Source organism: Agrobacterium sp. LAD9 (assembly GCF_003031125.1).
GTDB lineage: Bacteria > Pseudomonadota > Alphaproteobacteria > Rhizobiales > Rhizobiaceae > Agrobacterium > Agrobacterium radiobacter.
The window spans coordinates 1-55,780 of sequence record NZ_PHGS01000010.1 but is presented as its reverse complement, the minus strand read 5'-3'; the positions used below and the strand labels follow the sequence as shown (position 1 = coordinate 55,780).

Annotated in this window: 54 protein-coding genes, 1 tRNA gene and 1 pseudogene (1 of these 56 cut by a window edge); 23 read left to right on the top strand and 33 right to left on the bottom strand. The window is 60.8% G+C overall.

Features of this window, described 5'->3' with window-relative positions; all coding sequences use genetic code 11:
• On the bottom strand, nt 1-104 hold the 5' end (the start) of the coding sequence (locus DA915_RS12500; RefSeq protein WP_162709086.1) for an MFS transporter. It extends 1,780 nt beyond the left edge of the window; the window shows 104 of its 1,884 coding nt (coding positions 1-104); the start codon lies at nt 102-104; the stop codon falls past the left edge of the window.
• A 167-nt stretch (nt 105-271) separates the two neighbouring features.
• Here DA915_RS12500 and DA915_RS28895 point away from each other — a divergent pair, with 167 nt between their 5' ends.
• From DA915_RS28895 to DA915_RS12485, 3 genes are all read left to right on the top strand, one after another.
• Complete coding sequence (locus DA915_RS28895) at nt 272-502, top strand: hypothetical protein (protein WP_003504036.1); 231 nt, start codon at nt 272-274, stop codon at nt 500-502.
• A gap of 110 nt (nt 503-612) precedes the next feature.
• On the top strand, nt 613-1,647 hold the full coding sequence (locus DA915_RS12490) for an aspartate-semialdehyde dehydrogenase (RefSeq protein WP_107675964.1): 1,035 nt from the start codon (nt 613-615) through the stop codon (nt 1,645-1,647).
• Between the two features lie 221 nt (nt 1,648-1,868).
• Nucleotides 1,869-2,684 (top strand): lytic transglycosylase domain-containing protein, encoded by an 816-nt coding sequence (locus DA915_RS12485; RefSeq protein WP_003504041.1) that lies wholly within the window; start codon nt 1,869-1,871, stop codon nt 2,682-2,684.
• Between the two features lie 197 nt (nt 2,685-2,881).
• On the opposite strand, the gene DA915_RS12480 is transcribed toward DA915_RS12485, so the two are convergent.
• Both DA915_RS12480 and pdxY read right to left on the bottom strand, forming a co-directional pair.
• On the bottom strand, nt 2,882-3,523 hold the full coding sequence (locus tag DA915_RS12480; RefSeq protein ID WP_003504043.1) for a carbonic anhydrase: 642 nt from the start codon (nt 3,521-3,523) through the stop codon (nt 2,882-2,884).
• Between the two features lie 174 nt (nt 3,524-3,697).
• Nucleotides 3,698-4,573, bottom strand: a complete 876-nt coding sequence (gene pdxY / locus DA915_RS12475) for a pyridoxal kinase PdxY (protein WP_003504045.1) — start codon at nt 4,571-4,573, stop codon at nt 3,698-3,700.
• Nucleotides 4,574-4,797: 224 nt separating this feature from the next.
• On the opposite strand from pdxY, the gene DA915_RS12470 reads away from it, so the two are divergent.
• Complete coding sequence (locus DA915_RS12470; RefSeq protein WP_107675963.1) at nt 4,798-6,258, top strand: phosphatidylserine/phosphatidylglycerophosphate/cardiolipin synthase family protein; 1,461 nt, start codon at nt 4,798-4,800, stop codon at nt 6,256-6,258.
• A 48-nt stretch (nt 6,259-6,306) separates the two neighbouring features.
• Nucleotides 6,307-7,152, top strand: coding sequence for an endonuclease/exonuclease/phosphatase family protein (locus tag DA915_RS12465; protein WP_020810175.1), 846 nt, complete (start codon nt 6,307-6,309; stop codon nt 7,150-7,152).
• Between the two features lie 25 nt (nt 7,153-7,177).
• Here DA915_RS12465 and DA915_RS12460 read toward each other — a convergent pair whose 3' ends face one another.
• From DA915_RS12460 to DA915_RS12445, 4 genes are all read right to left on the bottom strand, one after another.
• On the bottom strand, nt 7,178-7,381 hold the full coding sequence (locus DA915_RS12460) for a hypothetical protein (RefSeq protein WP_020810176.1): 204 nt from the start codon (nt 7,379-7,381) through the stop codon (nt 7,178-7,180).
• A 292-nt stretch (nt 7,382-7,673) separates the two neighbouring features.
• The gene (locus DA915_RS12455; protein ID WP_003504054.1) at nt 7,674-10,868 is read right to left on the bottom strand and encodes an efflux RND transporter permease subunit; all 3,195 of its coding nucleotides are present in this window, start codon (nt 10,866-10,868) and stop codon (nt 7,674-7,676) included.
• 136 nt (nt 10,869-11,004) lie between these two features.
• Nucleotides 11,005-12,195, bottom strand: coding sequence for an efflux RND transporter periplasmic adaptor subunit (locus tag DA915_RS12450; RefSeq protein WP_107675962.1), 1,191 nt, complete (start codon nt 12,193-12,195; stop codon nt 11,005-11,007).
• A gap of 55 nt (nt 12,196-12,250) precedes the next feature.
• Nucleotides 12,251-13,060 carry an alpha/beta hydrolase fold domain-containing protein gene (locus DA915_RS12445; RefSeq protein ID WP_107675961.1) on the bottom strand — a complete coding sequence of 270 codons (810 nt, stop codon included), beginning with the start codon at nt 13,058-13,060 and terminating at the stop codon, nt 12,251-12,253.
• A 147-nt stretch (nt 13,061-13,207) separates the two neighbouring features.
• On the opposite strand from DA915_RS12445, the gene DA915_RS12440 reads away from it, so the two are divergent.
• Nucleotides 13,208-14,107, top strand: coding sequence for a LysR family transcriptional regulator (locus DA915_RS12440; RefSeq protein ID WP_003504061.1), 900 nt, complete (start codon nt 13,208-13,210; stop codon nt 14,105-14,107).
• Nucleotides 14,108-14,132: 25 nt separating this feature from the next.
• Here the strand turns inward: DA915_RS12440 and DA915_RS12435 are convergent, their stop codons facing one another.
• On the bottom strand, nt 14,133-15,032 hold the full coding sequence (locus tag DA915_RS12435; RefSeq protein WP_107675960.1) for a LysR family transcriptional regulator: 900 nt from the start codon (nt 15,030-15,032) through the stop codon (nt 14,133-14,135).
• A 191-nt stretch (nt 15,033-15,223) separates the two neighbouring features.
• Between DA915_RS12435 and DA915_RS12430 the strand changes: the two genes are divergently transcribed.
• Nucleotides 15,224-16,405, top strand: coding sequence for an MFS transporter (locus DA915_RS12430; protein WP_080866418.1), 1,182 nt, complete (start codon nt 15,224-15,226; stop codon nt 16,403-16,405).
• A gap of 62 nt (nt 16,406-16,467) precedes the next feature.
• Entirely contained in the window at nt 16,468-17,301 is an 834-nt protein-coding gene (locus tag DA915_RS12425; RefSeq protein WP_107675959.1) for an aldo/keto reductase, read from the top strand.
• 208 nt (nt 17,302-17,509) lie between these two features.
• On the opposite strand, the gene DA915_RS12420 is transcribed toward DA915_RS12425, so the two are convergent.
• From DA915_RS12420 to DA915_RS12355, 13 genes are all read right to left on the bottom strand, one after another.
• A complete protein-coding gene (locus DA915_RS12420) occupies nt 17,510-19,471 on the bottom strand; it encodes a methyl-accepting chemotaxis protein (RefSeq protein WP_107675958.1) in 1,962 nt (653 codons plus the stop codon).
• Between the two features lie 313 nt (nt 19,472-19,784).
• Nucleotides 19,785-19,859 (bottom strand) — tRNA-Gly (locus tag DA915_RS12415).
• Nucleotides 19,860-20,212: 353 nt separating this feature from the next.
• The gene (locus DA915_RS28890; RefSeq protein WP_174067299.1) at nt 20,213-20,482 is read right to left on the bottom strand and encodes a hypothetical protein; all 270 of its coding nucleotides are present in this window, start codon (nt 20,480-20,482) and stop codon (nt 20,213-20,215) included.
• A 37-nt stretch (nt 20,483-20,519) separates the two neighbouring features.
• Nucleotides 20,520-21,008, bottom strand: coding sequence for a DNA starvation/stationary phase protection protein Dps (gene dps / locus DA915_RS12405; RefSeq protein WP_020011667.1), 489 nt, complete (start codon nt 21,006-21,008; stop codon nt 20,520-20,522).
• Between the two features lie 122 nt (nt 21,009-21,130).
• Entirely contained in the window at nt 21,131-21,889 is a 759-nt protein-coding gene (locus DA915_RS12400) for an ABC transporter ATP-binding protein (RefSeq protein WP_107675957.1), read from the bottom strand.
• A complete protein-coding gene (locus tag DA915_RS12395) occupies nt 21,886-22,854 on the bottom strand; it encodes an iron chelate uptake ABC transporter family permease subunit (RefSeq protein WP_107675956.1) in 969 nt (322 codons plus the stop codon). Before DA915_RS12395 ends, DA915_RS12400 begins: the two co-directional genes overlap by 4 nt.
• Nucleotides 22,847-23,812, bottom strand: coding sequence for an ABC transporter permease (locus DA915_RS12390; protein ID WP_107675955.1), 966 nt, complete (start codon nt 23,810-23,812; stop codon nt 22,847-22,849). Before DA915_RS12390 ends, DA915_RS12395 begins: the two co-directional genes overlap by 8 nt.
• Before the next feature lie 149 nt (nt 23,813-23,961).
• Nucleotides 23,962-24,900 carry a siderophore ABC transporter substrate-binding protein gene (locus DA915_RS12385; protein WP_099085886.1) on the bottom strand — a complete coding sequence of 313 codons (939 nt, stop codon included), beginning with the start codon at nt 24,898-24,900 and terminating at the stop codon, nt 23,962-23,964.
• 335 nt (nt 24,901-25,235) lie between these two features.
• Nucleotides 25,236-25,496, bottom strand: coding sequence for a hypothetical protein (locus DA915_RS12380; RefSeq protein WP_004429904.1), 261 nt, complete (start codon nt 25,494-25,496; stop codon nt 25,236-25,238).
• Between the two features lie 128 nt (nt 25,497-25,624).
• The gene (locus DA915_RS12375) at nt 25,625-27,142 is read right to left on the bottom strand and encodes a tripartite tricarboxylate transporter permease (protein WP_004429907.1); all 1,518 of its coding nucleotides are present in this window, start codon (nt 27,140-27,142) and stop codon (nt 25,625-25,627) included.
• A 94-nt stretch (nt 27,143-27,236) separates the two neighbouring features.
• Nucleotides 27,237-27,731, bottom strand: coding sequence for a tripartite tricarboxylate transporter TctB family protein (locus DA915_RS12370; protein WP_107675954.1), 495 nt, complete (start codon nt 27,729-27,731; stop codon nt 27,237-27,239).
• The gene (locus tag DA915_RS12365; protein WP_153315970.1) at nt 27,728-28,636 is read right to left on the bottom strand and encodes a tripartite tricarboxylate transporter substrate binding protein; all 909 of its coding nucleotides are present in this window, start codon (nt 28,634-28,636) and stop codon (nt 27,728-27,730) included. Before DA915_RS12365 ends, DA915_RS12370 begins: the two co-directional genes overlap by 4 nt.
• A gap of 492 nt (nt 28,637-29,128) precedes the next feature.
• On the bottom strand, nt 29,129-30,226 hold the full coding sequence (locus tag DA915_RS12355; protein ID WP_371412712.1) for an ABC transporter substrate-binding protein: 1,098 nt from the start codon (nt 30,224-30,226) through the stop codon (nt 29,129-29,131).
• A gap of 51 nt (nt 30,227-30,277) precedes the next feature.
• On the opposite strand from DA915_RS12355, the gene DA915_RS12350 reads away from it, so the two are divergent.
• Both DA915_RS12350 and DA915_RS12345 read left to right on the top strand, forming a co-directional pair.
• Entirely contained in the window at nt 30,278-30,958 is a 681-nt protein-coding gene (locus DA915_RS12350) for a response regulator transcription factor (RefSeq protein WP_003491888.1), read from the top strand.
• Entirely contained in the window at nt 30,955-32,331 is a 1,377-nt protein-coding gene (locus DA915_RS12345) for a sensor histidine kinase (RefSeq protein ID WP_107675952.1), read from the top strand. The genes DA915_RS12350 and DA915_RS12345 overlap by 4 nt, the downstream gene beginning before the upstream one ends.
• A gap of 42 nt (nt 32,332-32,373) precedes the next feature.
• On the opposite strand, the gene DA915_RS12340 is transcribed toward DA915_RS12345, so the two are convergent.
• The 5 genes from DA915_RS12340 to DA915_RS12315 form a co-directional block, all read right to left on the bottom strand.
• Nucleotides 32,374-32,703, bottom strand: a complete 330-nt coding sequence (locus tag DA915_RS12340; RefSeq protein WP_107675951.1) for a hypothetical protein — start codon at nt 32,701-32,703, stop codon at nt 32,374-32,376.
• A 108-nt stretch (nt 32,704-32,811) separates the two neighbouring features.
• Complete coding sequence (gene purU, locus DA915_RS12335) at nt 32,812-33,696, bottom strand: formyltetrahydrofolate deformylase (protein WP_087744912.1); 885 nt, start codon at nt 33,694-33,696, stop codon at nt 32,812-32,814.
• Between the two features lie 206 nt (nt 33,697-33,902).
• Nucleotides 33,903-34,679: a YbaY family lipoprotein gene (locus DA915_RS12325; RefSeq protein ID WP_107675950.1), complete on the bottom strand. Its 777-nt coding sequence runs from the start codon at nt 34,677-34,679 to the stop codon at nt 33,903-33,905.
• 250 nt (nt 34,680-34,929) lie between these two features.
• Entirely contained in the window at nt 34,930-35,454 is a 525-nt protein-coding gene (hutX, locus tag DA915_RS12320; protein ID WP_107675949.1) for a heme utilization cystosolic carrier protein HutX, read from the bottom strand.
• A 9-nt stretch (nt 35,455-35,463) separates the two neighbouring features.
• The gene (locus DA915_RS12315; RefSeq protein ID WP_020809369.1) at nt 35,464-35,811 is read right to left on the bottom strand and encodes an antibiotic biosynthesis monooxygenase; all 348 of its coding nucleotides are present in this window, start codon (nt 35,809-35,811) and stop codon (nt 35,464-35,466) included.
• Between the two features lie 186 nt (nt 35,812-35,997).
• Here DA915_RS12315 and DA915_RS12310 point away from each other — a divergent pair, with 186 nt between their 5' ends.
• From DA915_RS12310 to DA915_RS12300, 3 genes are read left to right on the top strand one after another with little or no spacing between them, the layout of a single operon-like run.
• Nucleotides 35,998-36,891, top strand: a complete 894-nt coding sequence (locus tag DA915_RS12310; protein ID WP_107675948.1) for a hemin ABC transporter substrate-binding protein — start codon at nt 35,998-36,000, stop codon at nt 36,889-36,891.
• A complete protein-coding gene (locus DA915_RS12305; RefSeq protein ID WP_060723669.1) occupies nt 36,888-37,976 on the top strand; it encodes an iron ABC transporter permease in 1,089 nt (362 codons plus the stop codon). Before DA915_RS12310 ends, DA915_RS12305 begins: the two co-directional genes overlap by 4 nt.
• On the top strand, nt 37,973-38,755 hold the full coding sequence (locus tag DA915_RS12300) for a heme ABC transporter ATP-binding protein (protein ID WP_080866409.1): 783 nt from the start codon (nt 37,973-37,975) through the stop codon (nt 38,753-38,755). The genes DA915_RS12305 and DA915_RS12300 overlap by 4 nt, the downstream gene beginning before the upstream one ends.
• An 8-nt stretch (nt 38,756-38,763) precedes the next feature.
• Here DA915_RS12300 and DA915_RS12295 read toward each other — a convergent pair whose 3' ends face one another.
• Nucleotides 38,764-39,120 (bottom strand): YbaN family protein, encoded by a 357-nt coding sequence (locus tag DA915_RS12295; RefSeq protein WP_020809365.1) that lies wholly within the window; start codon nt 39,118-39,120, stop codon nt 38,764-38,766.
• A 253-nt stretch (nt 39,121-39,373) separates the two neighbouring features.
• Between DA915_RS12295 and DA915_RS12290 the strand changes: the two genes are divergently transcribed.
• The 5 genes from DA915_RS12290 (at nt 39,374) to DA915_RS12270 (ending at nt 43,628) form a co-directional block, all read left to right on the top strand.
• Entirely contained in the window at nt 39,374-39,769 is a 396-nt protein-coding gene (locus tag DA915_RS12290; RefSeq protein WP_004429967.1) for a VOC family protein, read from the top strand.
• Nucleotides 39,770-39,787: 18 nt separating this feature from the next.
• Nucleotides 39,788-40,501: a uracil-DNA glycosylase gene (gene ung / locus DA915_RS12285; RefSeq protein ID WP_031233587.1), complete on the top strand. Its 714-nt coding sequence runs from the start codon at nt 39,788-39,790 to the stop codon at nt 40,499-40,501.
• 71 nt (nt 40,502-40,572) lie between these two features.
• A complete protein-coding gene (locus tag DA915_RS12280; protein WP_020809363.1) occupies nt 40,573-41,649 on the top strand; it encodes a siderophore-interacting protein in 1,077 nt (358 codons plus the stop codon).
• 163 nt (nt 41,650-41,812) lie between these two features.
• Nucleotides 41,813-42,757 carry a VOC family protein gene (locus DA915_RS12275; protein ID WP_004429973.1) on the top strand — a complete coding sequence of 315 codons (945 nt, stop codon included), beginning with the start codon at nt 41,813-41,815 and terminating at the stop codon, nt 42,755-42,757.
• 256 nt (nt 42,758-43,013) lie between these two features.
• Entirely contained in the window at nt 43,014-43,628 is a 615-nt protein-coding gene (locus tag DA915_RS12270; RefSeq protein ID WP_060723665.1) for an alpha/beta hydrolase, read from the top strand.
• 168 nt (nt 43,629-43,796) lie between these two features.
• On the opposite strand, the gene DA915_RS12265 is transcribed toward DA915_RS12270, so the two are convergent.
• The gene (locus DA915_RS12265) at nt 43,797-44,381 is read right to left on the bottom strand and encodes a transglycosylase SLT domain-containing protein (protein WP_004429977.1); all 585 of its coding nucleotides are present in this window, start codon (nt 44,379-44,381) and stop codon (nt 43,797-43,799) included.
• Nucleotides 44,382-45,047: 666 nt separating this feature from the next.
• Between DA915_RS12265 and DA915_RS12255 the strand changes: the two genes are divergently transcribed.
• On the top strand, nt 45,048-45,581 hold the full coding sequence (locus tag DA915_RS12255; RefSeq protein ID WP_060723664.1) for a transglutaminase-like cysteine peptidase: 534 nt from the start codon (nt 45,048-45,050) through the stop codon (nt 45,579-45,581).
• Between the two features lie 92 nt (nt 45,582-45,673).
• Here the strand turns inward: DA915_RS12255 and DA915_RS12250 are convergent, their stop codons facing one another.
• The gene (locus DA915_RS12250; protein WP_161974134.1) at nt 45,674-46,561 is read right to left on the bottom strand and encodes a DMT family transporter; all 888 of its coding nucleotides are present in this window, start codon (nt 46,559-46,561) and stop codon (nt 45,674-45,676) included.
• 241 nt (nt 46,562-46,802) lie between these two features.
• Here DA915_RS12250 and DA915_RS12245 point away from each other — a divergent pair, with 241 nt between their 5' ends.
• Both DA915_RS12245 and DA915_RS12240 read left to right on the top strand, forming a co-directional pair.
• Nucleotides 46,803-48,101 carry an adenylosuccinate synthase gene (locus DA915_RS12245; protein ID WP_004429984.1) on the top strand — a complete coding sequence of 433 codons (1,299 nt, stop codon included), beginning with the start codon at nt 46,803-46,805 and terminating at the stop codon, nt 48,099-48,101.
• Between the two features lie 70 nt (nt 48,102-48,171).
• Complete coding sequence (locus DA915_RS12240) at nt 48,172-50,469, top strand: hypothetical protein (RefSeq protein ID WP_192886478.1); 2,298 nt, start codon at nt 48,172-48,174, stop codon at nt 50,467-50,469.
• A gap of 348 nt (nt 50,470-50,817) precedes the next feature.
• Here the strand turns inward: DA915_RS12240 and rpoH are convergent, their stop codons facing one another.
• The 3 genes from rpoH to DA915_RS12225 form a co-directional block, all read right to left on the bottom strand.
• Nucleotides 50,818-51,720 (bottom strand): RNA polymerase sigma factor RpoH, encoded by a 903-nt coding sequence (gene rpoH, locus DA915_RS12235; RefSeq protein ID WP_003491840.1) that lies wholly within the window; start codon nt 51,718-51,720, stop codon nt 50,818-50,820.
• A 166-nt stretch (nt 51,721-51,886) separates the two neighbouring features.
• Nucleotides 51,887-52,711, bottom strand: coding sequence for a class I SAM-dependent methyltransferase (locus DA915_RS12230; RefSeq protein ID WP_107675945.1), 825 nt, complete (start codon nt 52,709-52,711; stop codon nt 51,887-51,889).
• 287 nt (nt 52,712-52,998) lie between these two features.
• A complete protein-coding gene (locus DA915_RS12225; RefSeq protein WP_080864156.1) occupies nt 52,999-54,021 on the bottom strand; it encodes an RluA family pseudouridine synthase in 1,023 nt (340 codons plus the stop codon).
• Nucleotides 54,022-54,059: 38 nt separating this feature from the next.
• Here DA915_RS12225 and DA915_RS12220 point away from each other — a divergent pair, with 38 nt between their 5' ends.
• Nucleotides 54,060-54,452, top strand: coding sequence for a hypothetical protein (locus DA915_RS12220; protein WP_107675944.1), 393 nt, complete (start codon nt 54,060-54,062; stop codon nt 54,450-54,452).
• On the top strand, nt 54,442-55,296 hold the full coding sequence (locus DA915_RS12215; protein ID WP_107675943.1) for an RNA methyltransferase: 855 nt from the start codon (nt 54,442-54,444) through the stop codon (nt 55,294-55,296). The genes DA915_RS12220 and DA915_RS12215 overlap by 11 nt, the downstream gene beginning before the upstream one ends.
• 191 nt (nt 55,297-55,487) lie before the next feature.
• Here DA915_RS12215 and DA915_RS12210 read toward each other — a convergent pair.
• Nucleotides 55,488-55,780, bottom strand: a pseudogene (locus DA915_RS12210) (hypothetical protein); the annotation flags it as partial.

Below are 55,780 nucleotides of genomic sequence, written 5' to 3'. Positions count from 1 at the left end.
TCATACCATTCGAAGACCGTTCCGAGAGAAGAGGCGAAAATCACCTTCTTCTCTTCACCCGTCATCGGACGGGCTGCGCCGCTTACGGCTGCAACATTTGCCATTGTCTGTCCTCCACAGATGTCCCAATCGGCGCATTGCGGAGCCCATCTCTCTCCTCCGGGCAAACCTTGCGGCTGCAATGCGCGTGATGTCAGAGTGACAGAAAATTAACCCCAATAAGAGCGATGCTTTCGGATTATGACTTTAGTCTAATGTATAATGTGCAAAAATGTCGCAGGGCGGTTTTGGCCTGCCCGCACCGGATGGCCTGAAACGCGCCTTTTTTCTTGACACAAACAAGAAACCTTCTAATAGCTTCTGGCGAAGAAGGAGCATCACCTTGCGCATGCATGTTGCAGACATGTTCGTCATGGAAGGACCGGCACAATCCGCCGGCGATGATCCGCGCCTTTCTTATTCTATCCGAATTACGGCCAAAACGACGATTAAAACCGTCTGACGTCTCTGGCCACCGCTCTCTCCCCGGTTTGGCCGGGGATCGTGGAAGCCGCGATCTAATGCGGGTTCCCACCTCACCAAAAAGAGGAGAGACAGAAAGAGAGCTTGATCATGGGTTTCAAAGTTGCAATTGCAGGCGCCACCGGCAACGTCGGTCGCGAAATGCTCAATATCCTGGCCGAACGCGGTTTTCCCGCCGATGAAGTCGTGCCGCTCGCTTCCGCCCGTTCGCAGGGCACGGAAGTCTCCTATGGCGATCGCACGCTGAAGGTCTCTAACCTCGAAAACTACGATTTTTCCGACACCGATATTTGCCTGATGTCTGCCGGCGGTGATGTGTCCAAGAAGTGGTCGCCGAAGATCGGCCAGCAGGGCTGCGTCGTCATCGATAACTCGTCCGCATGGCGCTACGATCAGGACGTTCCGCTGATCGTTCCCGAAGTCAACGCTGATGCGGTAGCGGGCTTCACCAAGAAGAACATCATTGCCAACCCGAATTGCTCCACGGCACAGCTCGTCGTCGCGCTGAAGCCGCTGCATGACTTCGCCAAGATCAAGCGCGTCGTTGTCTCCACCTACCAGTCCGTTTCCGGCGCCGGCAAGGAAGGCATGGACGAGCTTTTCCAGCAGACCCGCGCCGTCTTCGTGGCCGATCCGGTCGAAACCAAGAAGTTCACCAAGCGTATCGCCTTCAACGTCATTCCGCATATCGATGTCTTCATGGAAGACGGCTATACAAAGGAAGAGTGGAAGGTTCTGGCGGAAACCAAGAAGATGCTCGATCCGAAGATCAAGGTAACCTGCACGGCGGTGCGCGTTCCGGTCTTCATCGGTCATTCGGAATCTGTCAATATCGAGTTCGAAAACGAGATCACCGCCGATCAGGCGCGTGACATCCTGCGCGAAGCGCCGGGTTGCCTCGTCATCGACAAGCATGAAGATGGCGGCTACATCACCCCGGTCGAATCCGCCGGTGAGGACGCAACCTACATCTCGCGTATCCGCGAAGATGCGACGGTTGAAAACGGCCTCAACATCTGGGTTGTTTCGGACAATCTGCGCAAGGGCGCTGCCCTCAATGCCATCCAGATCGCCGAACTCCTGGTCAATCGTGGTTTCATCAAGCCCCGCAAGGCGGCTGCCTGATCTGTGATACGATTTTTTAAGGTTCGTTAAGTATAACCCGTCTGTTCTGTGTGGGGCAGGCGGGTTTTATAATTGGCGAGATCACGGCCAGTTTATTTGCAGGCCTTGCTGTCGAAAGGCAATTTAGGCCGCCAAAAGACAGTTTTGGCACCTGAATCATACAGTATTGACGGTTTGGTTCTCGGGAAAAATTCCCCAAAGGATATCGAAGGCAGATTTTGATGCGGGCAATGAAGGTAATTCTGGCTGGTGTGGCCATGGTTTCGGTTCTGGCAGCGACGCCGGTTATGGCTGCGCAATGCAGCAACACCTCGGCGGGCTTTGATGCCTGGGTCGGCGCCTTCAAGCAGGAAGCAGCGGGCCGCGGCGTCAGCGCCTCGGTGCTTGACCGTGCCTTCTCCGGCGTCTCCTACAACCAGGCGACGATCCGCGCCGATCGCGGTCAGCACAGCTTCAAGCTGTCCTTCGAACAGTTCATGCAGAAGCGCGGTGGTCAGACGATCATTTCACGCGGCAAGACCATGAAGAAGAACAATGCAGCTCTGTTTGCGTCCATCGAACGCGCTTACGGCGTGCCGGCTGGTCCGCTGCTCGCCATCTGGGGCATGGAAACCGGTTTTGGCGGCTTCATGGGCAACCAGCATACGCTTTCCGCCGTTGCGACGCTTTCCTTCGACTGCCGCCGTTCGGATTATTTCACCGAGCAGCTCTATGCGGCCCTTAAGCTCGTTGGCAGCGGTTCGCTGAACGTCAACGCCAAGGGCGCTGCCCATGGTGAAATCGGCCAGACGCAGTTCCTGCCGCTGAACGTCGTGCGCTATGGCGTAGATTTCGACCGCGACGGCCGTATCGATCTCGTCGGCTCGCGCGCCGATGCGCTGGCTTCCACCGCGAACTTCCTCGTCGGCCATGGCTGGCAGCGTGGTGCGGGCTATCAGCAGGGTCAGGCGAACTATGCCGCCATTCAGGGCTGGAACGCTGCAAGCGTCTACCAGCAGGCCATTGCGTTCATCGGCAAGGCGATCGACGGCCAATAAGGCTGTTTCTGCGGACTAAAATTTCGCTTTCGTCATGCCGGACTTGATCCGGCATCCGGCGACGTAGCGTCCGACAAGAGGCTTCCCGCATAACCGACGTGATCCTCGGGTCAAGCCCGAGGATGACGAAGGAGAGGTTTGATTGCCGGGCAGATTAATGGCCACCCAGGACGTCTCGCTCTCTCAATCCGCTTCAATCACAGGTCCGGGCGGCGAAAGTCGCCCGTTTTGCTGTCCATCACCCACAATTCTCCGGTCGAAATATCGAACCATGCGCCGTGCAGCTTCACCTTGCCGGCGGTTTCCTGCGCCTTGACGAAGGGGAAGCCGCGCAGATTGGCGATGGAGTTGCGGATGGAAACGCGCTCCAGCGCCGTCTGACGCTCGGAGGCGGTCATGATGTCGTTGCTCTGGATCTGTTCGGCCGCCGATTTGACCATGTTCATCCATTTACCGATGAAATCGCCGGGTGACAGCGGCTCGAGATTGGGATCGAGTGCTGCCTGAATGCCGCCGCAGCGGCCGTGGCCCATGACGACGATGTCCTTCACCTTCAGAACCTGCACGGCATATTCGATGGCGGCGGAGGTGGCGTGGTACTGTCCATCCGGCTCATAGGGCGGCACCATGTTGGCGACGTTCCGCATGACGAAAAGCTCTCCCGGTCCGCAGTCGAAAATGGTTTCCGGCGCCGAACGGGAGTCACAACAGGCGATGAACAGGGTCTGCGGTTTCTGTCCGGTCTCGGCCAGAACGCGATATCTTTCGCGTTCGTCGACATAACGACCGCTCATGAAGTTCTTGTAGCCGTTGAGAAGGTTTTCCGGAAAATCTTTCATCTATCGCAGTACCGTTGTGCTTGGACCAAGATCAAGAAAAGAACTCGGTGCGTTGAAGACCAATCCTTTGGAGCATTTTCGCTTTTCTTCGAACCGCGAAGCCGCTCCAACTCCTTGTTTCCGCATTTCCAGCCGGAAAACCGGGGGCCACTTTTCCTGGAAATGCTCTAGTCGCTATTTGCGCTTGCTGCGCGAAGGATGCAAGAGATGACGCATCTGCACCATGGCCATGGGTGTGGAGAGACTTGAAGAGTCGGTCTCCAGCGTCAGTTCGTTCATGTCGCGTTTTTTGGTGCGGGCCAGAATTTCGAAGACGCTGGCGGTTGCCAGCTGCAGCGCCTTTTCATCATCGAGACCTTCCAGCAGGCGGGCGAGGAACAGCGCGGACATCAGGTCGCCGAGACCGTTCGGCGCATTTTCGATGGCGCGATGTTCGGCAAGCAGTGCGTGGCGGCCGCTGAGGTAGAGGTTGCCGGTGCCGCCCGTCATCATCGGCACGGCTGAGGTGACCAGCATTTTCGGCGGGCCGAGGGAAAGTGCGGCATCCATGATGGCATTGTTGGTCTCAAGCTCGGCGCCGCTCATCCAGGCCAGTTCATATCGGTTTGGCGTGGCGACGGTGGCAAGCGGGATGAGGTGATCACGGATGGCTTCGGCAGTCTCAAGGGGAATGTAAAGCCCGCCCAGATCGCCCATGACCGGGTCACAGGCATAAATCAGCGACGGGTTCTTTTCCTTCAGATTGCGGATCAGCCTTGCGACGGAGCGCACCTGCGCCGCGCTGCCGAAATAACCGGTCAGGACAGCCTTGACCTCGCCGATCCATTTGGCGTTTTCGAGGTCGGTCATTGCCTTGTCGAAATCGTCGTCCTGAAAGCGCATGCGGGTGGACGGGCCGTGGCCGGGATGCCAGGGCATGACGATGGTGGGCACCGCCCAGACCGGATAACCCAGCGTCTCAAGCGCAAAGACCGCCGCGCGGTTGCCGACGGAGCCACGCATGACATGGCTGGAAATGACGATGACAGCGCCCTGTGTATTTTCCTGCATCACGGCCTTCTTGCTTTCAAACGAGGCAGAAAGCCCGCAAGTGCACCTCGCCCTGCCACTGCCAAAGATCAAGATGCGCTCTCATGACATATCGCAAGCCCGGTTTCCACCGTTAATCCCGCAAGGGTCTGTCCCGCAAAAGCATGGCGCGGTCAGGTTCTTTGTCTCTGCCAGCGTCACCTGCGTGTCATTGCGGGATTGCCGAAGTACTCTATAGTTGTACCATGCTTGATCTCGTCATTGCCTATTGGCCGCATATCCTTGCCGTTCTCTCGATTTTGATGGGAACCGTGGCGGCCGTGCATGCCACGATGACGAAGGAGGAGGTCCGCTCCGCGCTTGGCTGGGTCGGTGTTATCGTGCTGTCGCCCATCGTCGGTGCGGTCATCTATGCGATTGCCGGCATCAACCGCATCCGCCGGTCCAATATCACGCAGAAGCGGTCCTTCATGCTGGACGAGATCATGGATCGCGTGGCGCGTCTGGATGCGAGCGGGGACATGATCGCCGCGCGCTTCGGACGGCGTTTCGAGGCTATGAAGACGCTGGGCGACCGGGTGACGCGCCATGCGTTGACGACAGGCAATGGTATCGAGCCGCTTGTGACCGGAGACGCGGCCTATGCCGCCATGCTGGAGGCGATCGGGGAGGCGAAGCGGTCGATCATTCTCGAAACATATATTTTCGACAATGACCGGATCGGCGCCCGTTTTGTCGCGGCGCTCGAAAGGGCGAAGTTTCGCGGCGTGGAGGTGCGTGTGCTGGTGGATGCGGTGGGCGCGCGTTATTCCGTGCCGAGCATCCTGCCGACGCTCAGGGAAAAGGGCATCGTCTGCGATGTCTTCAACGGCAATGTCATCATGGGGCTGCGGCTGCCCTATGCCAATCTGCGCACCCACCGCAAGATCCTCGTGGTGGACGGGCGCATTGCATTTAGCGGCGGCATGAATATCCGCGAGGGGTTCACGCTGGAATTTGGCGGCGAAAGCCAGTCGCACGACACGCATTTCAAGATCACCGGACCGGTGGTATCGGATTTTTTCTCCATCGCGGCGGAGGACTGGCGCTTTACGACAAAGGAGCTTCTGGATGCGCCGGTCTGGGATATCGCCATTCCCGACGGCGTGCCGGGCTCGCAGATCGCCGCCCGCGTCTGCTCCTCGGGGCCGGACAGGAGCATCGAGACCAGTCACAAGATGCTGATGGGGGCATTTTCCGTCGCCCGTTCCTCCATTCTCATCATGTCGCCCTATTTTCTCCCCGATCGGGAGCTTATTTCGGCGCTCATTACCGCAGCAAGGCGGGGGGTCGTGGTGGATATCATCGTGCCGAAAAGCAACAATCTGGTGCTTGTGGACAGGGCGATGACGGCGCAATTCGACCAGATGCTGAAGAATTATTGCCGCATCTGGCGGGCGACGGGGGCTTTCAACCATTCCAAGCTTCTGGTGATCGACGGGCGCTGGAGCTACATCGGTTCTTCCAATCTCGATCCGCGTTCTTTGCGGTTGAACTTTGAGATCGATCTCGAAGTTATGGATGAGGAATTCGCAGCAACGATCGGGGAGCGCATCCGGGATGCACGTGCGACCGCCTTGCCCGTGCGGCTCAGCGAACTGAATGCGCGGCCATTCGTTGTCCGTTTTGTGGAGCGTGTCCTGTGGCTCGCTTCGCCTTATCTTTAGAGTGCGGTGTGTCCGACAGGCGCAGCGCGAGACCGGAGGCATAAACGCGTGAAAAAGAACGGTTTGCTGGAGGATGAAAAAACGGCTTTGACGAAAAACACCAGCCTGTCCGCCTTCGTCATGCAGTCGCTGCGCGACCGCCGTCAGCGGCAGAGTGCGGCGCCGGCGACGAAAGACCATTCCTTCCCGGTCATCGCCTCCTACAATGTGCATAAATGCGTTGGTCGTGACCGCAAGTTCGATCCCGATCGAACCAGCCGCGTCATTCAGGAAATCGGCGCTGACATCATCGCGCTTCAGGAGGCGGATAGCCGTTTCGGCGAACGCACCGGCCTGCTTGATCTCGCCCGGCTGGAGCGGGAAAGCGGCCTCATCCCAGTGCCGGTGCTGGCCGGTGTGAAGGCCCATGGCTGGCACGGCAATGTCGTCCTGTTCAAGGAAGGCGCCGTCAGGGATGTGCATACGCTGAAATTGCCGGGGCTGGAGCCGCGCGGCGCGCTCGTCGTGGAACTGGATCTGAAAAGCGGCGGCACGCTGCGGGTCATCGCCGCCCATTTCGGCCTTCTCAGGCATTCCCGCGCCCAGCAGGCGAAAGCGCTGATCGGCCTTCTGGAAGCGCGCAACGAATGCGCGACCATTCTCATGGGAGACCTGAATGAATGGCGTCTCGGCAACGGTTCGTCGCTCAATACGTTCCGGGATGCTTTCGGCGCCCTGCCGCCGGCGGTGCCGAGTTTTCCGTCCAACCTGCCGGTGTTGGCGCTCGACAGGATCATCGCCAATCGAAAAGGGCTGATCGAGCAGGTGGAGGCGCATGACAGCGCGCTGGCGCGTATCGCCTCGGACCATCTGCCGCTGAAGGCCGCGGTTCGGACCGACCTGCTTCCGGTCTAAGCCGCTGCGATATCAGGCGCAGCGTTCAGAGCCGGTGCGCTGCCGTCAGATGGCTGCGAAAACGCGCCTCAAGCAACGATGTTCGAATGGCCTCCATCAGCCGCTCGCGATTGTTCTTGGTCTTGCCCCTGTCCAGGTTCTGCGCGGAAAGCGCCAGATCCAGACCTTCATGCATCACTATCGAATAGGCAACGGTCGTTGCCCAGCTTTCGTAGTCCTGCTCCATCATGTAGCCCCTGAACTAAATCATTTAGTCCGAATCACCCTGTTCTTGGAAATTACCACAAAATACAAAGCATAAAATAGCACTGTTTCTTGCGGTTCTCTTCGTGTGATGGCTCTATATTGATTTTTGACAGTTTTAAAGCGGGACAATATAGGCGTATTTGCCACTTAAGCATTTGAATCTGATTCTATTTCAGGATGGTTGCATAGACGTTCCCGCCCATGAAAAACGCCGCGCATCCGGGGGGATGCGCGGCGGGCTTGCGTCGAAGGTGGCGGTGGATGGGAGTATGGTCTCAGCCGGCCTTTTCGAGCTTGTAGTCCGAATTGGCCGGTTCTTCCTGCTTGTGCTGGATGAGCGGGCGGTTGCCCGACAGCTTGCGCACCAGCACGTAGAAGACCGGTGTCATGAAGATGCCGAAGAACGTCACGCCGATCATGCCGGAGAAGACAGCGACACCCATGGCCGCGCGCATTTCGGCACCCGCACCTGTCGAGACGACCAGCGGTACCACGCCCATGATGAAGGCGAGCGAGGTCATCAGGATCGGGCGAAGACGAAGCCGGCTTGCCTCGACCGCCGCCTGAAGTGGCGTTCGTCCCTCGAATTCCAGCTCGCGGGCGAATTCCACGATCAGGATCGCGTTCTTCGCCGACAAGCCCACAAGGACGACAAGGCCGATCTGCGTAAAGATGTTGTTATCCCCTCCCGTCAGCCAGACGCCGGTCAGGGCCGCGAGCACACCGAGTGGCACGATCAGAATGATCGCGATCGGCAATGTGAGGCTTTCATATTGCGCAGCCAGGACGAGGTAAACCAAGAGCAGCGCCAGCGGGAAGACCACGATGCTGGAGTTGCCGGCCAGAATCTGCTGGTAGGTCAGGTCCGTCCATTCGTAGTCAATCCCGGCCGGCAGGTTCTCCGCGAGGATTTTTTCCATCGCCGCCTGCGCCTGTCCAGAGGAATAGCCCGGTGCCGGACCGCCGTTGATATCGGCTGCAAGGAAGCCGTTATAACGGTTGGTGCGTTCCGGTCCCGTCGTCGCATCCACCTTCAGCAGCGTCGAAAGCGGGATCATCTGACCCGTTGCGGAGCGAACCTTCAGGCGGCCGATATCTTCCGCATGGGCGCGGAACTGCGCATCCGCCTGCACACGCACGCTGTATGTCCGCCCGAAGGCGTTGAAGTCGTTGACATAGAGCGAACCCAGATAGATCTGCAGCGTCTGGAAGACGTCGCTGACCGAAACGCCCAGCTGCTCGGCCTTGGCGCGATCGAGATCGGCGAAGAGCTGCGGCACGTTGATCTGGAAGCTGGAGAAGATGCCTGCCAGCTCCGGCGTCTGGTATGCCTTGGCGATCACGGCTTTCGCCGCTTCGTCAAGCGTCTGGTAGCCGTAACCGGCGCGGTCCTCGATCTGCAGCTTGAAGCCGCCCGTCTGGCCGAGACCGTTGACCGGCGGCGGCGGGAACATGGCGATGAAGGCATCCTGAATGCCCGCATATTTCTGGTTCAGCTGCATGGCGATGGCGCCGCCGGACAGTTCCGGCGTCTTGCGCTTTTCGAAGTCATCGAGAATCGCGAAGACGATGCCGGAGTTGGAGCCGATGGTGAAGCCGTTGATCGACAGGCCCGGGAAGGCGATGGCGTGGCTGACGCCGGGCGTTTCCATGGCGATATCGCTCATCCGCTTGATGACGCTTTCCGTCCGGTCGAGTGTCGCGCCATCAGGAAGCTGGGCAAAGCCGATCAGGTACTGCTTGTCCTGCGCCGGCACGAAGCCGCTCGGAACGGTCGTGAACATGCCGTAGGTTGCAGCCACCAGCGCCATATAGACCAGCATCACCAGGCTCTTGCGCGTCACCAGCCCGCCCACGGTCTTGCCGTAGCCGTTCGAGGCGGCGCCGAAGGCGCGGTTGAAGCCGCGGAAGAACCAGCCGAAAATCCGGTCCATGAAGCGGGTCAGCCAGTCTTTCGGTGCACCGTGTTCCTTGAGCAGCAGGGCTGCAAGAGCGGGCGAAAGCGTCAGCGAGTTGATCGCCGAAATGACGGTGGAGATGGCGATGGTCAGTGCGAACTGCCGGTAGAACTGGCCTGAGAGGCCGGAGATAAAGGCAAGAGGCACGAAGACCGCAACCAGAACCAGCGCGATTGCGATGATTGGTCCGGACACTTCACGCATCGCCTTATAGGTGGCGTCACGCGGCGAGAGCCCGTTTTCGATGTTTCGTTCGACGTTTTCGACGACCACGATCGCGTCATCCACTACGATGCCGATGGCGAGCACCAGCCCGAACAGCGTTAGCGCGTTGATGGAAAACCCGAAAGCATACATGACGGCGAAGGTGCCGATGATCGAGACCGGAACGGCGATCAGCGGAATGATCGATGCGCGCCATGTCTGCAGGAAGAGGATGACGACAAGCACCACGAGGCCAACGGCCTCGAGGAGTGTATCAACGACCTTTTCGATGGACGAGCGCACGAATTTCGTCGTGTCGTAGACGATCTCGTATTTCACGCCGTCAGGCATTGCCAGCTGCAGATTGTCCATCGTCGCGCGGACATTGTCGGCGATTTCGATGGCGTTGGAGCCGGGGGCCTGGAGAACTGCCACAGCCACGGCGGGTTCACCGTCGAGCAGCGAACGCAGCGTGTAATCGGCAGCACCGAGTTCAATGCGGGCGACATCGCGCAGGCGGGTGATTTCGCCGTTGGCGCCGCTCTTGACGATGATGTTGCCGAATTCTTCCGGCGTCGTCAGACGGCCCTGTGCATTGACGTTGAGCTGCAGGTCGACGCCGTTCGGGCTCGGCGAAGCGCCGATGACACCGGCTGCCGCCTGTACGTTCTGCTGGCGGATGGCGTCGGAGACGTCGCTGGCAGCCAGATCGTGTTCGGCGACCTTCTGCGGATCGAGCCAGACGCGCATGGAATAGTCACCTGCGCCGAAGACCTGCACCTGGCCCACGCCTTCGATGCGGGCGAGGCGATCCTTGACGTTCAGCGTTGCGTAGTTACGCAGGTAGGTGATGTCATAGGCGTCGGTTTTCGACACCAGATTGACGACCATGATGAAGTCGGGTGAGCTCTTGACCGTCGTGATGCCGAGTGCGCGGACTTCCGCCGGCAGGCGCGGTTCGGCCTGCGAAACGCGGTTCTGCACCAGCTGCTGCGCCTTGTCGGGGTCGGTACCGAGCTTGAAGGTCACGGTCAACGTCAGCACGCCGTCGGATGTCGCCTGACTGCCCATATAGAGCATGCCTTCGACACCGTTGATCTGTTCTTCAAGCGGCGTGGCGACGGTTTCAGCGATAACGGCCGGGTTCGCACCCGGATAGGTGGCGCGGACGACGACGGATGGCGGAACGACTTCCGGATATTCGGAAATCGGCAGGGCGCGCATGCCAAGAAGGCCTGCCACCACAATCAGGATCGACAGAACGCCGGCGAATACCGGCCTGTCGACAAAAAATCTGGAAATATTCATATCCAGTCCCTCTCCGGGTATATTTTGGAATGCAAAGGCCGTTCCGGCGGCTTTTCTGCCGCCGGTGAAGGCCGGTTCTGTCTGAAGGGGCGTCTCGCGGGAGGGCGGGACGCTTATTGATCAAAAAGGCGGTTACTTACTGCGAGGCAGCAACCTTGTCCTCCGCCTGTGGTGCGATGGTTGCACCGGGGCGAATGCGCTGCAGGCCGTTGACGACGATCGTATCACCGGCGGCAAGGCCGCTGTCGATGATGCGCTGGCCATCAGCCGGTGCACCCGGCTTGATCTGGCGGTAGCTCACCTTGTTTTCGGCATCGACCACGAAGACGAAACGCTTGTCCTGATCCGTGCCGATGGCGCGGTCGCTGATGACGATGCGGTTTTCCGGCTTCGGCTCGCCCATGCGCACCCGCACGAACTGGCCCGGAATGAGCCTGCCGTCCGGATTGTCGAAGATGGCACGGACACCGATGGTGCCGCTTGCCGAATCCACCTGGTTGTCGATCAGGTGCAGCGTGCCCTTGATCGGCGTGCCCTCATCCGAAAGCGTGCCGATTTCGACAGGGATCTGTTCGAGAGCGGGCAGGGCGCTATCGGTTTTCGGCAGTTCGGCAAGCGCCTTCGCAACCGTACCTTCGCTGGCGTTGAAGCTGGCATAGATCGGGTTGACCGATACCAGCGTCGTCAGTGCAGGCGAGGTCGAGCCGGCGGCGACGAGGTTGCCGGCGGTGATTTCGATGCGGCCAACGCGGCCCGAAACCGGCGCGATGATTTCGGTGTAGCCGAGATCAAGTTGCGCGGTGGTTAGCGCGGCCCGGGCGGCGCGAAGCTGCGCTTCGGCATCCGCAAACGAGCTTTGACGCTGGTCGAGATCGCTCTGGGAGATGGTGCGGTTGTCGGAAAGCCTGCGGCCACGGTCGAGTTCCGTCTTCGCCAGGCTGACCTTGGCTTCGGCGGAAGCGACCTGTCCTTCAGCGCCTGCAACGGCAGCCTGATAGGGGGCCGGATCGATGGTGAAGAGGGGATCGCCTTCCTTCACCAGCGCGCCTTCGCGGAAATGCACGGCCTTGATCTGGCCGGCGACGCGGGAGCGGATCTGCACCCGGTCAACGGCTTCGAGACGGCCGGAAAATTCTTCCCAGCGCATCACGTCACGGCTTTCCACCTTGGCGACGGTAACCGGGATCGCCGGTGTTTCAGCCGGGGTGGAAGCGGCCGTTGCATCGCGGCTGGTGGGGAGGTCGAAAAACAATGCTGCGGCTGCAACGGACATAGCCAGCCCGATACCGGCACCCGTCAGGGCCCGGCGCTTGGTGTTCAGCGTCATGGGTTTCTCCTTGGCTCGGATCAGGAGCCGGTCAGTTTCTCAATAAATGCGGTATTCAGTGTTTCAACTGGTCAACGAAGGTCTTGAATTCCGAACAGACGGATGAGACCCATTCGCCGCCCTCTCCTTGATAGAGCCCCGTCCAGCCGACGCCGGCGGGGAAAACATGCTGCCGGACGCTGACGCCTGAGGCGATGAGGCGGCCTGCATAATTGACCGTTTCGTCGCGCAGAGGGTCGTCCTCGGCGGTAAAGATCAGCGCCGGCGCCACCCGGTTCAGCCGCGTGCACTGGCAGGGCGCGGCATAGGGGTGGAAGAACCCGCACGCCTTGGCAAGGTAATGGCTCCAGCCATCGGCCCAACGCTGGCGCATGCCGATCCTGTCCGCGTCGCGGAAGGATTCCGTCGTCATCATCGGGTCGATCATGGGCGACAGAAGAATCTGGCCTGCGAGCTTGCCCGGCATGCGGTCACGGGCCTTCAAGGCAAGCCCCGCCGCCACATTGCCGCCTGCCTCTTCACCGGCCACAAACAGCAGCGATTTCGCGCCGCCATAATGCTTGATGTCCCTACTCAGATGATCGAGCGCCTCATAGGCACAGTCGATCACCATCGGAAACTCGTTGCCGGACGGCTTGCTGTAATCGGCTTCCACGACCACTGCGCCGCTTTCCGCAAGCGCGCGGGCCACCGGAAGCTCGGGGCAATTGCCGCCCGGCTCGAGACCGGGTTCCAGAAAGGATCCGCCGCGCAGATAAAGCACGACAGGCGGATGGCTGCAGAGGCAGGAACCTTCATAACGGCGCACGGAGAGCTTCGGCGCGGACGCCTCGCTGCTGCCGATGTTTTCCCAATGCGCGTTCATGACTCCAGATCCTTTGCGCCGCCACCAATAGGCGGATCGTATTGCAAAATCTGAAATCTATATTATTGTTCGGATCGAAACGATCAAGCATGCAAATTTGAAAACACTATTCCGAAATCACGGATAATCATATCTCCGAGGCAGTGAATGGATCAGCTCTCCGCCATGCGGGTTTTTACGCGGGTTGTGGAAACCGGCAATTTCAGCCGCGCCGCCACCGCGCTGAACATGCCGAAAACCACGGTCACCAACATGGTGCAGGCGCTTGAGGCGCATTTGCACACCACACTTCTCAACCGCACCACGCGCCGGGTGATGCTGACAACGGACGGCGCTCTCTATTATGAGCGGGCCTCACAGATTTTATCGGAAATCGAAGAACTTGACGGCAGCATGTCCAGCGCACAGGTGCAGCCATCCGGCCGGTTGCGGGTGGAAATGGCCGGTGTCTTCGCGGACCTGGTGGTTATCCCACATCTTTGCGAATTTTACCAGCGTTATCCGCATATCCGTCTCGATCTCGGTGTCGGCGACCGTCTGGTCGATTACATCGCGGAGAATGTCGACTGCGCACTCCGGGTCGGCGTGCTGCGCGATCAGTCGCTGATTGCCCGAAAAGTGGGCGAACTCCGGTTCGAAACATTCGCCTCGCCATCCTACATCGAAAACTTCGGCATGCCGCGAGAACCGGAGGATCTGGAGAAGGATCATTATTCGGTGGGCTACCTCAATGCCACCACCGGCCAGATCATGCCGGCCTCCTTCGACAATGGTGTGCGCAGCGTTGAACTGACCCCGAACTATGTCGTCTCGGTCAATGACAGCCGTACCTATCTCAACGCGGCACTGGCCGGCATGGGCATCGTGCAGCTTCCCGTCTTCATGGTGAGGGATGCGCTTTCGCGGGGTGAACTGGTGCCGGTGCTTTCCGAATGGCGGCGCGAGGCCATGCCGATCTATGTGGTCTATCCACAAACCCGGCATGTGACCAACAAGGTCCGCGTTTTCGTCGACTGGCTGGCAAAGCTCGTTCACGGCCTGGTGTGAGACGGCCAATCACCTTCCGGCCCAATCAGCGCCCGACCCTTGTGGCGAGGAAATCGATGAAGGCGCGCACGCGGGCGGCGAGATGCTCGTGGCCGGCATAAACCGCGTGGATCACCTCCATGTCCTCGGCATTATAGTCCTCAAGGACAGGGATGAGCAGGCCGGCCTTGATATCGGGTTCGATATGAAATTCCCCGACCCTTCCTAGTCCGAGACCCGTGAGGCAGAGCCTGCGCATCGCCATGCCGCTATTGACCGATGCATTGCCGGTGATGGGGAAGCGATACACCTCCGTCGATCCGGGATCGCGGAAGGGCCATTCGTTGAGGCTGCGGCTGAAATTGAAGCTCAGGCAATTGTGCTGCGCCAGATCCTGCGGTTTTTCCGGCACGCCGTGTTTTTCGATATAGGCAGGGGAGGCGACGATGACGCGGCGGACTTCTTTCAGCTTTCTTGCCTTCAGGGATGAATCGCCCATGGCGCCGGAGCGGATCGCAATATCGGTGCGCTCCTCGATCAGGCTGATGACGCCATCGGTGAGTGAGATATCCAGTTCTATTTCCGGATAAAGAGACAGAAATTCCGGTGCAAGCGGCAGGAGATAACGTTCCCCGAAGCCCAGCGTCGCGTTGACGCGCAGCAGGCCGCGCGGCACCACCTTGCCGCCGCTCGCCACGATCTGCTCCGTTTCAGTGATGTCGGCGAGAATGCGCCTTGCCCTAGCCAGATAGACTTCGCCCTCCGGTGTGAGCGTGACAAGCCGGGTGGAGCGGGCCAGCAGTCGCGTGCCGAGGCGGTCTTCGATGCGTGTGACAAGCTTGCTCACCGCCGAGGGGGAAAGCTTCAGCCTGCGCCCGGCCGCGGAAAAGCTGCCGAGTTCCGCCGCTGCCACGAAGACTTCCATTTCTCCGGCCCTGTTGTCCATCGCCTCACCATCTGTGAAATCAATTCAAAGGCGTTTATCCAATCTTGCCGATTATCATGCAAGTCCCCTTCGCCCATATTGCCTCCATAGATTTGATCCAACCGGACAGCACCGCTGTCCAAATGATCCAAACCGACAGCCCTGCTGTCCAGAACGCCCGCGATACCGCTCCGGGCGGAGAGGTAGTCATCATGCCATTGGCCATATTTGCCCTGACGATCGCGGCCTATGCGATCGGAACAACGGAATTTGTCATCGTCGGCCTACTGCCGACGGTCGCCAACGATCTTCACATCACCCTGCCGCTGGCCGGTCTCATCGTCAGCGTCTACGCGCTTGGCGTCACCTTCGGCGCGCCGATCCTGACAGCGCTGACCGGCCGGATCGAAAGAAAGCCGCTGCTGCTCGGCCTCATGGCCCTGTTCATCGTCGGCAACAGCGCTGCGGCCCTGTCGCCGAGCTATGAGATGCTGCTCGTCGCCCGGGTCATTGCCGCCTTCGCCCATGGCGTCTTCTTCTCGGTCGGCTCCACCATCGCCGCCGATCTCGTGCCGGAAAACCGCCGCGCCTCGGCCATCGCAATGATGTTCATGGGGCTGACCGTCGCCATCGTCACCGGGGTTCCGCTCGGCACCTATATCGGGCAGGTCTTCGGCTGGCGCGCAACCTTCTGGGCTGTTGCCGCCCTTGGCGTGATTGCCTTCCTGGGCATCGCCACGCTTCTGCCGAACACGCTCAAGAAAGCGCCGCCGGCAAGCCTCTTCGATCAGGTCCGCGTTCTCGGTTCCGGCCGCCTTCTCATCGTTTTCGCCATGACCGCGCTCGGTTACGGCGGCACCTTCGTTGCCTTCACCTTCCTTGCGCCGATCCTGCAGGATGTGACCGGCTTTTCGGAAAAGAGCGTCAGCCTGATCCTCGTGCTCTATGGCATCGCCATTGCGGCCGGCAATATTGGCGGCGGCAGGATCGCCAACCATAACCCGGCCAAGGCGCTGATCGGTCTCTTCCTCGCGCAGGCCATCGTGCTGCTCGTCTTCTCCTTCACGGCCTTCTCGCCGGTGCTGACGCTTATCACGCTTGCCGCGCTCGGCTTCCTGTCCTTCGCCAATGTTCCCGGCCTGCAGCTTTACGTCGTGCAGCTTGCCAAGGAACACCGTCCCGGCGCGGTCGATGTCGCCTCGGCGCTCAATATCGCCGCCTTCAATCTCGGCATCGCGATTGGCGCATGGCTCGGCGGTCTGGTGGTGGAATCGCCGATGGGCCTTGCTGCAACGCCCTGGGTCGGCGCCATCCTCGTCGCCATCGCCCTGCTTTTGACCCTCTGGAGCAGCGCGCTCGACCGCCGTGCCGCGCTGACGCTGAAAACCGCCTGAGCTTTTCACAAAACTCCCGGCCATGTCCCAGGCTGGCCGGGCAACCTCAAAGGAGAAAATATATGTTTGATGTCACCGCAAATGGCGCTTCGATCCCGGCGCTCGGCTTCGGCACCTTCCGCATTCCCGGCCCCGATGTCCTGCGCATCGTTCCGCATGCGCTGAAGGCCGGTTTTCGCCATATCGATACCGCCCAGATCTACGGCAACGAAGCCGAGGTCGGCGAAGCCATTGCTGCTTCGGGCATTGCACGCGGCGAGGTGTTTCTCACCACCAAGGTCTGGGTCGAAAACTATAAGCACGAGTCCTTCCTCGCCTCCGTCGACGCGAGCCTGAAAAAGCTGAAGACCGATTATGTCGACCTGCTGCTGCTACATTGGCCGAACGACGCGGTCTCGCTTGCCGAACAGATCGGAGCGCTGAACGAGGTGAGGCAAGCCGGCAAGGTGCGCCATATCGGCGTCTCCAACTTCAATACGGCGCTGATGGCCGAGGCGGTGAAGCTTTCCAAGGCTCCGATCGTGACCAACCAGATCGAATACCACCCCTATATCGATCAGGATGTGGTTATCGCTGCCGCCAAGGCTGCCGGCATGTCGGTAACGGGCTATTACGGCATGGCCGATGGCAAGGTCTTTGCCGACCCGGTGCTGAACGAGATCGCCGCAGGCCGAGGCAAGTCGGTGGCGCAGGTGGTGCTGCGCTGGCTCGTGCAGCAGCAGGGTGTCGTCGCCCTGTCGAAAACGGTCAGCGAAGCCCGTGTCGATGAAAATCTCGCCATCTTCGATTTCGAGCTTTCGGCCGATGAAATGGCGGCGATCCATGCGCTCGCCAAGCAGGATGGCCGCATTGTCTCGCCGGATGGGCTCGCGCCTGAGTGGGACGAGGCTGCCTGATTATCAGGGCGGGCATGGGACGTCGCCCCGGACTTGATCCGGGGTCCAGTGCGATCAAGTCATTGATCGCGGAAGATTCCTTTCATGGTGCCGACGCGCCATGGCTGGATGTCGGGTCAAGCCCGGCATGACGGAGGAGGTTTTCAACCTTTGACATCAACTTCACGACACCCGGATAGTGATCCGGGTGTCTTTTGAGCGGGTGGGATCAGAATTCGGCCCAGCTCTGCTCTTTTGACGCGGTCGATACGCCGAGTGCCGCGGCCACCTGGCCCATCATGCGCCGTGCCGGCGATGGTCTCGGCTGGGCATTGTCCGCAACGCGCAGCTGAGTCGATGGCTGATGGGCGTTTCGGGTTTTGCGGGCGGTTGCGGCGGTGCCGTCGAGCCTGAACTGGCCGATGATTTCGCGGAGCGTCTCGGCATCGCCGGCAAGCGATGTGCTGGAGGCCTTGGCCCTTTCGACCATCGCGGCATTCTGCTGCGTCACCTGATCCATCTGGTTGACCGCGCTGTTGACCTCGGCCAGGCCGACCGACTGCTCCCTTGCGGAGGTTGCGATGGCGTCGAGCTGCGTATTGATGGCGATGACGTGGCCTTCAATGACCTTCAGGGCATCGCCCGTGGCGGTCACGAGTTTGACGCCGTTTTGAACCTCGTCGGCGGAGTTGCGGATAAGCTCCTTGATTTCCTTGGCCGCCTGCGCCGAACGCTGCGCCAGCTCACGCACTTCCTGCGCGACAACCGCAAAACCTTTGCCCGCCTCACCCGCACGGGCCGCCTCGACCCCTGCATTGAGCGCCAGAAGGTTGGTCTGGAAGGCAATCTCGTCGATGACGCCGATGATGTTGGAAATCTGGCTTGAGGAGCTCTCGATGCGCTTCATGGCGTCAACCGCATTTGCGACGACCTGACCGGAGGTTTGCGCCGATCGGTTCGCCTCCACCGCCACGCTTCGCGCCTCTTCCGTGCGCTTCGTCGAATTGCTGACGTTGCTGGTGATCTGGTCGAGCGCGGCGGCTGTTTCCTCCAGCGAAGCGGCCTGTGTTTCGGTGCGGTGCGACAGGTCTCCCGCACTCGAATTCAGTTCCTGCGAGCCGCCATCGATCGTCGCCGTGACCTCGGCAACCGAGAGCAATGTCTTGTTCAACTGACCGACGGCCATATTGAAGTCCGCCCGCAGGCTTTCGAAATCCGCCGCGAAAGGCGTCGTCAGCTGATAGGAGAGGTCGCCGTCGGCCATATGTTTCAGGCCGCCTGCCAGACCGCTTGTCGCCTCCGCCATTTCCGCCGCGCGCCTGCGGTCTATATCGGCGGCCCTTTGACGGTCCGCTTCGGACTGGTCGCGCACCTGGGCCGCATCCGCTTCCAGCCGGCGGGCCTTCAGCTCGTTGTCCTTGAAGATCTGCACGGCCTTGGCCATGGTGCCGACCTCATCGCGCCGGTCCGTTCCGTCGATGCCGGCGGAAAGGTCGCCATTGGCAAGCTTCTGCATGGTGCTGGCAAGCCCCTGCATCGGCGTGACAAGCCAGGTGCGGATCGCGAAATATCCGGCGACGACCACCGTAAGGAAACCGAGGATGACCGCTACGACGGTAATCAGCGCGGTCTGGTCGCTCGTCTCCGTCAGAGCGCCGCTCTCCGTGTCGTTGCGGGTTGTGATTTCCGTGGCGATCTGCGTCAGTTTCGCGCCGATCCTGGCGAAGACCGGCTGGCATTCCATGCCGAATGCCTTTTGCGATGCCAGTGCCTCCTCCACGTTCGATGCGGTGCGGCCCAGATTCCAGGCATTCTTGCACGTAATATTGTAGAGTCTCAGCGCTTCGTCCTTGAGTGCGGGCAGACGGCTGTCACCGGGGACCGAGGCGATGGCTTTATCCATCAACTGAGCAAATTCTCCACGCGTGGCCTTTGCCTCGACTTCGGCGGCGGCATTACCCTCTTCCGTAAAGGCAATCATCATATCGGCCAAAGCGGCGCGTCCGTTCAACAAGGCATGGTTTGCCAGTGCCAGGTTAAGGGCTGCCGCGCTGTCATGCTCGATAAGGTCGCTATAGCTCTTGTCGATTGTCTTGATCTGCACTGCGGAATAAGCCGCGATCAAGATTGCGCAAATGCCGAACAGCGCAAATACCGTCAGGAATTTTCCAACGACAGGAATATTTCTCATGGCAACAACTCCGATAGGAAATTGATCCCTTCATGGGTTCTGTGTCGGCATCATGCACTTTGATTGGGAATTATATACTTGGTAAATTAAGAAATAATTATGTATTATTAGCGGATATGCATTTAATATTCATTTTTACTTTGAATAAATTATGTAAAAGTAATGAATAATACTTTGATGGCGTGAGGTGATCGGTGACGTCTTCCGGCCTCTGTTCAACGCGCAATGCGGCTGAACGCCATGCCTGTGGCACAGCCAATCATGGTGCAGAGCTGAAATTCTTTTTTGATAGTTCTGTATCTGCTGGGAAAACTGGAGCGGGCGAAGGGATTTGAACCCTCGACCCCAACCTTGGCACGGTTGTGCTCTACCCCTGAGCTACACCCGCTCAAATCCACCGGTCCGGGGTAGTACGCTGAACCGTGGGCCACCGAAGCGGCGACGGGTGCTATATCGCTCAATCGTTTTTGGAATGCAACAGTTTCTTTTGCGGTTTCGGTGGAAATCCACGCGGCTGCGCGTTTTTCCGCAGTACAAGGGCGGCCGGGAACCGAAACAAGAGTGCGCCAGGGAGAAGATGTTGTTTCGATTGGGTTTTATCTCCTTCCCGCAGAATATGGCGGTGGAGGAGGCCAGAAAATAACCTATTTACATTTGGTTAAAATCTGATTCGACAAGTGATTCGTTCGGGTGTACAAATTTGATGTCCACGAAAAAAAAGAAACGATACTTGGCATATCATCAGGAGGATGAGCCTTGTCGTACGCAGCTTTTGAACGGGTTGGCGCACAATTGTCGCCGGAGCAGATTACCGATCTGCAGAATATTTTCGATGGCGTATGTTTCGAGTGTTTTCAAGATCGCAGTAGCCACGTTGCCAATGAGTGCGCAGCGGTTCTTATCCGTAGCGCCCAGCGGGGCATTCTCGATCACGAGATGCTGCGGGACATCGGGCTTGCCGTTCTGCGGCGCCACTGACGCTTGAATACGAGAAAAAAGCGCCCGGATCATCCGGGCGCTTTGTTGTTGGGGTGGCCGATTTTTCCGCTCAGCTCTTTTCCTGCACATGCGCTTCCAGGAACCAAAGCGACTTGTCGAGATCGCGCGAGGCGGCGGTGAAGATGTCGGCCGTCGTCGGATCACCGGCCTCGTCGGAATCGTCGATGGCCTTGCGGATCATGTTCGCCACGTCGCCATAACGCTCGATCAGCGCATCCAGATGGTCGTGGATCTTGTAGATATCGGTCGGATAGGCCTTGAGCTTGGTCGTCGAGGAGACGGATTGCAGGCTGCCAAGCGCCGTGCCGCCAAGCTGGACGACGCGCTCGGCAATCGTGTCGCCGTGATTGTCGAGTTGTGTGCGGAACGTATCGAGAAGTTCATGGACGGCGATGAATTGCGGGCCCTTGAGGTTCCAGTGCGCCTGCTTGGTGACGAGCGCAAGGTCGATGACGGAAGCGAGCGATTCATTCAGAATGCCGATTACGGTCGACTTGGCGTTGGAAGGCAGGTCGTTCTTCGTCTTGTGCGTCTTCATCGATGTCTCCTGAAGTTGCGGACGGAATGCCGCTTTGGAAAAGTCCGTCGTTTAACGTCCGGGCCTGTGGCCCTGTTCCATGCTAAGCACTGGGACAGTAAAAATCCTGCACAATCATCATGTCATTCGTAAAACAGGCAGATGCGCCGGCCCTCTATCTCATTGACGCGGATCGGCATGTCGTAGATTTCCTGGAGAATCTCGGGGCGGATGATCTCTTCTGCAGGTCCGTGATGGCAGATGCGGCCTTCGCGCATGGCGATGATGGTGTCGGAATACCAGGAGGCGAAGTTGATGTCGTGCAGCACCAGAACGACGGTCTTTTTTAGCTCGTCGGCGGCCTTGCGCATGATCTTCATCATGCTGGAGGCGTGTTTCATGTCGAGATTGTTGAGCGGTTCGTCGAGCAGCACATAATCCGTATCCTGACACAGCACCATGGCCACGAAGGCGCGCTGGCGCTGGCCGCCGGAAAGCTCATCCAGAAACCGCCCGGCCAAGGGTTGGAGATGCAGATATTCCAACGCCCGGTCGATATGGACCTTGTCCTCGATGGTGGGGCGGCCCTTTGAATAGGGGTAGCGGCCGAAACCGACGAGGTCGCGCACCGTCAGGCGCGAGGAGATGTGGTTGTCCTGCCGCAGGATAGAAAGCCGCTTCGCCAGCGTGTCGGAAGCGGTTTTCGTGACATCGAGCCCGTCGACCGTGACGGTCCCGGCATCCATCGACATCAGCCGCGCCACGATGGAAAGCAGCGTCGATTTTCCCGCCCCGTTCGGCCCGATGATGGAGGTGACGCCGCCTGCGGGAATGGAGACGGAGACGCCGTCTATCACAACCGTGTCGCCATAGGATTTGCTGATCTGATTGGCGATGATCATCGCGCACCTCGTTTCAGAATAAGACCGATAAAGACGATGCCGCCCAGAAATTCGATGATGATCGAGAGCGCCGTATCGAAGGCGAATATCCGCTCCAGCACCGCCTGACCGCCCACGAGGCAGATCACGGCGATGAGGATCGCGGCCGGCAGCACATATGCGTGCTTGCCATTGCCGGTGAGATAATGGGCAAGGGCCGCAACCAGCAGCCCGAAGAACATGACCGGGCCGACAAGCGCGGTGGAGACGGCAACGAGCACGGAGACCAGAACGAGGATGATGGTGACCGTGCGCTTGTATTCGACGCCGAGGCTGATGGCCGTCGCACGGCCGAGCGAGAGGACATCGAGCGTGTGCATGAGCCTCAGCCCGATGATGGTCACCACGCCGATGATGACGGCGGAGACCATGAGAAGCGTCGGATCGATGGAATTGAAGCTGGCGAACAGCACATCCTGCAACACCGTATATTCATTGGGGTCGAGCACGCGCTGCATGAAGCCCGAGAGGCTGCGGAAAAACACGCCGAAGACGATGCCGACCAGTACGAGAAGATGCAGGCTGCGTTCCGCGCCGACGAACAGCCAGCGATAGAGCAGGGCGGAAAAGGCGACGAGCAGCCCGGTTTCGACGAGAAACTTCAGTTGCGGATCGATCATCACGACGGTTGCCGAGCCGAAGACGAAAATCAGCCCCGTCTGCATCAGCACGTAAAGCGAATCGAAGCCCATGACCGAAGGGGTGAGGATACGATTGTTGGTGACCGTCTGGAACAGCACGGTGGAGACCGCGATGGCATAGGCCACCAGCAAAAGCGACAGAAGCTTGATGCCACGAAACGGCAGCACGAAGCTCCAGCTTCCCTTTGCGCCGAGCGTCATGAAGGCGGCCATGGAGATGAGCGCGAATGCCGCAAGCACGAGCAGAACGGTTTTTGCGCGCCTTTCGGGGTTTCTCTCACGCATGGTGGCGTTTCCGCAGCAGGAGATAAAGGAACAGCACGCTGCCGATGACGCCGACCACGGTTCCGATCGGTATTTCATAAGGCGCGCGCACGGTTCGGCCGATGATGTCGCAGGAGAGAACGAAGACTGCGCCAAGCGTCGCCACCCATGGAACCGAGCGGCGCATATTGTCGCCGATCATCAGGCTGACGACGTTCGGCACGATCAGCCCGAGAAAGGGGATCATGCCGACGGTGACGACGACAACGGCGCTGACCAGCGAGACGATGGTGAGGCCGAGCGCCATCACCCGGCGATAGTTGAGGCCGAGATTGGTGGTGAAGTCGCGCCCCATGCCAGCCACCGTAAACCGGTCCGCGGCGAGATAGGCGGCAATGGCGAAGAGGAAACCGACCCAGAGCAATTCATAGCGGCCGCGCAGCACGCCGGAAAAATCCCCCGTCATCCATGCGCCGAGCGATTGCAAGAGATCGAAACGATAAGCGAAGAAGGTGGTGACGGCGGAGATGACGCCGCCCAGCATGATGCCGATCAGCGGCACCAGCAGCACGTCCCGCAATGGCACTTGTCTCAGGATACGCAGGAACAGCGCGGTGCCGGCGAGCGCGAAAACGGCGGCCACCAGCATCTTGCCGAAGATCGGCGTGTCGGGTGCAATCAGGGTGATGGTGAGCAGGCCGAGACCGGCGGATTCGGTGGTGCCCGCCGTCGAAGGCTCCACGAAACGGTTGCGCACCAGCATCTGCATGATGAGACCGGCAATCGCCATCGAGCTTCCGGCCAGTATCAGCGCCAGCGTGCGCGGAATGCGGCTGACGAGCAGCACGCGCAGTGCATCCGTGCTTGTGTCAGGTGCAAAAAGCGTGGCCAGAGAAACGTTGCTCACACCGACGAACAGGCTGACGATTGCGAGTGTCAGCGCCAGAAGAAGGGCAAGGATGAGAGACAGGGATTTCACGTTGGTGGTATTTCGAAAATAGCGAAAGCTCCCGGTGGCTTGGCAGGTTGCCGAAACAGGCGTCCGACCTCTCCTTGGTCCTCCTCGGGTCAAGCCCGAGGATGACTGGGAGTGTGGAGCAGCCTTCAGGAGCGAGTGCCCAGCAGTTTTTACGACTTCTTATCGGAAACGGCCTTGTAGACCTGATCGAGCAGGGTGGTGAGCGCCGTATAACCGCTGCTGACGATATAGGCCGCCTGCGGGTCGAGATAGACGATCTGCTTTTTCTTCCAGGCATTGGTCTGGTGCACCAGCTCGTTATCCAGCACCTGCGCGGCTGCCTTGCCCGGATCGGTGGCGCGGCCGATGCCGGCATCGCGGTCGATCACGAACAGCCATTCGGGGTTGACCTCGGCCAGATATTCGAAGGACACGACGTCGCCGCGGTCGAAGCGGTCGTCAATATCGGCGGCGACCGGCTTGAAGCCGATTTCGGTGTGCAGCCAGCCGGTGCGCGAGCTTGGACCGTAAACGCCGACCTTGCCGGCATTGGTGACGAGGATCATCGCCGTGCCGGAGTTGGGAGCGATCTCCTTCAGCTTCGCGACCTTCTCATCGATGACGGCATCAAGTTTCTTTGCTTCTTCCTGCTTGCCGAAGATATCGCCGAGCTTGGTGATGTTGCCTTTGACGCTGTTGATGAATTCCTTGGAATCGATCGACATGTCGATAGCGGGCGTGATCTTCGCAACGTCAGGATATTTCGCCCGCGAACGGCCGCCGACGATGACGAGATCGGCCTCCGCCGCATTGATAGCCTCGTAGTCGGGTTCGAACAGCGTGCCGACCTTCAGATATTTGCCGTCGGCATATTTCTGCAGGTAGGTCGGCAGGTTGGAGCCGACAACACCTGTTGGCTCGACGCCTAGTGCATCGAGATTGTCGAGCGAGGGAATATCGAGAACCAGAACCTTCTTCGGCGCGGCTTTCAACACGGTCTCGCCCTGCGCGTGCTTGATCGTCATTTCCTCAGCGCCCGCAGTCATCGCGCCAAGACTGAAGGCCGCTGCCGCCAGCAGCCGAACGGGGAAGGTGAAGTTGATGGCCACTTATATGTCCCTTGCAATATGGTTCTGAACCGGCGGAAGTGCTCCCGCAGGGTTAACTTGATGTTCGCTATCAGCTTTATTGGCAAGGTATGCGGAAATCAAAAATATGTTTTAGAACGGTTCTGAATTGCGGTGAGCGGGAAATGTGGGGGCAGTGAAACATTTGCTCAAACCTCTTCCCGGTCATCCTCGGGCTTGACCCGAGGATCCACTGTGCTGGGGTGATGGATCCTCGGGTCAAGCCCGAGGATGACGTTGAGGGTGAGGAGAGGCCGGGGCCAATGTCGTGGGTGCCCTTTTATCCGTCTGTGTTTTACCCATCACGACAGCCGCGCTCACTCTGGCGGCCAGTCACCAACGATTTCGCGTCTCTCCAGCTTCAGGGAGCGGTCCGGCTGTATTCGGTAGGTCTCAATTGCCAGCCGTCCGTCGCCCATGACGAATTCATTACTGAGCGTGCTGCCGATGGGAGATTTGGTCAATTTGGTGCGGGGCTGTCCGCCATAGGTGATGCTGCCGGGAATGGGCTCCACGTCGGGTGCGGCGGTGGCGCAGCCGGCGAGGGCCAGAACCATCAAGATCGCGATCTTGCGCATGTTTTTCTCCTGCGTTTGGAGCGGAATCATATCATGGCCGCGTCTGCGCCACACATCCCGTTGGCGTGAATAAAAAAGCCCCGCATCCGAAGATACGGGGCCAGTTGCCCTGGGAGGTTCCCGGTTTATCAGTCCTCGTTGGCGGCAAGCTGCGTCAGCACCTCGCCGCGGCCGCGGATACGCATGATCAGCGGAATGATGAAGGCGGCTGCCGCGACAAGGAAAAGGCCAACGGCAATCGGTGAGGTGAACAGCACCGTTGGGTCGCCCTGGCCGATGGCAAGCGCACGGCGCAGCTGCTGTTCCGCAAGCGGTCCGAGGATGAGACCGACCACCGCAGGCGCAATCGGATAACCGAAGATGCGCATGATGTAACCGAGGATACCGAAGGCGAGCAGCATCCCGAGTTCGAACACGGACGGGTTGGCGCCGATGGTGCCGAGCGTCGCGAACAACAGAATACCCGCATAGAGCCATGGCTTCGGAATGGTCAGCAGCTTCACCCACAGGCCGACGAGCGGCAGGTTGAGCACCAGCAGCATCAGGTTGGCGATGAAGAGGCTGGCGATCAGGCCCCAGACCAGCTGCGGATTGGTGGCAAACAGCAGCGGGCCGGGCTGAAGGCCATATTGCTGGAAGCCGGCGAGCATGATGGCGGCCGTCGCCGTCGTCGGCAGGCCGAGCGTCAGCAGCGGCACCAGCGTACCGGCGGCAGACGCGTTGTTGGCGGCTTCCGGACCGGCCACGCCTTCAATGGCGCCATGGCCGAATTCTTCCGGATATTTGGTCAGCTTCTTTTCGGTGGCATAGGACAGGAAGGTGCCGATTTCAGCTCCGCCCGCCGGCATGGCGCCGATAGGAAAGCCGATCAGCGTGCCGCGCAGCCAGGCTTTCCAGGAACGCGCCCAGTCCTGCGCGCTCATCCAGACCGAACCCTTGACGGCCTCGACCTTGTCCGGGCCGGTGCTGCCCTGCGCGACGATGAACAGTGTTTCGCCGATGGCGAACATGGCAACCGCAAGCGTCGTCACTTCCACGCCGTCAAGCAGGTCGGGAATGCCGAAGCTCATGCGGGTCTGGCCGGTCAGCTGGTCAATGCCGACGATGGCAAGGGCAAAGCCGATGAACAGCGAGGTGAGGCCGCGCAACGCCGAATCCCCGAAGGCGGAGGAAACGGTGACGAAGGCGAGCACCATCAGCGCGAAATATTCACGCGGGCCGAAGACCAGCGCCAGCTTGACGATGTATGGTGCGATAAACGCGAGCGCGATGGTGGCGATGAGGCCGGCGACGAAGGAGCCGATGGCGGCGGTGGCCAAGGCCGGGCCGCCTCTGCCCTTGCGGGCCATCTTGTTGCCTTCGAGTGCGGTCACGATCGAGGCGCTTTCGCCCGGCGTGTTGAGCAGGATCGAAGTGGTCGATCCGCCATACATGCCGCCGTAATAGATGCCGGCGAACATGATGAGCGAGCCAGCGGGATCGAGCCTGTAGGTGACGGGCAGAAGTAGCGCCACGGTCAGCGCCGGCCCGATGCCGGGCAGAACGCCGACGGCGGTGCCGAGTGTGACGCCGATCAGCGCATAGAGCAGGTTCATGGGTTGGGCGGCAACCTCAAGACCGTGCAGCAGGAATTCAAAGGTACTCATGGACAGATGTCCCCCTGTCGGGCGGAACGGCTGGCGTATGCGTCATCGCGCGCCTGCGGTTTCCTGTGATCTCGAATTTTGGTCGGAATGGCCGTCAGAAGAACAGCCGTTCCAGAGGCCCGGCGGGCAGTGAAAGCTGCAGCAGCCGCGCGAAAATAAACCAGATGACGAAGCTGAGGGCGATGCCGATGGGGATCGAATACCAGAGCTTGCGTTTGCCGAAGGCGCGCGCCGTGAAGGCAAAAAGCAGGCCGGTGGCAATGGAGAAACCCGCCACCTTCAGCAGCAGCATCTGCGCGGCAAGACCGGCGACAACCCAGATAACAGGGGCGATTTCCTGTCTGTCGCGTTCGGGAAAATCGCCGCGCCATGCTTCGATGGCCGTCCAGAGCGCCAGGCCGATGAGACAGAAGCCGATGGCGTACGGCACGGTTGCCGGGCCGACCGGCGAATAACCGGTGACGCTGGCGAGACGGGCGCTGTCCCAGAAGATCACGCTTGCGATGAGGACGAGGAAGATGGCGATCGCCAGCGCCGCCCAGTCAGGGCGGCGCTTTTGATGCTCAGAAGGGTTGGAACCCTGGCTCATTTTACCAGTCCGATGTCTTTGAGGATGGCGGCGGTGGCGTCGGTATCCTTGGCGAGCTGTGCCTTGAATTCGTCACCGGCAAGATAGGTGTCCATCCAGCTCTTGGTCTTCAGGGTTTCCTGCCACTTGGCGGATTTCACCAGCTTCTCGATATCGGCATTAACGGCCTTTTCCTGTTCCGGCGTCAGGCCGGGAGGAGCGGCGACCATGCGCCAGTTCTGGACGACGACATCAAGGCCGCTTTCCTTCAGTGTCGGTGCGTCGACACCTTCCAGCTTCTCTTCGCTGGAAACCGCGAGCAGGCGCAGCGTGCCGGCCTTCACCTGGCTTTCGAATTCGCCGTAGCTCGAAATGCCGGCCGTTACCTGCGAACCGAGGATCGAGGCAAGCGCTTCGCCGCCGCCGGAGTAAGCGATGTAGTTGATCTTGGTCGGATCGACGCCGGCCGCCTTGGCGATCAGGCCAACGGCGATATGGTCGGTGCCGCCGGCGGAACCGCCGCCCCAGGAAACGCTGCCCGGGTCCTTCTTGAGCTGGTCGACGAGGTCGCCGATGGTCTTCAGCGGCGAGGATGCCGGAACGACGATGGCTTCATATTCACCGGTCAGGCGGGCGATCGGCGTCACTTCCTTGAGGGTGACGGGCGCATTGTTGGTGAGGATCGCGCCGACCATCACGTAACCGCCGACGATGAGGGCGTTCGGGTTGCCCTTCTGCTGGCTGGCGAACTGCGCAAGACCGATGGTGCCGCCGGCGCCCGGTACGTTCTGTACCTGAACACTCTTGGAAATGCCTTCTTCCTGCAGCACCGTCTGCAGCGAGCGCGCGGTCTGGTCCCAGCCGCCGCCGGGATTGGCCGGGGCAATGATGGTATAATCCGCTGCAGTGGCCGGAAGAGCGATCATGCCCGCCAGAAATGTGCCGATAAGAAAATGTTTCACGTAGAAAACCCTCCTCAGGATGCCCTTTTTGGGCGTCGTTTTTCGTTTATGCGGGGGGCTTTCAGGACGCGTCTGTGCCGGCGCTGAATAGTCAGCGTGTGCCTTGGCAATCGTCCTGGATTTCCTCCCGCATCTTCTTCCGCCTCCACGGAATGAAGAAGGATTGCAGAGCATCACAAAAAGCTGTCATCTAACTGACGCTACGCAAGTCCTTGCTCATTTACTCTCTATTAATTTCCGTCGGGCGTCTACTGTGGCGTGTGTGGGCGACTTTGTTTTGCGCTTTTGAAGCTTGCTCCACCCTCATTCCCGTGCCTGTCACGGGAATCCAGCCGATGCGCGTCGGCGCGGCGGAAGGACTCCTTTCAGCCCAAGTCCTTGGGCTGGCTGGATCCCTGTGACAAGCACAGGGATGAGGGAGCGTTACGGCACCCGGATTGGTTTGCGGGCGCAACCCTACTGCGACCGTAACGCCTCGTTCCAGCGCTCGATCAGGCGGCTGCGTTTCACCTGATCCAGATAGACCATCAGGCCGGGGCTGACGGGAACCGGGCGCAATTGTGCGCCGTGGATGGCCTGCATGGTGTTGGCGGTGTTTTCGCCCGCCACCTCAGGGCTGACGGCGGGAATCTGCAATTGCCGGGCCATGATCGTCTGGCCTTCCTTGGACATGAAGAACTCGAGATAACGACGCCCGAGCGCCGGGTTGGCGGCGGCTTCCGGCACCAGCCCGATACGCGACATGACCACGGTATAGTCTTTCGGCAGCACGATGCCGACATCGGGGTGGCGCGAGGCCCAGTCGGCCGCATAAGAGCCGAGAATGTTGTATCCCAGCACGAAGCGGCCGTCGGAGACCCGCTCCAGAATGGCGGAGGAGGTGGAGTAGACCTTCACGCCCGCCGCGCCCATGGCCTTGATGACGTTCCATATATCGCCGAACTGCTCCTGATCGCGTGACATGAACAGGAAGCCGACACCGGAGCGTTCGATGTCGTAAGTTGCGATGCGGCCATGCACTTGCCTGGCGTGGCGTTCGAGATAATCGACAAATTCGGCGCGGGTGGCGGGCGGCTTTTCCGTGGTGAAGCTCGGCTTGTGATAGACGAAAACAGCCGGCTCGAAGGTCAGCGCATAGGCGGTGTTGCGCCAGTTCGCCCAGGCGGGCCAGCGGGCGCTCATGGCAAGATCGGAGCGCTGCGCATAACCGTCATTGCTCAGCTTCACCTGCAGATCCATGGCGGAGGAAAAGGCGAAATCGGCGGTCTTCTTGCCCGCATCGGTTTCTTTTACGATGCGGTCGTAGATTTCGCCGGTCAGCATATCCTCATAATGGACGGCAATATCGGGATTGGCCTTCTGGAAACCCTCGATCATCGGCGTCGCCAGAGGCTCGTCCAGCGAGGAATAGACCACCAGCGTTTCCGCACCCGCCTTGCCTGATGGGGCGGGAAAAATGGCGACCTGCGCAAGCGCGGGCGAGGCCATGCAAAGACAGAGGCAGAGAAAAAGGCAGATACGCATGGAAAAGATCATGCCGCACGCGCTTGCCATTCACAAGCGGCAAGGGCTTGGTTAAATTCGGCGGATTGCGGGAGGGAAGATTTGCGTATTTTGCTGGTCGAGGACAATCAGGTGCTGTCGGAAGGGCTTTCCGCACTTCTGCGCGGCAGCGGTTATGCGGTGGACGTGGTTTCCGATGGCGCTTCCGCCGATGCGGCGATTGCAGCGGAAAGTTTCGACCTCGTCATTCTCGATCTCAACCTGCCGGAAATGGATGGCATCGAGGTGCTGCGCTCCATGCGTTCGCGCCAGGACAAGGCGGCGGTGCTGATCCTGACGGCGCGCGGTACGCCGGAAGAAAAGGTCAAGGGGCTCGATCTCGGCGCCGACGACTACATGATCAAGCCGTTCGATATCACGGAATTCGAGGCCCGTGTGCGGGTGCTGCTGCGCCGCAATGCCGGCTTGCGTTCCTCCGCCCTCAGTTTCGGCAAGGTGCTTTTCGATCTCAATTCCCGCACCTTTTCCGCCGATGGGCGTCCGCTCGATATTCCGGCGCGCGAGGTGGCGCTGCTTGAGGTGCTGTTCATGCGGGCCGGCAAGGTTGTCGCCAAGGAGGCGATCGTGCAGTCGCTGACCGGCTTCGACGACGATATTTCCGCCAATGCCATCGAGCAATATGTCAGCCGCCTGCGCAAGCGGCTCGCGCCCCACGGGCTGACGGTCAAGACGGCGCGCGGCATCGGTTATTATCTCGAAAAGCTGCCGGAGATGGCTGAATGATACAGGCCGCCTATTCGCTCAGGCGGCGACTTCTAGGCTGGCTTCTCATCTCCACCGCCATTATCGGCTGCGTTGCGCTCACCGATACCTGGCGGGAGGCGGTCAATACCGCCAATGTCGTCTCCGACCGGGTGCTCTCAGGTTCGGCGCTGGCCATTGCCGAACGCGTGGTGGTTGCCGAGGACGGGTCACTGGAAGTGGATATTCCCTATGTCGCGCTGGAAATGCTGACATCGGCGGCGCAGGACCGGGTATTTTACCGCGTCGATGGGCCGAACGGGCAATTCCTCACCGGTTACCAGAACCTGCCGACCGTTGCGAACCCGGCGGGTGATACGCCCGCCTATCGCGATGCCGTGTTCCGCGATGAACCGATCCGCATCGCCGCTATCAGGCGTTTCGCCTCCACCGGCATCAATTCCGTGCCTTTTTCCGTCACCGTTGCCGAAACCACGATTGCCCGCAGCCAGCTGGCGCAGGCGATCATCCTGCGGTCCGCGCTCCGCCTGCTCCTGATGATCGTGGGGGCGGCGATCATCGTCTGGATCGCGGTGACGATTTCGCTCCGGCCGCTTTACCGGCTCAGCGAAGCCATTGCCGAGCGCAGCCCGAACGACCTGCACCCCATCCGCCAATCCGTGCCGGTGGAGGTGGAAAATCTGGTTGAGACGGTCAATTCCTTCATGGTGCGGCTGCAATCGGCGCTCGATGCGCTCCGGCATTTCACCGGCAATGCCAGCCATCAGCTGCGCACGCCGCTCGCCATCATCAGCACCCAGCTGGCCCTTTCCGCCCGCGCCGCAAGCCTTGAAGAGGCGCAGGCGGCGGCGCTGAAGGGCGGCGCTTCGGTGGCCCATGCCGAACATATCCTCGCCCAGCTGCTGCGCATGGCCAATATCGATGCCGCCGGTTCGAGCGAAAAACATGATTTTTCCGCGATAGACCTGGTGGCCGTCGCGCAGAACGTAACCGCCGATTTCGTGCCGCGTGCGGCCGACGCCGGCATCGATCTCGGTTTCGAAGGCGAGGGCGAAGCGACAATTCTCGCCGAGCCGCTCCTAATCGGCGAACTGATCGGCAATCTCGTTTCCAATGCCATCAATTATGCCGGGCGCGGGGCGGAAGTCACCGTGCGCGTCGGCAGGCAAGCGGGCGCCGTCTGGCTGGAAGTGGAAGATAATGGCCCCGGCATACCCCCGGAAAAACGCGCCATGGTGCGCCAGCGCTTCGCCCGCGGCGAAGCCAACGCCGCCCCCGGCGCCGGCCTCGGCCTTGCGATCATCGAGGAGATCGCCGGGCTGTTCGGCGGGCGACTGACGCTGGAGGACGGCGCGGGCGGGCGCGGGTTGAGGGCGCGGGTGGAATTTTCCTGAGGCGGCACTGCTGCGCCGTCCCCTTGGATGAGACTTGCGGTCCTATTCGTTCATCTTGTCGATAATCTGCATCATGATGTCGGCGCAGGCCTTCATCGGCTCGTCAGCGGCACATTTGACGTCGATTTTGCGCTCGCCGTCTTCAATCCTGAAATGCGCTGCCTTGGAGGGCGGGGGTGGCATTCTCTTGCCATGCGGGCCGTCCCGCCAGCCTGCTTCCCTCGGACCACCAGGGCCGGGCGGAGGAGGTGGCGGCGGCGCATCCGCCCTTGAACCGGCATCCGCTGGTCCCGGCGGTGGTGGCGGCTGCTGGGCGAAGCTGGACCCTACCGCGATGAGAAACGCGGCGCCGGCAATGACGAGTTTTTTCATGTGAGGGACCTCGCTGTTAGGCTACGCGTAACAAACGGTCACATGAGATGCTCGGTTGCCGGTCGGCAAAAATAATTCCGCCTCGTTTTCCTTCGCCTTAGCCTTCCATCACCCCATCCGCTCTGAAGCGTAGCTGCCGGGGCTTGGCGGGAAGACCACGGTGCGGTTGCCGTTGATGAAGGTGCGGTGGTGGATATGGGCGTGGATGGCGCGAGCCAGCACCTGGCTTTCCACGTCGCGGCCAAGCGAGACATAGTCGTCGGCAGATTGTGCATGGGTGATGCGCACCGTGTCCTGTTCGATGATCGGGCCTTCGTCGAGATCGGCGGTGACGTAATGCGCCGTTGCGCCGATAAGCTTCACGCCGCGCTCATAGGCCTGCTTGTAGGGGTTTGCACCCTTGAAGCTCGGTAGGAAGGAGTGGTGGATGTTGATGATCTTGCCCGACATCTTGCGGCAGAGGTCATCGGACAGAACCTGCATGTAACGGGCCAGCACCACGAGTTCCGTGCCGCTCGTTTCGACCAGGTCCATCAGCTGCGCTTCGGCCTTCGGCTTGTTCTCCTTCGTCACCTTGATGTGGTGGAAGGGAATGTCGTGGTTGACCACCACTTTCTGGTAATCGAAATGGTTGGAGACGACGCCGACGATATCGATCGGCAGCGCGCCGATCTTCCAGCGATAGAGGAGGTCATTGAGGCAATGGCCGAAACGCGACACCATCAGCATTGCCTTCATGCGCTGGCCGTCCGGATAGATATCCGCTTCCATGCCGAATTTTTTCGCCACCGGCTGAAAGCCTTCGGTGATGGCTTCAAGGGAAGCGCCTTCTTCCGAAATGAAGGAGACGCGCATGAAGAACTTGCCGGTCTCGAGGTCGTCGAACTGCGAACTGTCGACGATGTTGCAGCCCTTTTCCGCCAGATAACCGGAAATCGCGGCGACGATGCCACGGGTCGATTTGCAGGCTACGGTCAGAACATAGGATGTCATTCGTTTTCCCTCAAAGACTTCGCGCCGGCATCAGCCGGCACAGTTCGGCGCGTTCCATAGCGCAGCTTGGCGGCGGAGCAAAGCGCGAAGGCGACGTAGCCAAAGTCATAGGGCGGGAAACGGGCGCGCGCCGTGCCGGAAGCGACATGGAATGTTCCATGGCCAGCACGGCGGCGTCGGCTGTTTCAGTGGTGCCGTTGCTGGCCTCAGGCGCGGCGCAGGCGCATGGCCGGGCGGCCGCGGCCGTCGATCAGTTCCAGCGTGCCGCGGCGCGGTTCCAGCCGGAAGGAGCGCGCGCCTTCCAGCGCGTCGATGAACTGCCGCTCCTGGCGCATGATGTCGGGTGCGCAGGCCATCTGGGTGGAGATCATCCGGCCGAAATCGATGCGGTTGCGGCTGATCTTCACCTCGCCGCCGATGCCGTTGCAGCCGGCATTGCCGGAAACGCGGCCCTCGCGGGTAATTTCCAGCGTCGCCTGGCGGCGGCCGCGAATCCGTTCGCCGCGGATTTCCTGCACCAACCAGCGTCCATCGATGCCGGCTTCCGGCTCCGGTCTGCCCGGACCCGCCCCCACGCGCTCCAGCACGAGATCGGTATCGTCACGTCCGCTGGCGAGCACGGAGTAACGGCGGGTGGTGGTGAAGAGCAGACGGTCGCGGTCGCGGATTTCGGCGCTCAGCGCATAGGAACGGCGGCCACGAATGTCGCGGTCATCATAACGCAGCACGAAGGGCACCGGCACCTGGCCACGCGGGCGGATGGTGGTTTCGGCAATCGTCTGCGACGGGGCATCCGCCAGCGAAACATCGATCAGGCGCACGGTGACGGTCGCGCCCGGCGGCAGGGCGATGCGCTCGCGATAGGAGACGCTGCCGCGCAGACTTGCCGGCGCGGCAGCCGCACCACTTGCCGCAAACAGCGGCGCAAGTGCGACAAGCCCGGCGAAACTGCGGCGCGAAAGAAGAGGTTGGCGGTCGGTCATGGTGCTTGCTCCGTGCTGGTTCCGTTCGAATTTCAACGGATGATAGAAAACGGCACTGAACGGGCGATGAACCGGATTTTCACACCCGGTCAGGTGGACATTTGGTGTGGATGGCAAGGGAGCGACGGGAGGATTCTATGCCATTTGCATGCCCACCGCCCTCATTCCTGTGACGAGCATAGGAATGAGGGTGGAGGGAGGCCGCATCGTCCAAGGGAGCAATTCCTTGCCAGCGGCATCCGCTCAGCTCTCAGCCGCGGAAACCGTCCCGCAGTGCTTCGAACTTCGCGAGTTGCCCGGCCAGCAGTTCCTTGTTCTCGTCGCGGCGGACGAAAATCTTGAACATGGCGCCGCCGGCGGCATTCATGAACCAGACGGAACAGGAGCGACGGCCGTGGAAGCCGCGATCGACGAAGGTAATGCCGGCGCAATTGTCCTTCTTGATGTGACCACCGATGGGGCTGTCGCCGTGGATGTTGAACCAGCCATGGCTTTCGCTGCCTTCCGGCAGGTGGCCAGGCACTTCCAGCACGATGTCGCCGGTCTGCACGATCATCAGGACTTCGCCCCAGCCGCGCATCTCGTTCCAGATGGCGTCGAACTGGTTGGCGGCGGCGGAAACGGCCGCACCTTCGGGCAGGATCGCCAGGATTTCGGCAGGCGTCACCTCGGCCTTGGCGGCAATGGCCTCCACGATGCCATCGGGCTTTTCGGCAAGGGCGGCTGCGGCGCGGACCTGCCTGTCATCGTCGGTCTTCTGGGCTGCAATGCTCATCGGACGACCTCAGGCGGCAATCGAACGGCGGTCGCCATTCTTGTCTTCATGGATGATGACGTCGAAGCCTTCGAAATGCGGGCCGGAGAGATATTCCACCTTGCCGCGGTTTTCGCCGGCCTTGGCGTGGGCGGCGCGGAACTGTTCGGATTTCGTCCAGGCAAGGAAGTCATCCTTGGTGGCCCAGACGGTGTGCGAGGCGTAAAGCGTATGGTCGTCCGCCTTCGGGCCTTTCAGCATGTGAAATTCGATATAGCCCGGCAGTTCGCTGAGGTGCGATTTGCGCTCGCGCCAGATGGATTCGAAGGTGTCTTCATAACCCGGCACGACACGAAAGCGGTTCATTGCGATAAACATGAAAGTCTCCCTTTAAGTCTCCTGTTTCAGTCAGGATATCCGGCCCGGATGGGGTTGGGAAGGGGTTCACGACAAAGCGAACAAATTTACTCCACTTATCGATTGCGCGGTGTATAAACATGTGTAAAGAACTCAAGATTAGTGGCGCGGGCAAACCGGCGCCGGGTCGTGTTTCAGGATAACGCCATGTTGAATTCCCGCCTTCGTTCCTTCGTTCTCGCCGCTCTCGTGCCCGCCGCAATCAGCTTTGCCGCGCCGGCTGCCATGGCTTCGGACAAGGGTAATCCGGAGGCGAAACGCATCGTCGCAGTGGGCGGCACGGTGACGGAAATCCTTTATGCGCTGGGTGCAGGAGATCGTATCGTGGCGCGCGATAGCACCAGCAGCTATCCGGCCGATGCGCTCGCCAAGCCTGACATAGGTTACATGCGGGCGCTGTCGTCGGAAGGCATCCTGTCGCAGAAGCCGGATCTCATTCTTTCGGAAGACGGCTCCGGCCCGGCCGATGTCATCGCCATCTTGAAGGCAAGTGCTGTGCCTTTCGTCACCGTCGATACGCCGCCGAGCGGCGACGCCATTCCCAAGAAGATCGAGGATGTCGGCGCGGCCGTGGGTCTCTCGGACAAGGCGAAGGCGCTGGCTGCCGAGACCAGGGCTGGGCTCGATGCACTCGCCAAGGATGTCTCCGCCATCTCGGAAAAGGGCAGGAAGCGTGTTCTCTTCGTGCTCTCCACCGCCGGCGGCCGCATCATGGCGGCGGGCAAGGATACCGAAGCGGCGGCGATCATCGAAATGGCGGGCGGCATCAATGCGGCTCAGGAGATCACGGGTTACAAGCCGCTGACGGATGAGGCGGTCATTGCTGCGGCACCCGACGTGGTGCTGACCATGGCGCGCGGCGACCACGCCGCCAAGGCGGATGAGACTTTCGCGCTTCCCGCTTTCCAGTCCACGCCTGCCGCCGCAAGCAAGGCTCTCATTAGCATGGATGGGCTTTATCTCATCGGTTTCGGCCCGCGCACGCCTGCCGCCGGTCGCGAGTTGGCAAACAAGCTCTACCCTGACGTGGTGAAGCCGTGAGCCTTGCGATCTTGAGTTCCACCGAGGGCGGCGTTGCCGGCGACAGATCCCGCCAGGGGGTTGTCGCCCTTGCCGTGCTCGTCGGCATCCTGCTGTTTGCCTGTGGCGTGTCGCTTGTCAGCGGACCCACGGGCGTCGGCATTTCAGAGCTCATTGCCTATCTTACCGGCGGCGCGGATCAGCTCGATGCGCGCGACAGGATCATTCTCGAGGCCGTGCGCCTGCCGCGCACCGCGCTCGGCATGTTGATCGGCGCCGGGCTTGCCGTTTCAGGGGCGATGATGCAGGGCCTGTTCCGCAATCCATTGGCCGATCCCGGCATTGTCGGCGTCACCTCGGGTGCGGCGCTGTTTGCGGTCGCGGCGATTTCCCTTGGGGAAGGCGCGCTTGCCACGGTGGCGGTGTTTTTCGGCCCGCATTTCCTGCCGATCATGGCCTTCTTCGGCGGGCTGCTGAACACCTGGGTGCTTTACCTGATCGCCACCAAGGACGGCGCGACCTCCACCACCACGCTCATTCTGGCCGGCATTGCGGTGGCGGCAATCAGCGGCGCGCTGACCGGGCTGATGATTTTCGTGGCGGATGACCGGGCGCTGCGCGACATCACCTTCTGGTCGCTCGGTTCGCTCGGCGGTGCAACGCCCGCCAAGGTGCTCGCGACCCTGCCTTTCATCATCGTCGTTCTCGCCATCATTCCCTTCGTTGCCCGCGGGCTCGATGCGCTGATCCTCGGGGATGCGGCCGCCTTTCACATGGGCATTCCGGTGCAGCGGCTAAAACGGATCGTCATTCTGGCCGTTGCTGCCGCCTGCGGGGCGAGTGTGGCGGCGGCCGGTTCCATCGGCTTCGTCGGCATCGTCGTGCCGCATCTGCTTCGCCTTGCCATTGGCCCGTCGCACCGCTTTTTGCTGCCGGCGTCGGCACTTGGCGGGGCGGCGCTTCTGCTGCTGGCCGACAGTTTCGCCCGCACGGTGGCCGCACCTGCGGAACTGCCGATCGGCGTCGTCACGGCGCTCATCGGCGCGCCGGTCTTCCTGTTCCTGCTCTTGGGACGCGGCGGCTTTTCCATGCGGAACATGTCATGATCCGGGCCGAAAACCTCACCCTCATCCGCTCCGGCCGTCGGCTGCTCGACACGGTCAGCGTCGATCTGAAGCCCGGCAAGGTCAATGTCATCATCGGCCCCAACGGTGCCGGCAAATCCACGCTGATGAAGGTTCTCTCGGGCGAGATGCGCGCCGAGAGCGGCTCGGTGGCCTATAATGACATCGACCTGCCGGCCTTCACGCCGGTCCAGCTTGCGCGTCTCAGAGCCGTGCTGCCGCAGAGCACCCAGCTTGCGTTTCCTTTCACGGCGCTCGAAATCGTGCGCATGGGGGCTGTCGCACAGGGGTCGCGCGCGCCGGAAGAGCAGGCCCGCCGGGCGCTTGCCAAGGCCGGGCTGCGCGGTTTCGAGCAGCGGTCCTACAACATGCTCTCAGGCGGCGAGCAGCAGCGGGTGCAGTTTGCCCGGGCGCTGGCGCAGGTGCCTTTTCCGGTGGAAAATGGTGAGGCGCGGGCGCTCTTCCTCGACGAGCCGACGGCCAGCCTCGATATCGGCCACCAGATCGCAGTGCTGGAAACGGCGCGCGACTTTGCAAGCGGCGGTGGGTTGGTGCTCGCCATCCTGCACGATCTCAATCTTGCGGCGGAATTTGCCGATCAACTTATCGTCATGCATGGCGGCCGGGTGACGGCGAGCGGTCCTTCGCTGGAAACGATCAGCGACGAGACCATCGCCAGGGTCTACGGCATTGGCGGCGTCGTCGGCCGGTTGCCCGCGCGGCATATTCCCTACGTGCTGCCGCAGTCGCGGCATCGTTAGGAGCGCTCTTAGCTTTCCGGGCGCGTGGCGATGAAGAGCGCAGAGCCGAGCATGACGGCGGCGACGATGGCTGCCCGTAGCGGCGGCGGCTCGCTCAGGAACCAGAAAGCGGCGTAGCTGACGGACATGGCCGAAAGCGCCGCGATCTTGGCGTTGCGGGCGATAGCGCCGCGTTCGCGCCATCGCTGCAGGGAAGGGCCGAATCTGGGGTGGGCCAGCAGCCACGCCTCGAGTTTTGGCGAAGAGCGCGAAAAACACCAGAGCGCCAGAAGCAGGAACGGCGTGGTGGGCAAAACGGGAAGAAACGCGCCGACAATGCCGGTCGCGACCATTAGCCAGCCAAGACAGAGGTATAAAAGGCGCATGCCTAGCCGGTATCATGAGTTCAGCACTCAGGATAGAGCGGCGGGCCCAAAACCATGCGGTCCCGTTGCCGCAGGTTCCGGCCGCACCTGAAAAACCAAGGGGTTTTTGCCATCACATTTGCCGTGATCGGGCCGCTACGTCCTGTCGCAGAGTGCCTTTAGGGTTGAAAGCGCGACGCTCAGTCTTTATCCCCTTGGGCCGCGATGCCCGGAGCATAACCGGGCCGTCAACAGGAAGAAGAAGGAAAACACCATGGCCAAGCTGATCCACTCGATGGTCCGGGTGCTGGACGAAAAGCGTTCGGTGGAATTTTACAAACAGGCTTTCGGCCTCGAAATTGCGGAACGCGCCGAGTTCGAGAATTTCACGCTGATCTATCTCAGCAATGCCGAGGGCGATTTCGAGCTGGAACTGACCGTCAACCGTGGCCGCGAGGTGCCCTATGCGCTGGGCGACGGCTACGGCCACCTTGCCGTCAGCGTTGCCGATGTGGACGCCGAACACCAGCGCTTCATCGAGGTCGGCCTTTCTCCCGGCAAGATCATCGAGGCCGATTATAAGGGCCAGCCTTTCGCAAAATACTTTTTCATCTGCGATCCCGATGGTTACAAGATCGAAGTGCTGCAGCGCGGCAACCGGTTCAAATAAGCTCTGATGGAGGCAGGCATGGCAGAGGCAGGCGTCAAACTCGAAGACAGCTGGAAGCGCGTTCTCTCCGGCGAATTCGCAAGCCCCTACATGCTCAAGCTGAAAGAGTTCCTGCTTGCCGAAAAAACCGCCGGCAAGCGCATCTTCCCGAAGGGCGCGGAATATTTCCGCGCTCTCGATCTCACGCCTCTCGATGAGGTCAAGGTCGTCATTTTAGGCCAGGATCCCTATCACGGGCTTGGCCAGGCGCATGGGCTGTGCTTTTCCGTCCAGCCCGGCGTGCGCATTCCGCCTTCGCTCGTCAATATCTACAAGGAATTGCAGGCCGATCTCGGCATTCGCCCGGTGGGTCACGGCTTTCTGGAAAGCTGGGCGAAACAGGGCGTGCTTCTGCTCAACAGCGTGCTGACGGTGGAAGAGTCCCGCGCCGCCTCGCATCAGGGGCAGGGCTGGGAAAAATTCACCGACGCCGTCATCCGCGCTGTCAACGACGAATGCGACCATGTCGTCTTCCTGCTCTGGGGCTCCTATGCCCAGAAGAAGGCGGCCTTCGTGGACCAGCGCAAGCACCTCGTGCTGCGCTCGCCGCATCCGTCCCCGCTTTCGGCCCATAACGGCTTTTTCGGCAATGGCCATTTTTCCAAGGCAAACGCCTTTCTCGTCTCCCATGGCCGCCAGCCGATCGACTGGCAATTGCCTGAAACGGCGGGCAGTGACAAAAACCTTCTCTAGACACTCATAAAATGTCTTTACGCTTTGCGGTTGTCGGGATTAAAGATAACCGGACTACAAAGTGAAGGATTATGCCCGTGTCTCTCCTGTCTGCCGAAACCTCCGTCTCGCTGTCCGATCCGCTGTCGATCGTCGATGCTTTTGAGGATCATTTTTCCGAGCATATGGAGATGGAACGCGACGGTGCGACAGTGCGGTTCAAGACCGAATATGGCCATGGCAGCTTCAGCGCCGAAGGCGGCCATTTCGCTGCAAGGGTCAGCTGCATTTCCGAACATATATTGATGTCGGTAAAGGCCATGGTGGCCGAGCATATCGTCGAATTCTCCGGCGAGACGGGGCTGGATTTCCGCTGGAGCGGCCATGGCGCGCAGCAGCGTGAACTGCCCAATCTTTTCGTCGGCAAGGTCGCCCGCGCGTATAATCTGACACCGCATATGCGCCGGCTGGTGGTATCGGTCGAAAGCGGCATCGAAAGGCTGCTGACCGGCGGCATGCATGTGCGCCTGCTTCTGGTGCCGGATCAGGCCCGCGCACCGGTCTGGCCTTATCTTGCGCCCACCGGGGCGATCGTCTGGCCGGCGGGCGATGATCTTCTCACACGGCGCGTCTACACCATCCGTTCCGGCGATATCGCGCGTGGTGAAGTCGATATCGACTTCGTCATGCATGAGGGCGACCACATGCCGGGCGCGACCTTCGGTGCGACGGCGAAGCCCGGCGATGTTCTCGGCATCATCGGCCCGAGCGGTGTTTGCCCGGAAGCCGAGCGTTATGTCTTCGCCGGTGACGAGACGGCGCTGCCGGTGATGCTGCGCATGGCAGCCGAAATGCCGGCTGGGAAAAAGCTCAACGTCTATGCTGAAGTCGATGACGAAGCCGAGCGGCAGGAGATCGTCTGCGCGGCGAATGTCGAGTGGACATGGCTTTATCGCCGCGGCAAGCCCGCCGGCACCGCCGGCCTCATTGAAAAGGCGTTGCGCGACCATGCCTGGAGCGCGGATCATGAAGGCCTGCACGTCTTTGTCGCCTGCGAAAAATCCGAGGCGAGGGCGGCAAAATCCTTCCTCACCGACGAGATTTCTTTCCCGAAAGCGTCGCTGCGCGCCGTCGGCTACTGGACCCTGGGCGTTGCCGACGATCATTGAACTGCCCCATCGGGCTCGTTGAACAGTCGGTTTTATCGTTCACCATTCGGGAACAATCCGTTCCCGTTGTCCACTCTATGCCTGAGAGCGCTGTTACCCCATCTTGACGCCATGAACAGGGCAGGCCCAACCATGAGGCTCGCCAGGCAAAAAGGGGTTTATCATGCTCAACCAGATCAAGGGCCTGCACCACGTCACGTCGATGGCGGCGAGCGCGCGTCAGAACAACAGTTTTTTCACCGATACGCTCGGCCTGCGCCGGGTGAAGAAGACGGTCAATTTCGACGCGCCTGACGTCTATCACCTGTATTATGGTGATGAAGTCGGCACGCCCGGCTCCGTCATGACCTATTTCCCGTTCCCGCATATCGCTCGTGGCCGTCCCGGCACCGGCGAAGTGGGCACGACGCTGTTTTCCGTTCCCGAGGGATCGCTCGGCTACTGGCAGGACCGTCTTTCCAAGGCCGGCGTGGATGGCCTGAAGGCCGATGAAGCCTTTGGCAACAAGCGCCTGCATTTCGCAGGTCCCGATGGAGACGGTTTTGCGCTGGTTGAAGTCAGGGACGACAATCGTGCGCAGTGGATCGGCAACGGCGTCGGCGCGGATCAGGCGATCCACGGCTTTCAGGGTGCCTCGTTGCGACTTCGCGATGAAGGTGCGACCGCCGAGCTCTTGAAATTCATGGGCTATCAGGAAGTGGATCGCCAGGACGGCGTTCTGCGCCTCGGTATGCCCGGCGGTAACGGTGCTGACTTTATCGACATCGAAACCATGCCGAATATCTCTGGCGCGCGGCTAGGTGCAGGGTCCGTCCACCACATCGCTTTCGCAGTCGAAAACCGCGAAAAGCAGCTGGAGGTGCGCAAGGCGCTGATGGATACCGGCTATCAGGTGACGCCTGTCATCGACCGCGATTATTTCTGGGCGATCTATTTCCGCACCCCGGGCGGCGTGCTGTTCGAAGTGGCCACCAACGAGCCCGGTTTCGACCGCGACGAGGACACCGCCCATCTCGGCGAGGCGCTGAAGCTGCCGACCCAGCATGCGCATCTGCGCTCCGTGCTGGAAGAGCATCTGGAGCCGCTGGGCGACGAGAAGGCGGTTTAACCGCTCGATAGCGTTTGGCAGGACATTGCCACGTATTTCTTCTCCCCGTTTGGGGAGAAGGTGGCCCGAAGGGTCGGATGAGGGGGCAACGTCAGCTATAGATCGCACCCTTGCCCCCTTCATCCCGCTGCCGCGACCTTCTCCCCGGCGGGGAGAAGAAACAAGCCGCATCCGTTTGCTCCATCTGATCGCTCTGCCTGGCCGAAGAGGCCGCGCGGAAGCCGTTGAACCTCCTCCTTTCAGAAAGGATTCTCCCATGACCAAGGACAGCTATTTCCACAAATCCCGCGCCGGCGTTGCGGGTGCTCCGCTTTTCGTCTTGCTGCACGGCACCGGCGGTGATGAAAACCAGTTCTTTGATTTCGGCTCGCGTCTGTTGCCTGAGGCCACCATTCTCTCACCGGTCGGCGATGTTTCCGAACACGGCGCGGCGCGGTTTTTCCGGCGTACGGGCGAGGGCGTCTACGACATGGCCGACCTTCAGCGCGCAACCGAAAAGCTCGCCGATTTCGTCAAGGCGAACCGGGAGCATTATCAGGCCGGTCCGGTCATCGGCCTCGGTTTTTCCAATGGCGCGAATATTCTTGCTAATGTGCTGATCGAACAGCCCGAGCTTTTCGACGCTGCGGTGCTGATGCATCCGCTCATCCCGTTCGAGCCGAAGATCTCCCCCGCCAAAGCCACGCGCCGGGTGTTGATCACGGCCGGTGAACGCGATCCGATTTGCCCGGTGCCGCTGACCAAGGCGCTGGAACAGAGCCTCAAGGCGCAGGGCGGCACGGTGGAAACCGTGTGGCACCCGGGCGGGCATGAAATCCGCTCCGTCGAGATCGATGCGGTCAGGGGTTTTCTGGCGGCTTATGGGGCGTAAAGTGCGCCGCTACTATCGGCTTTCTCCCTCAGGTGGGGAACTCAGGCGCATGTCAGTTCCTGAAAAAGCGTCGCACAAACTCGACTTCATCCTCGGGCTTGACCCGAGGATGACGGAGGAGAGGTTTGGGCACTAGCAACCGCAGACTAGGCTATTCCCGCCCCAGCCTCAGCGATATCCGCATTGCTGCAGCTGTGCTTCGTAACGCATCGCCATGTTGGCGGAGCGGCGGGCGGCCTTCTGGACCGCGGAATTGTTGCGCCAGCTGCCCTTCGCATAACCGCCATGGCCGGAATAATAAGCGAGGTAGAGATTGTAGGGGTCGTTCAGCGAAATGCCGTTTTCGCGCCGGCTCTTGGCGTGATACCAGCCGACGAAGTGGATGGCATCGGTGAAATCGGTGCGGCTTGCCGACCAGCGGCCGGTTTCACGCTGGTAAACACTCCATGTGCCATCAAGCGCCTGTGCATAACCATAGGCCGTAGACTGGCGTTTCCACGGAATAAAACCGAGAAGCTTGGTGCGGGGCGGCCGCGCATAGGGGCGGAAGGCGGATTCGGTGTAGATCGTCGCCATCATGACAGGCACCGGCACGCCGAACTCCCGCTCGGCCGCCTTTGCGTCGCGCCGCCAATTGTTGAAGATGCCGTTCCGCTGCTCGAAAATCGCACAGGCATTGGTCACCTGCGACGGTGCGGTGGCGCAGCCGGCGAGAACGAGCATCAGGAAAACAACGGCAGATACGCCACGCATAACGGAACCCTTTCGTTCCGCTATTCTTAAATTGCTAACCATTAACGTCGGGTTTTAAGACAAGGTTAATTCAAATGCCGCCGATCAGGGGCCTGTTAACCCGCTGAAAATTCCTGTGTCCGGGATGGGGCGAAACCGCCCCCCGAGCGCCTTTTTCAAGATGCGTTTATCCCCGCGCGTCCCCGGTCCCGCCGGCCCGGCTATACTCGGCCCATCCCGGTCATCAGGCGTGCGCGCGGCGCAGGATGGGCGGGGCAGGCGGCCGAAACCGGGGAGTTTCCCGATGTCACGGTTGAGGCGGCCGGCATATGCCCATCCTCCAAACAGGAACCGGTTTGGTGGGCGGGTCATATGTTTGAAGCCGGGGCCGCATCGTCTGCAAAAACCCTGCACTACCCTTTGATACCCCCGCAGCGATGCGGCCCCTTTATCGCTTCCCGACGTTGCCCCGGAATTCGCGGCGACGATACCGGCGCATATTCGAAAAAAAGCGTTCTCTGTACAAAAATGAAAACCGATAAAATTGTAGCAATCGGCTTAAAGCGGCTGAAAACAGTGCTGTGCCATTGTGGGATCACAGACGGGGAGCGGCCTTTGAAAGAGACGCTTCCACGAAACAGAAATCGAGACCGGCACAAGCCGGCGGATCGCAAAACGGGGTATGAAATGCTGAAGAAGATTATTGCTGCCGCCATCTGCGGAATTGCCGTTGCTTCCATGTCCACCCATGCCGATGCGGCCGGTGCTGCCGGTTTTGCCCGTGGTTTTGCTGCCGTCGAGAAAAGCGCTGTCACCCAGATCGGCATTTCCGCGCCGGGTGGTTTTGATGGCTGCGTTCTTTCCGCCGGCCAATGCGTTTCCACCATCGCCGCGCCGCTGACCGGCGAGCGCCGCGAGGAACTGCTGCGCGTCAACCGCGATGTGAACGCCACAATGGGCGCGCTCGATGATTATTTTTCCGGTTTTGCAGCCGATGTTCCGGCAACGCCGTCGTTAAGCCTTGGCGATTGCGGTGATTGCGCCGCGATCAAGCGTGCTGCGCTCGCCGGCGCCGGCTGGTCTTCGAGCGCCCTGCGCCTTGCCTTTTCGCTGAACAATGACGGATCGCTCGAAAAAGTGCTGATCGTTACCACCGACAAGGGCGATATCGTCCTCGGCAACGCCGTCCTTTCTCCGGCTGAGCGAGAAACCGCGCTCTGACCTTTCGTTCGAGCATCGGAAACAGTTTTCGATCCGATGCTCCATTCTTTCATGCCTGCCAGACTACGCCGGTTTTCCTGACCCTTATGGGTTCAGGAAGCCGGCGATTTTTTTCGTTCCGCCACGGCAATGCCTGCCAGTGCCATCACGAGCGCCGCGATTTGATAGGTGTGCAGGGTTTCACTGAGCACGAAGACGGACAGCAACGTGCCGAAGACGGGCACGAGGTTGATGAAGAGGCCGGCGCGGTTGGCGCCGATCTGTTCCACACCCTTGATGTAGAGGATCTGCGCGATGAGCGACGCAAAAATGGCGGCATAGACCACCAGCACCCAGCCCTTTTGATCCGGCCAGACGACGCTGTCGCGCGACATTTCCCAGAAAACCAGCGGGACGGAGGTGAGGAGGGCAAAAAAGGCGGGGATGGCCATCAGCGTGCGCCAGTCGACCGCCGGTTTCCAGCGCAGAATGACGGTGTAGATGGCATAGACCAGAACCGCGAGCAGCATGACGGCGTCGCCGACATTCATTTCCAGCTGCAGCAGCGAGACCGGATCGCCATGCGAGGCGAGAAGCGCCACGCCTGAAATGGTGAGGCAGAAACCGGCGATCTGGCCGAACAGCACGCGGGTGCGGAACAGGATGAAGTTCAGCACGAAGATAACCATGGGAATGCCGGCCTGGATGACGGCGGCATTGATGGCCGAGGTGTGCTGCAGGGCCGTGTAGAGAAACACGTTGAAGGCTGTGTAACCGACGCTGCCGAGCACAAGGAAATAGGGCAGGCGCTTTTTCACCACCGGCCAGTCCTTGATGAGCTGCGGCACGGAAATGGCGAAGATGATGGCGACGGCAAAGACCCAGCGCAGGAAGGTGAAGGCCATGGGGCTGATGTGGCCGACGGCGAGCTTGCCGGCAACGGTGTTGCCGCCCCAGCAGAGCGTGGCGATGATGAGGGCGATATAGGCTTTGGAGGGCACGCTGATGTTTCGCTTCTTCACGGGGCGGGAAAACGGCTAAGGGGTGAATGGCGGTCTTGCGCCCGCGCTTGGCCCCCACGGGGCGAGATAATGCGGGAAATCCGCGCCTTGTCACGGAAAAAGCAAAATTCTCCATAAGAAACAGGGTCGCTTTCCGTAAAACAACACAGTATACATTCGCGGGTTTGGGTTTCCCATCGGGTTATCGGGCGCGCAAGCGCCATGAGCAGGAAAGCAAGAAATGACGAATGTTGTGGTGGTCGGCTCGCAATGGGGCGACGAAGGCAAAGGCAAGATTGTCGACTGGCTGTCCGAGCGGGCAGATGTCGTCGTGCGGTATCAGGGCGGTCATAATGCCGGCCATACACTTGTCATCGACGGTGTCAGCTACAAGCTTTCGCTTCTGCCGTCCGGCGTCGTGCGTCCCGGCAAGCTTGCCGTCATCGGCAATGGCGTCGTGGTCGATCCGCATGCGCTGATCGCCGAAATCGGCCGTCTGGAAGCGCAGGGCGTGAAGGTCACGCCGGAAAACCTGCGCATCGCCGACAACGCCACGCTCATTCTTTCGCTGCACCGCGAACTGGACGGCATGCGCGAAGACGCCGCCTCCAACAGCGGCACCAAGATCGGCACCACGCGCCGCGGCATCGGCCCGGCCTATGAAGACAAGGTCGGCCGCCGCGCCATCCGCGTCATGGATCTCGCCGACATGGAAGCGCTTTCGGCCAAGGTCGACCGCATCCTGACGCATCACAATGCGCTGCGTCGCGGCTTCGGCGCTGCCGAAGTGTCGCATGAAACCATCATGGAAGAGCTGGGCTCGATCGCCGAGCGCATCCTGCCGTTCAGCGAAACCGTCTGGCTGCTGCTCGACAAGAAGCGCCGCGCCGGTGCGCGCATCCTGTTTGAGGGTGCTCAAGGCTCGCTGCTCGATATCGACCACGGCACCTATCCCTACGTGACCTCGTCGAACACGGTTGCCGGCCAGGCCGCTGCCGGTTCGGGCATGGGTCCGGGTTCCCTGGGTTATATTCTCGGCATCACCAAGGCCTACACGACCCGTGTTGGCGAAGGCCCGTTCCCGACCGAACTGAATGACGAGATCGGCCAGTTCCTGGGTGAGAAGGGTCATGAATTCGGCACCGTCACCGGCCGCAAGCGCCGCTGCGGCTGGTTTGATGCCGCGCTGGTGCGCCAGTCGGTCGCCACCAATGGTATTACGGGCATCGCGCTTACCAAGCTTGACGTTCTCGACGGTCTCGACGAGCTGAAAATCTGCGTCGGCTACAAGCTTGACGGGCAGGAAATCGACCATCTTCCGGCAAGCCAGGGCGCGCAGGCGCGGGTCGAGCCGATCTACGTCACACTGGAAGGCTGGAAAGAATCTACCGTCGGTGCCCGAAAATGGGCGGATTTGCCTGCTCAGGCAATCAAATATGTCCGTCAGGTCGAGGAATTGATCGGGGCGCCTGTCGCGCTTCTGTCGACAAGTCCGGAGCGTGACGACACCATACTTGTGACTGATCCGTTTGAGGATTAATGTCCTCGGCGATCTAGATTCATAAACCATATCGGGCCGGTACGTCGCCGGTCACGACGAGAAAGTGCTTATGGCGGATTTTGTAGCAGTCATTCGCAAGGCCGTGGATGGCTTGGCGAACAATACTCCCGAAAACCGGGCGAAGGTTTACGACAAGGCGCGCAGTGCGGTTGTGCGCCAACTCGAGAATATGAAGCCACGTCCGCCGGAAGAATTGTTGCGCCGGCAGATCGCCAAGCTGGACGCCGCCATTGCCGAGGTCGACAGCGAATATGCCGAGGCGCTTCCCGCGCTTGAGGATGATGACGCTATCTCCCCGGCAGCCGAAGAGACGGCGGCATCCTATTACCAGCAGGATGCTGCCGACGCAGACGAGGCCCGCGCCGCCGAACCTGTGGAACAGGCTGAGCAGGAAGAGGAACGGCACGAGCCGGTCTATGAAGAGCCCGCACCCGCCGAGCCTGCACAGCCGGAGCCGGTTTACGAAGAACCGGCCGAAGAGGAAGAGCCCCGGCACGTCGAAGCCGTTGCCGATGAGGAGCAGCGTCACGGCGAACACGAGCCGGAAGAGCTTTATGATGCGCCGGAAACGGTTCATGCCGCTCCGGCCCCGGCACACGTTTCCGACGAGGCCGTTGGCACCTATTTCACGCGGGCGGATGAAGAGCCGGCTCAACAGCCGGAGCCTGAAACGGCGCCCGGCCCCGCCGATGATTCCGTTCCTTCCCATTGGGCACAGCCGGTGGATGAGGATGACTGGCGCAAGCTCGATGAAGCGCGGGATGACGATCTGCGTCCGGCCGCCGAGGAATATGAAGAGGTTCGCAACGAGACCGACGAACGTCCGCTCGTTGCCGGTTACGCTGCGCAGCATTACCAGGAACCGGAAGTAAGCTTCGAGCCGGCCCCTTACGAAGACGATGAGCGTCGCGAGGCGGACGACCATTTGGGCCCTGCCGCCGTGGAGCACGCGCCCGCCTTTGGTGGTCGGCACGATTTTGACGAACATCGCCAGACGGAAGAGCAGGCTCCGAAAAAGACAGCCGTGGTCGAGGATTTCTCGTCTTACTTCCAGGATGCGGATATTGCCATTCCCGCCAAGGACGCGCCGGCGCTGCCGCGCGCGGATAACGATCCCTTCGGTGATCAGGCCGCGGCAAAGGACAATAAGGAACGCACACCCTGGGACGATCTGGACGAGCTGATCGGTTATGACGGCGCGTCGCCGTCCACCCGTCAGGCTTCGGACGAAACGAATGGCGTGGGCGCTGCCGCCGCGACGCCCGCCTATATGGTCAAGAAGAAGCCGCGCCGCAACTATGCGTCGCTGGTGCTTGCCCTTGTCGGCGTGGCGCTGCTTGCCGGCGGCGGTTATGCCGTGTGGATGAACCGCGATGCGCTGAACGATATGGTCGGCGGGCTGGTCAGTTCCGCACAGAACGGCGGCAACACCCAGACCTCTTCGAACGGCACGGGTGAGGCGCAGACGCCGACACCGCCGGCGACCCAGCAGCCGCCCGCCACCGGGCAGCAGCCGACTACCCCGACCAACCATCAGACCCCGACCCATGGCGATGACGGCTCCGTCACCGGCACCAAGTTTACCCAGCGGCTTCTGGCCGATGGCACCGAGCGTGACGAGGGACCTGCCGCCGGTGCGAACGGCCAGCCGGTGACGGCCGAAGGCCAATCGGTCTATGAGCAGAATGTCGCGCCGCCGCCCGCGGGCGAGGCTCCGGCCAATAATGCCGGCGTACCCGCCGGAACCCCAGCGGGTACGCCGCCGGCACAGCAGCCTGCCGCTGCCGCCACCGGTGACCGCATGTTCCTTTATGAGGAAGTGCTGGGCCAGACGGTGCCGACCGCCATTCAGGGCAGCGTTTCCTGGTCGCTGCAGCAGGAAAGTGACGGCGAAGGCAAACCTTCGCCCACCGTGCAGGGCCAGATCACGGTTCCTGGCCGTGGCCTCAGCGCGCTCATCACCTTCAAGCGCAATACCGATCCGTCGCTGCCGGCGAGCCATCTGATCGAGATCGTCTTCTCAGTTTCGCCCGGCTTCGAAGGCGGCGCCATCGACAGCGTCCAGCGCATTGCGATGAAGAGCACCGAGCAGGATCGCGGCAACGCGCTGATCGCGGTTCCGGCCAAGATCACCGACGATTTCCACATGATCGCGCTCAACGACTTCCCGGATGCGATGAAGACCAATCTGGAGCTGCTGAAGAGCCGCAACTGGATCGACATTCCGGTGTCGTATCGCAATGGCCGGCGTGCGCTGCTGACCCTGCAAAAGGGCAATGACGGCATCGCCGCCTTCGACAAGGCGCTCAGCGAATGGGCGGCGGCAGCGCCGGCGACCGGACAGTGATGATTTAAGGGCGGCTCAGGCCGCCCTTAACATTTCAACATATCCAAGCACTGGCTTATTGCCCGGCGAGATTCCCTCTTCCGTCATACCGGCCTTGAGCCGGTATCCAGCCAGCCCAAGTCCTTGGGCTGAAAGGACTCTTCTCGCCGCGTAGACGCGCGTCGGCTGGATTCCGGCTCAAGGCCGGTATGACGGTCGATGGGTTGTCATGGTGAGGACTCGACGGTTGGCGAGGGGCGTTTGCCGGACATTTATCCCCATTTGGCTTTCACACATAAAAAATCCTCGGCCGAGGGCCGAGGATGATGTCGTTCGTGGATGGCGTGCTCTCCTTAAGAGAGTGTCGCCTTAAGCATCCACCACGCGCAAAGCACGCGCGGCTTCCAGCGCTTCCTTCTGCACCGCTTCCTGCACCTTCTCGAAGGCGCGAACCTCGATCTGACGCACGCGTTCGCGGCTGATGTCGAACTCGGAGGAGAGTTCTTCCAGCGTCACCGGGTCTTCGGCAAGCCGGCGGGCCTCGAAGATGCGGCGTTCGCGGTCGTTCAGCACGCCCATGGCCTTGGCCAGCATGCGGCGGCGGGTTTCCAGTTCGTCCTGCTCGATCAGCACGGCTTCCTGGCTTTCATGGTCATCCACCAGCCAATCCTGCCATTGGCCGGATTCGCCCTCGGACGCCTTGATCGGCGCATTCAGCGACGCGTCGCCATGCAGGCGGCGGTTCATCGAGATGACTTCTTCCTCGGAAACCTGCAGCTTGGTGGCGATTTCCTTGACGTGTTCCGGCTTCAGATCGCCGTCGTCGATCGCCTGGATGCGGCCTTTCAGCCGGCGGAGGTTGAAGAACAGGCGTTTCTGGTTGGCCGTCGTACCCATCTTCACCAGCGACCACGAGCGCAGGATATATTCCTGGATCGAAGCCTTGATCCACCACATGGCATAGGTGGCCAGACGGAAACCACGTTCCGGATCGAATTTCTTGACCGCCTGCATCAGGCCGACATTGCCTTCGGACACGACTTCGCCGATCGGCAGGCCGTAACCGCGGTAACCCATGGCGATCTTGGCGACGAGACGCAGATGGCTGGTGACGAGCTTATGGGCGGCGTCGCGGTCACCATGCTCGGCGTAGCGCTTGCCAAGCATGTATTCTTCCTGCGGCTCCAGCATCGGAAATTTGCGGATTTCGTCGAGATATCTATTCAGACCGGCTTCGCCGGCTGTAATCGTAGGCAAACTATTGCGGGCCATAAAGCACCCCCTTATCTATGGTCTGGAACGGCACCCTCTTTGGTCGGCGATTAACCCGCCGGAGGCGCACCGTAAGCTGCGGGTCGTTACCGACCCCGCACGAACCCATGTGACAGATATGTACGCGCCCGCCGCGTTTCAAGCGAACGCTGCGTTCACACATGCGTTATGTTGAGGCGACACCCTCTTTGACCTGTTTAACTTTCGAACGGTAGATTCGTTCCGAAAAACCGCCAAGGCCGGAGCGCACCATCAGCTCATACATGACCCGCCGGCGCATGGGATTATGAAGGCGAACCACCTTCGAGCCGAGGAACTGCGTCTCGACATGGCCCAACCCCTGCAGATCGGGATCGGCGGCAATCGCGCCGGCATAGGTCGCGTGAAATTCCCGCCGGCAGACATAGGTCTTGTATTTGGTCATGCCGAAGCAGACGAGGTTATGGCCATGGGTGCGAAGGAAATCGGCGACGCCCACCGTCACCTCCGGCCAGGCGGGGTTGAAGGTGTCGTCGAAGACGATGACGCCGTGCGGCGCGATCACCTCCATCGCCAGTTTTGCATCGGCCAGCACATGGTGCAGGTGGTGGCCGCCATCGATGCTGAAGAAACGGGCTGGGCCGATCTTCGAGGTGATGTCGGCGGGTGCCAGCCGCGTGCTGTCGCCCCTGATGATCAGTTCCTCATCCATCGCAAAACCCAGCCGGCGGCCGTTTTCCATCAGGCGCTCATATTGGTCGAGGCTACCATCTTCGGGCGGGTCGAGATCGAACAGGTCGACGCCCAGCACCTTTTCCTGTGCCTGGGCGAATTTGCGCAGCAGGAAATAGGAGCGGCCATAATAAACGCCGATTTCCGCCATGCCGCCATCGAGACCCCGGCTCGTCTGCGCCTGCAGCAGCGCCTTGAAGACAAGCGCATCGGGCGGATCGATATAGCCTTCGACGCTGCGCAACTCCTGAAATATAAACCGGCGGTCTTCGATATTCATTCGCGAGAGATCCCGTCATCATGCCGGTTCCGTTCGAGGGAGGCGAATTGAACGTTCGGCGTTTCCTGCGGCGTCAGTGGTCGCCAAGCTCTTGTGCGGCCACGGTTTTCACGGCGGCGGTTTCAAGCTTTGCGGGGGCCGAGGAGGTGTGACGATTGAAGCGAAATTGGGGCGGTCTATAAAAAGGACCGACTGCGGAATATCGCTATCCGCTAATCTTTTTTTATTATCCGGGGCTTCCGGCGAAATACATGGCGCAGTTTTTTTGACCGCGCCATGCAGGTTTTTCAGCCGCGCAATGCGGCGAGCAGCGCTTCCATGTCATCCGGGAGGTCGGTTTCGAACTCCATCACCTCGCCTGTACGGGGATGTTCGAAGGCGAGCAGATAGGCATGCAGCGCCTGGCGCGGAAAGCGGCCAACGGTGCTTTTTGCCGGTTCTTCGAGCAGGTTCGCCTTGGTGCGGAAGGCGGCGCCATATTCGGGATCACCGATCAGCGGATTGCCGATATGGGCCATGTGCACGCGGATCTGGTGGGTGCGGCCGGTTTCCAGGCGGCATTCCACCATCGAGGCGAGGCAGGTGGCGTCCGGTCGTTCATGGTAACGCTCCATCACCTCATAATGGGTGATCGCCTCGCGGGCGTCATCCGAATCCTCGTGCTTGACGGCGCGTTTGGTGCGGTCGGCACTGCGGCCGAGTGCTGCGTCGATGGTGCCGCGCAGGGTGCGCGGGCGGCCCCAGACGACGGCCTTGTAGGCCCGCTCCAAAGGTCCGGTGCGGCCGTGATCGGCAAATTGCGCGGCGAGATGCCGGTGGGCATTGTCGTTCTTCGCCACGACCATGACGCCTGACGTTTCCTTGTCCAGCCGGTGCACGATGCCCGGCCGCTTGACGCCGCCAATGCCGGAAAGGCTGTCGCCGCAATGGTGGATGAGGGCGTTGACCAGCGTTCCCGTCCAGTTGCCGGCGCCCGGATGCACGACGAGCCCGGCGGGCTTGATGAGCACGATCAGGTCTTCATCCTCATATTCCACGTCGAGCGGAATGTCCTCGCCCTTGGGTTCCGGGTCTTCCGGTTCCGGCATCACGATCTCGATGCGATCGCCGGGATGCACCTTCTTTTTCGGCTCCGTCACCGGCTGGCCGTTGAGAGAAACCGCGCCCTGCTCGATCAGGGCCTTCAGGCGGCTGCGGGAGAAGTCGCCGCTCACCTCGCCCGCCAGCCAGGAATCGAGGCGGCCTTCGGCGTCTTCCCCGGCAATCAGGACTTTCCTTGCGTCTCCGCCTTGTTTAAAGGGGTCGTTCATTCTTATTTTTCCGATCCATCAGCATTTCAGGGAACCCGATGACGCAGATCGAGCAAGACGAACAGGAAGACAAGCCGCTTGATCCGGCCATGGAAAAAGTTCGTCGCAAGATGATCCGTTTGCAGATCGTGTCGGGCTCCGTGATGTTTATCAGCCTTATGGCCGTCTTCGGTGCGGTTGTCTACAAGGCGATGGGGCCGTCGAAAGCGGTTCAGACCCAGGCGGAAGCGCCAAACCTCGCCGTCCCGACCGGCAATGGTCCGATCGCGGTCACCGCCAGCCTGCCGCAGGGCTTCACGATCGACAATGTCAGCTATTCCGGCGGCGACATGCTGTTTTACGGCCGGCTCGCCAACGGCACGCGCAAGGCGCTGGTCTTCAACGTCGCGGCCGGCCGGTTCCTTGCCGATGTGACTGTTGATGGCCAGTGAGGGCAATGACCTGCTGGACGGGCGGGCGCTGATCCCGGTCGGGGATCCCGCCGATCCGCGCATCGCCGCCTTTCGCGATATTCGCGAGCGCGACCTCACCGGCCGGCAGGGGCGTTTCATTGCCGAAGGCACGGTGGTGCTGCGCATGCTGGCAGCCGCCCACAAGGCGGGTGGTGATTTTGCGGCGGAAAGCATCCTGATCCTGCGCAACCGGCTTTCCGGCGTTGCGGATATTCTTGCCGATTTTCCTGATGATGTGCCTGTTTACGTGGCCGAAGCGCCGGTGCTTGATGGCATTGTCGGTTTTCACCTGCATCGCGGCATTCTGGCGCTCGGCCGCCGGGTTCAGGATCGCGGGCTCACCGAAATGACGGCGGCGCTTCCTCCGTCTTCACTGGTGCTCGTGGGCTGCGGCATTTCCAATCACGATAATCTCGGGGCGATGTTCCGCAATGCGGCGGCCTTTTATGCCGATGCGGTGTTTCTCGACGAGACCTGCTGCGATCCGCTCTATCGCAAGGCGCTGCGTGTTTCCGTCGGATCAGTTCTTTCGGTTCCCTATCATCGCGGCGGCGGTGCGGTGGAGATGCTGGAGCGGCTTTCTGAGGCCGGGTTTGCGATCTGGAGCCTTTCGCCTGGTGGCGAGACCGAGATCCGCAATATTCCCCGCTCCGAGCGCATGGCGCTTGTCATCGGCACGGAAGGCGAGGGGTTGCCGCAATCGGTGCTCTCGCGGTTTCATACGGCGCGGATTGCGCAATCGCCGCAGCTGGATAGCTTGAATGCGGGGACGGCTTCGGGGCTGGCGCTTTATCAGATGGCGGGAGTGATCGGGCGGGTTTAGGTCCTCGGCGGGTGTGGTTTACCCCCTCTGCCCTGCCGGGCATCTCCCCCTCGAGGGGGAGATCGACTCGTGGTTAGGTCTCGCCCATGTCAACGTTTCCGAATGGAGGGGTGATAGCGCCTCCTGCTGATCTCCCCCCTTGAGGGGGAGATGCCCGGCAGGGCAGAGGGGGTAAAACCACACCCTCACGCTCAGTGTTTCCGCTTCTCCATCACCACCTTCGCCCGCTTCGCAAGGCTCTCGCGGCCGGATGACTTGGAGGCCTTGGCAAGCAGCCCCGGAATGGGCGATGTCTCGCCCTCCTGCGCAGCCGTGAGCGCGATCATCTCAGCGGCAATCCTTGCGATTTCACGGCGGATCGGTTCGTCATTGCCGGTGCCGCGCACATTCAGCAGGCGCTCGGTAAGAGCGGTGCCCTGATTGCGGATATCCTCGATTTCCTGTTCCAGACCTTCTGATGCCGGCGCCGCTGGCTCCTCAACCG

Excerpts from the sequence above, each read along its gene's own strand:
- DA915_RS12215 (WP_107675943.1), top strand. The coding sequence starts at position 54,442 with ATGGCCAGTGAGGGCAATGACCTGCTGGACGGGCGGGCGCTGATCCCG.
- DA915_RS12395 (WP_107675956.1), bottom strand. The coding sequence starts at position 22,854 with ATGCGTGAGAGAAACCCCGAAAGGCGCGCAAAAACCGTTCTGCTCGTG.
- hutX (WP_107675949.1), bottom strand. The coding sequence starts at position 35,454 with ATGAGCATTGCAGCCCAGAAGACCGACGATGACAGGCAGGTCCGCGCC.
- DA915_RS12460 (WP_020810176.1), bottom strand. The coding sequence starts at position 7,381 with ATGATGGAGCAGGACTACGAAAGCTGGGCAACGACCGTTGCCTATTCG.
- DA915_RS12435 (WP_107675960.1), bottom strand. The coding sequence starts at position 15,032 with ATGGACAACAGGGCCGGAGAAATGGAAGTCTTCGTGGCAGCGGCGGAA.
- DA915_RS12270 (WP_060723665.1), top strand. The coding sequence starts at position 43,014 with ATGACCAAGGACAGCTATTTCCACAAATCCCGCGCCGGCGTTGCGGGT.
- DA915_RS12340 (WP_107675951.1), bottom strand. The coding sequence starts at position 32,703 with ATGAAAAAACTCGTCATTGCCGGCGCCGCGTTTCTCATCGCGGTAGGG.
- DA915_RS12300 (WP_080866409.1), top strand. The coding sequence starts at position 37,973 with ATGATCCGGGCCGAAAACCTCACCCTCATCCGCTCCGGCCGTCGGCTG.
- DA915_RS12480 (WP_003504043.1), bottom strand. The coding sequence starts at position 3,523 with ATGAAAGATTTTCCGGAAAACCTTCTCAACGGCTACAAGAACTTCATG.
- DA915_RS12445 (WP_107675961.1), bottom strand. The coding sequence starts at position 13,060 with ATGAACGCGCATTGGGAAAACATCGGCAGCAGCGAGGCGTCCGCGCCG.
- DA915_RS28890 (WP_174067299.1), bottom strand. The coding sequence starts at position 20,482 with ATGATCCGGGCGCTTTTTTCTCGTATTCAAGCGTCAGTGGCGCCGCAG.
- DA915_RS12240 (WP_192886478.1), top strand. The coding sequence starts at position 48,172 with ATGGCGGATTTTGTAGCAGTCATTCGCAAGGCCGTGGATGGCTTGGCG.
- DA915_RS12255 (WP_060723664.1), top strand. The coding sequence starts at position 45,048 with ATGCTGAAGAAGATTATTGCTGCCGCCATCTGCGGAATTGCCGTTGCT.
- DA915_RS12375 (WP_004429907.1), bottom strand. The coding sequence starts at position 27,142 with ATGAGTACCTTTGAATTCCTGCTGCACGGTCTTGAGGTTGCCGCCCAA.
- DA915_RS12230 (WP_107675945.1), bottom strand. The coding sequence starts at position 52,711 with ATGAATATCGAAGACCGCCGGTTTATATTTCAGGAGTTGCGCAGCGTC.
- DA915_RS12470 (WP_107675963.1), top strand. The coding sequence starts at position 4,798 with ATGCTTGATCTCGTCATTGCCTATTGGCCGCATATCCTTGCCGTTCTC.
- DA915_RS12365 (WP_153315970.1), bottom strand. The coding sequence starts at position 28,636 with ATGATCGCTCTTCCGGCCACTGCAGCGGATTATACCATCATTGCCCCG.
- DA915_RS12355 (WP_371412712.1), bottom strand. The coding sequence starts at position 30,226 with ATGGCAAGCGCGTGCGGCATGATCTTTTCCATGCGTATCTGCCTTTTT.
- DA915_RS12485 (WP_003504041.1), top strand. The coding sequence starts at position 1,869 with ATGCGGGCAATGAAGGTAATTCTGGCTGGTGTGGCCATGGTTTCGGTT.
- dps (WP_020011667.1), bottom strand. The coding sequence starts at position 21,008 with ATGAAGACGCACAAGACGAAGAACGACCTGCCTTCCAACGCCAAGTCG.
- DA915_RS12450 (WP_107675962.1), bottom strand. The coding sequence starts at position 12,195 with ATGACGCTGAACACCAAGCGCCGGGCCCTGACGGGTGCCGGTATCGGG.
- DA915_RS12440 (WP_003504061.1), top strand. The coding sequence starts at position 13,208 with ATGGATCAGCTCTCCGCCATGCGGGTTTTTACGCGGGTTGTGGAAACC.
- pdxY (WP_003504045.1), bottom strand. The coding sequence starts at position 4,573 with ATGCAGGAAAATACACAGGGCGCTGTCATCGTCATTTCCAGCCATGTC.
- DA915_RS28895 (WP_003504036.1), top strand. The coding sequence starts at position 272 with ATGTCGCAGGGCGGTTTTGGCCTGCCCGCACCGGATGGCCTGAAACGC.
- DA915_RS12295 (WP_020809365.1), bottom strand. The coding sequence starts at position 39,120 with ATGCGCCTTTTATACCTCTGTCTTGGCTGGCTAATGGTCGCGACCGGC.
- DA915_RS12455 (WP_003504054.1), bottom strand. The coding sequence starts at position 10,868 with ATGAATATTTCCAGATTTTTTGTCGACAGGCCGGTATTCGCCGGCGTT.
- DA915_RS12280 (WP_020809363.1), top strand. The coding sequence starts at position 40,573 with ATGCCCGTGTCTCTCCTGTCTGCCGAAACCTCCGTCTCGCTGTCCGAT.
- DA915_RS12220 (WP_107675944.1), top strand. The coding sequence starts at position 54,060 with ATGACGCAGATCGAGCAAGACGAACAGGAAGACAAGCCGCTTGATCCG.
- DA915_RS12490 (WP_107675964.1), top strand. The coding sequence starts at position 613 with ATGGGTTTCAAAGTTGCAATTGCAGGCGCCACCGGCAACGTCGGTCGC.
- DA915_RS12290 (WP_004429967.1), top strand. The coding sequence starts at position 39,374 with ATGGCCAAGCTGATCCACTCGATGGTCCGGGTGCTGGACGAAAAGCGT.
- DA915_RS12420 (WP_107675958.1), bottom strand. The coding sequence starts at position 19,471 with ATGAGAAATATTCCTGTCGTTGGAAAATTCCTGACGGTATTTGCGCTG.
- DA915_RS12265 (WP_004429977.1), bottom strand. The coding sequence starts at position 44,381 with ATGCGTGGCGTATCTGCCGTTGTTTTCCTGATGCTCGTTCTCGCCGGC.
- ung (WP_031233587.1), top strand. The coding sequence starts at position 39,788 with ATGGCAGAGGCAGGCGTCAAACTCGAAGACAGCTGGAAGCGCGTTCTC.
- rpoH (WP_003491840.1), bottom strand. The coding sequence starts at position 51,720 with ATGGCCCGCAATAGTTTGCCTACGATTACAGCCGGCGAAGCCGGTCTG.
- DA915_RS12225 (WP_080864156.1), bottom strand. The coding sequence starts at position 54,021 with ATGAACGACCCCTTTAAACAAGGCGGAGACGCAAGGAAAGTCCTGATT.
- DA915_RS12315 (WP_020809369.1), bottom strand. The coding sequence starts at position 35,811 with ATGTTTATCGCAATGAACCGCTTTCGTGTCGTGCCGGGTTATGAAGAC.
- DA915_RS12325 (WP_107675950.1), bottom strand. The coding sequence starts at position 34,679 with ATGACCGACCGCCAACCTCTTCTTTCGCGCCGCAGTTTCGCCGGGCTT.
- DA915_RS12380 (WP_004429904.1), bottom strand. The coding sequence starts at position 25,496 with ATGCGCAAGATCGCGATCTTGATGGTTCTGGCCCTCGCCGGCTGCGCC.
- DA915_RS12245 (WP_004429984.1), top strand. The coding sequence starts at position 46,803 with ATGACGAATGTTGTGGTGGTCGGCTCGCAATGGGGCGACGAAGGCAAA.
- DA915_RS12310 (WP_107675948.1), top strand. The coding sequence starts at position 35,998 with ATGTTGAATTCCCGCCTTCGTTCCTTCGTTCTCGCCGCTCTCGTGCCC.
- DA915_RS12275 (WP_004429973.1), top strand. The coding sequence starts at position 41,813 with ATGCTCAACCAGATCAAGGGCCTGCACCACGTCACGTCGATGGCGGCG.
- DA915_RS12345 (WP_107675952.1), top strand. The coding sequence starts at position 30,955 with ATGATACAGGCCGCCTATTCGCTCAGGCGGCGACTTCTAGGCTGGCTT.
- DA915_RS12425 (WP_107675959.1), top strand. The coding sequence starts at position 16,468 with ATGTTTGATGTCACCGCAAATGGCGCTTCGATCCCGGCGCTCGGCTTC.
- DA915_RS12400 (WP_107675957.1), bottom strand. The coding sequence starts at position 21,889 with ATGATCATCGCCAATCAGATCAGCAAATCCTATGGCGACACGGTTGTG.
- purU (WP_087744912.1), bottom strand. The coding sequence starts at position 33,696 with ATGACATCCTATGTTCTGACCGTAGCCTGCAAATCGACCCGTGGCATC.
- DA915_RS12430 (WP_080866418.1), top strand. The coding sequence starts at position 15,224 with ATGCCATTGGCCATATTTGCCCTGACGATCGCGGCCTATGCGATCGGA.
- DA915_RS12370 (WP_107675954.1), bottom strand. The coding sequence starts at position 27,731 with ATGAGCCAGGGTTCCAACCCTTCTGAGCATCAAAAGCGCCGCCCTGAC.